The organism is Streptomyces sp. NPDC091412, from assembly GCF_044756885.1.
Classification (GTDB): domain Bacteria; phylum Actinomycetota; class Actinomycetes; order Streptomycetales; family Streptomycetaceae; genus Streptomyces.
Genome location: NZ_JBIVTV010000016.1, coordinates 1 through 57507 on the forward strand (window position 1 = coordinate 1; position 57507 = coordinate 57507).

Consider the following 57507-nt stretch of genomic DNA (forward strand, 5'->3'; position numbering starts at 1 on the left):
GCCTCCACTGTCGCGGCCACGGCCCGCCCTTACCAGCTCTCCCCAGAGGACAACCCAGAGGCAGCCCCCAGACTTCTTCAGGGGCAAGTAGCTAGCGGCCTGTCAGTCGCCGTGGCGGCGGCCATCCTGGGCTTCCTGTGGAAGCGTCCACCGTGCGCCGGGTGACGTCAGCGTAAGCGTGTCGACACCCGGTAGTCGCCACCTGGGCCCTGCGCCTTGCCGGTGGTCGGCTGCTCGTCCGTGCCGGCATGGGGTTCCGGCAGGGCGAAACCCTCGGACTGCATGGGTCGTACGTCGACCTGGAAGCGGAACTGTTCCGCCCCGAGTGGCAGCTAAAGCGCCTCACACGGCGGCACGGCTGCGACGACCCCCACGTCTGTGGCGGACGCCTTCACCGCTTCGAGCCGTGCCCGCCGGACTGCACCACACACAAGGGGTACAAGCGTGGCTGCCCGAAGTCGTGCACCAAATGCCGGGGACTGCGGTGCCGCAGTCCCCGGCATGCAGGGCGGTCCGGGGTGGACGGCGGTGCGCCGTCGGCCGGGGGTGTCAGCTGTGGCGGTGGTAGCCGTGCTGACGGTGGGCGTGGCAGTCGGAGAGCTGGAAGGAGGCGATACGGGTGTTCCAGTTTCCGGTGCCATCGGCCGGTTGGTACTGGTTGGTGTACCAGAACGTACAGTTGTCCACCGGGTCGATCGCCATGGAGGTGTAGTCACCCCAGCGGTTGCTCCCGGTCTGGGAGCCTGCGCCGGTCCACACGGTGGTTTCGTGGAACGTCATCAGGTTCCGCGGGTCGTGTGCCAAGCGTCCGGTGACGCGGATCGAGGGATGGGTCTGGGAGGACGACTGTGAGTATCCCAGGGCGATGTCGCCCATCTTGTTCTGGGCGGCGGAGCCCATCCACCGGTACGTGGGCCCCGGAGCGTAGGTGCTCTGCTGGTGGACGACCGGTCGGCCGTGGTGCAGCCGCAGTTCGTACCAGCGCACGCCGACGCCGCCGCGGGCATCGACCGCCTGGTTGAAGACCAGGGACTGGTGGTCGCCGAAGTTGCGGTAGGCGAACCGGTACATGGGAGAGTAGGAGAGCGAGTCCAGTTTCTGGGTGGTGCCGGCTTGAGGGACGCACTGGGTGGGATCGGTACTCTCACAGGCCCGGATGTAGGGGGCCACTTTGAGCTTCTTTGGGCCCGTGAAGGTGGTGCGGGCCTGGTCTGTCCAGTCGACGTGGAACCGCCAGTACTGCAGGCTGTCGTTGGTGGGGCCGAGGTTGATCAGCAGGTTGGGTGCGCCCCGCGGGGGTGGGGTCGTGCCGTCGAGGTCCGAGCCGATCGGGATGGTCGATGCCGGGACGGTGTAGCACTGCTGGTCGGCGTCGGCTCCGCGCAGCATTCTGTGCCGGTCCCAGGCGCACACCTCGAAGAGCGCCCCGGCAGCGGTGGCGGCCACGTAGTAGGCGTCCGGCCACACCGCGAACTTCGGGTGGTCGGGGAGGTTCTGATACCCGAAGGCGTAGCGGTAGTACTCGCCGGTGGCGTCCGGGGTGCGGGAGACGCCCACGCACAGTCGATTCGTGGTTTTTCCGTCGTCGCTGGCGAACTGGTTGATGATCCAGCGGTGAGCCAGGGAGTCCCAGCGGACTTCGGGGTCCCCGAGGAAGTCGCTCTGAGCCGTCTCGCACGGTCCGCCGAACCCGCTGAACAGGGTTTGGGTCGTCAGCGGCCCCAGCAGCGTGGCACCGGATTTGGAGTACACCGCGAGTTCGAAGTTGGTGATCTCCACGATCTGGCGGGAGCCCACCGAGGCGTTGGGGTCAGGTGGGACGCCCCCGCCTTTCCGGATGCCCTCGAAACTGACGCCCAACCGGATCCGGCCCCGGTTGCCGCTGTGGTTCTGCACCACTCGATCGGGACCTGTGGCCTTGGCGAGGGCCGGGTGCGGCACCTGTCTGGGGGACGTGACGTGGGGGGCGCGCCGGAGCTGTCTGGATCCTTGCCACAGCTCACGCAGCGGTGGCGAGGTGTCGTGGTGCACCGCGGGGCCGGAGTCAGGGGACCGAGAAGCGTGCGCGTGGACGGCCGGCTTGAGTACGGCTCTGGCGGCGGGCGTGGCGGACCAGGACGGGGAGGCCACCAGGGCCGCTCCCACTGAGACGGCGGCAACGATCGAACGCAAGGCACGGGATACGTGCATCCATCCTCCGAACCGGTCGGTGAGCCGACCCGTTCGGCCGCCGCCTGGTGGCGGCTTCGTCCGAGGCAGCCCCCACCAGCGTGCAGGGGCTGTCGGGACCTCCCCGCGCCTCCGGCACGCCAGGTATGTTTCGAGGCCACGGTATGAGGACGGGCGACTCATCTGATTGTGTGGAAAACCTAGTTATCCACCCCGTCCGCTCGACGCTGGGTGATCGGCGTCGTGTCTAGTGCGGCTCAGTCTTTTGGCGCTGCCTGCTTACGGCCATTTGAGAACTGGCCGCTGCCCGCACTGTGGTGGCGGGTCCCGGCTTGGTCCCGCTGCGCCTGCAGCGCCAAAGGTTTCAGAACGGTCCACGCGGGGCCCTCGGTGCCGAAGATTTCGGGTGTCAGTCAACCCGCATCGTGTAGCGGTCGCCTGGTTGCCGTTTGAGGGTGGTTGCCGTCAAAACGCCCCGGACCATCCCGGCCCGAGGCGTTCCCCCTGGTCACGCTTGTGCCCCCGGCAGGGTTCGAACCTGCGGCACCCGCTTTAGGAGCGAGGCTGGGCAAACGGTTCCCTGACCTGCGAAGCGACTGCGTAGGCGGACGGGAGATCAGGCACCTGTCCGCCACTGCCGTTCCCCGTGGCTCCCCGTTGGATCTGGCACGGATGTGGCACGGGAATCTTCTGATCCGTAGCTCTACAGAGTTCGCTCAGCTCTCCATTGTCCGCCTGCGGTTCTCGCCGGGAGGGCGTGACGGGGAGGTGTCATCGTCTTGCACCCCTGTCGGACGACGGGCTCAGCCGCTTGGGCGTATTTGCTGCTGCGCCTGGGTGAGGAGGGCTTGCGGCTCACTTGGAGAGGTGGGGGAGGCGGCTTTGCTCCCAGTGTCCGGGACACGGACGGGGGCCGTTGTGCTCTGGCGGTCCCTGCACTTCAAGGAGAGCCATGCGATACACCACACTGTCCGGCGTTGCCGCCCTGGCCACGGTTCTCGTCAACGGCGTGAGCACGGTACCGGCCGTTGCGGGAGGATCGGGTATCCCGGTGCCGTGCGACACCACGGCCCTGACCAACGCGATCGCCACGGCGCCGGCCGGATCCACGCTCGTCCTCGCCCGCCGCTGCACCTACCACCTGACCACCGCCTACAGCGGCGACGACGGACTGCCCCCCATCGACAAGCAACTCATCATCGAGGGCCAGGGCTCCACCATCGTCCGCGACGGACTGACGGCCGGTGCTTTCCGTATCTTCCACGTCACCTCCACCGGCGACCTCCGGCTCGACGACCTCACGATCCGCGGCGGCAACGCACCCACGGACGGCGGAGGCATCCTCGTCGATAGCTCCGGCAAGCTGAAGCTCTACAAGACCGCCCTCGACAACAACCACGCCGACGGCTTGGGAGGCGGCGTCGATGTCGCGGGAGGAGCAACGGCGTACATCAGCCGCAGCCAGTTCACCTTCAACAACGCGGGCGAGGGCGGAGGTCTGCAGTCGGACGGCACCGTCACCACCGACGGGGTCGTGTTCTCCCGCAACTTCGCCGCCGATGGCGGGGCCATCGCCCAGGAAGAAGGTGACGCCGTCTACCGCAACACCACTCTGAAGAACAACGCCTCAGGCAATGAGGGTGGTGGCATCGACATCGAGGGTCAAACCGCGCAGTTCATCAACAGCAAAATCATCAACAACACCACCGCAGGCGCGAACGGCGGCGGCGGGATCTACAATGCAGCCTCGCTGACGCTCATCAAGACCGAGGTCTCAGGCAACGTCGTAGGAGGCTCCAACGGCAAGGGCGGCGGCATTTTCGACCAGGGCACCCTGGTGGTGCGGGACAGCTCGGTCGACCGCAACAGCGCGAACGGCTCTGGCAATTCCCAGGCTGGCGGCATCTACAACATCTTCGGTACGGTGACGCTCGACCGCAGTGAGGTGAACAACAACGCCTCCACAACAGCACCGGGCGGCGTGTACACCGACACCCAGTTCACGGTGAACCGGTCCGAGATCCGGCACAACATCCCCACCAACTGCGACGGCAGCCCCGTCATCGTCACAGGCTGCGTCGGCTGAGACCTCACGAACCAAACCGGGCGGGCATCCGACCACACCCCAGCGCACCGTGACGAGGGTGATCGCTGGACCTTGCTACCTCCTCAGCCCACCACTCACCCCAGCTCCCTTCCCGTCCGCCGTCGACCCACACACCGTGGAGCGGGCGTGGTTCAGGGCGTCAAGGGGGATCTGCACGCGGTGGCCGGGCAGCTGCTTCTCGTACCGCTTCCATCTGCGGTCGTGGCGCTTGTAGCGCTGGGAGGCCGGCAGGCGGCCCATGTCCAGGCGGTCGAGGATGCGCCAGACGCCCGATTTGCTGATGGTGACGTCGTGGTACCGCTTGAGGTACATGGCGATCTTCTCAGGGCCGAAGTGGTAGTTCTGGCACAGGTAGATGATCTTCCCGACCACCTCGACGTGGGTCGCGTTCGGAGAGGTCTTGGGCGCCTTGGACCGGGTGCGTAGCCCCTCGACGCCCTCGGCCTGGTAACGGCGGTACCAGGTGTAATACGCCTGCCGGCTGATCCCGTAGTACCGGCAGGACATCGCGACGTTCCCGCTGACCTCTTCGACGTGGCGTATGACGGCCAGGCGCCGCTTGGCCTCACGGTCCAGCGGCGGGGTGACAGGAGTGGGCTTCGGCATGTGGATCTCCGTAGTGATCGGAGACCCAGGTGTCAACGATGATCGTCAGTTTTAGACCCCCACGGCGGCCTCGGCGGCCAGACCCCCTACGAACGCCTCAAGCAGAAGACCACGACCCGGGCGTAATCGATCAACGTCAGTGGCACATCACCGTTCGCCGCGCGCAAGCTGAGCTGCAGAACGGCCGGCTCTTCGACAAGGCGCCGAAGTCCGCGGCCGGGGTTCGCTCCGTCTCCTTTCCGGCCGAACTGCTCGACGAGGTGACGCGCCACCTGGAGCAGTTCGCCGCGCCCGGCCGTGACGGTCACGTCTTCGTCGGCCCGCAGGGCGGGCAGTTACGGCGGAGCAACTTCCGGGATGATTGGGTCAGAGCCGGGAAGGCGGCGGGTGTCACGGCCGAGCTGCAATTCCACGACCTGCGGCACACGGGCAACACGCTGGCCTCCACTGCCGGGGCCAGCACGCGTGAACTGATGACGCGGATGGGGCACAGCAGCTCGCGGGCTGCACTGATCTATCAGCACATGACCAGCGACCGTGACCGGGCCATCGCAGACCGGATCGGGGCCATGATCCGCGAGGGTGGGGGGAGGGGCCTCCAGCTAGAGGGTGTGGCATCTGCGTGGCAGTAGTGGCACGCGTGGGTCACGACCCTGGACACGACGAAGGGCCAGCCTGGGAGGAAATCCCTCCTGAGCTGGCCCTTCTGTCTGTGCCCCCGGCAGGATTCGAACCTGCGACACCCGCTTTAGGAGTTTTCCCCGGGCGAGGCTGTGACTTGCGGAAACGTCAGCCATCAGGTGTCTGGCCTGGGAAAACACCCCTCCGTGGTTCTCGCGTGTTCACGGGGTTTCCCGGCCTCATGTGTGCTGAATCCGTTCTGGATGAAAGCCATCCTAGGAGCGGTTGGCGGCCCGCGCCCTGACATGCGACGTCTTCGCCGCCCTGCTGCGGGAGGCCCGTGACGATTCGTGGAGCTGGAGCGGCACCTCACTCTGAGTCATGGGTGCGGATCGCCGGCGTGCTTGCTCCGGTGCGCCGTGGCGCAGAGCCGAATGATGAGGGCCGTTTGGCCGTTTCCCCTCGACAGGCGCTTGTCGACCCCGGTGTCGCGGTGGCCGATGTTCAGCGCGACGAGGGCCGCGACCTCAAGGTCGCGGCCCGTCGCCGTTGCGCGTATGACACATGCTTCCCCGAGCGATCAGGGTCCGCCGCAGACGTCCCGCTGATCCGCCTCGGTCAGAATCCGTGTGACCGCCGCGAAGTCGTCGGCAGGGTTCCCGGGGCTCACACGTAGTCGCCCCTGGCCGCCGAGTAGTGCACCACGGCGGCGGGTGTGCCGTCGGCGAGGATGCCGGTGATCCGGAAGTACGACGTCTCGCCGAGCGGCAGGCGCACGGCGGCGTGGTAGATGCGGTTCGGGGCCGCGGCGATGGAGGTGACCGCTTCGTACGTCCTGGTGGCCACGTTCCAGCGCTCCAGGCGGTGCTCGGTGATGTCGGCGCAGGCCGTTATGTCGGAGCAGGCCCACTCCAAGCGGCCGGTTCTGGTCACGGCGTCGGGGTTGAGGACGGTGAGCACACCGGAGTCCTCGCCGAGGGCGTCGTCGGGCCTGTTGTCGAGTTCGGTGGTGGTGACGGTGGGGGCCAGGTCGAAGCCGATGTGGTTGCCCCACTGGTCGATCGCTATGACGAGGAAGGTCACCGTCTCGCCGTTCGCCGGTCCGGCGCACAGCATCGCGTTCGGCAGGGCGGTGGGCTTCTTGGGGTCGACGGCGTCGGAGCACCCGTCGCTGTTGTAGCCGGTGCTGCCGTCCGGCCGCCGTACGACGCGGGTGGCGGCGTAGCTCAGTCCGCTCTCGGCGGGGGCGTCCCAGCTCAGCAGGACGCCGTCGGCGCGGGGCGTGGCGGTCAGGCCGGTGAGCGGGGCCGGGGGAACGTTGTCGGGGGTCACCGAACGCGGCGCGGACATCGGGGACGCGTTGCCAGCGGCGTCGGTCACCACAGCGGCGTAGGTGTAGGTGGTGCCGTCGAACGCCGGCAGTTCGTCCACGTACGCGTAGGGCGACGTCGGCGGCGAGTCCTTCGACGCTGTGCCGATGAGTTTGGGACTGTCGCCGAGGGTGTCGCCGGTGGACCGGTAGATGCTGATGGTGCCGCCGAACCTTATCTCCTCCTCGGTCCGGCTGTCCCAGTTGATCTTCAGAGAGCTGGGGGTGTTCGCCATGTGGGACACGGCGATGACGGGTGCCGTCGGGGCGACGGTGTCGACCGGGGTGACCGTCAGGACGGGTGTGCTCTCGGACAGGTTCCCGGCACGGTCGGTGACGCAGATGTAGTAGCGGATGGGCTTGCCGTTGCGGGGCAGTTTGGTGTCGGTCCAGGAGGTCCTGTCGGTCAGGACCATGGGCATCCAGTCACCCACCGCGGTCTGCCGGTAGACCCGGTAGTAGGCGAGGTCCATCTCCTTGTTGGGCGCCCAGGAGAAGGTGGCGGAGTCGGTGCCCTTGTCGTACACCACCTTCGCCCCGGTGGGTGCGAGAGGGGCGACACGGTCCACGGTGGCGCTGGTGCGTGGCGCGTAGGCGAACTTGACGGCGGCGGCACCGGTCCAGTTGACGTAGTCGACGCGGAGGGTGTGGGTGCCGCGGGGGATGGTCAGGTTGACGGTCCGGGAGACGGTGCTGGACCCGTTCTTCCACAGGTCGATCTTGCGTGCGCCGTCGAGGTACACACGGATGCCGTCCTGGCCGGAGGCGGTGAACGCGAAAGGGCCTCCGGAGCCGAAGTCGCGGGTGATCTGCCAGCGGACGCCGAAGTTGTCCTTGGCGACGCCGGGGACCCCGGGCGATTTGGTGCCCCAGTTCTCGTTGATCGCGGTGTCGGTGTCCGTGCGCTTCGGCGTGCCCGAGAAGCTGGTGTTCGCGAAGAACTGGCGCAGGAAGACCGGGTTCCCGGTGACCGAGACGTCGGAGGTCCCGGCGGACATGTTGCCGGACTTGTCGACGGCGCGGACCTCGTAGAGGTGGGTGGTGCCCCCGGCCGTGGTGTCGGTGAAGGACGTGCCGGTGACCGTGGCGACGGGAGCGCCGAAGGACGTCTGGGCGGGGGTACGGCGGTAGACGCGGTAACCGGCGAGGTCCATCTCCTTGTTCGCCGACCAGCGCAGAAAGTTCCGCCCGGGGCCGGCGTCACGGGCTATCGACAGCCCGGTGGGTGTGAGAGGGGCGACACGATCCACGGTGGCGCCGGTGCGGGGCGCGTAGGCGAACTTGACGGCGGCGGCACCGGTCCAGTTGACGTAGTCGACGCGGAGGGTGTGGGTGCCGCGGGGGATGGTCAGGTTGACGGTCCGGGAGACGGTGCTGGACCCGTTCTTCCACAGGTCGATCTTGCGCGCGCCGTCGAGGTACACACGGATGCCGTCCTGGCCGGAGGCAGTGAACGCGAAAGGACCTCCGGAGCCGAAGTCGCGTTTCACGGTCCAGCGAACGCCGAAGTTGTCCTTGGCGATGCCGGGGACCCCGGGCGATTTGGTGCCCCAGTTCTCGTTGATCACGGTGTCACAGTCCGTGCGCTTCGGCTTGCCCGAGAAGCTGGTGTTCGCGAAGAACTGCCGGGTGTAGGTGTTCGTCGCGCAGGTCGCCGCCGAGGCCGGAGAGGTGGCGACCGCGACGAGAGTGCCCGTCATCGCGACCACCACCGCGGTCGCGGCGGCCAAACGGGATCTTCCGACACTGCTCACTGCATCCCCTTTTGAGCGTGTGACCGTCCCTCGGACAGTCGTACGAGAAGTGGGATACATGAGAGCAGTCAGTGGTTGCACGGCCAAGCGGTTTCCGGTCGCCGCCGGTGACGAGTGTCCTCAGGCGGAGGATCTCGATTCATGCCAGTTTGGGTCGTCCGAGACGCCGGTCGGGAGACCATGAGCCGCAGGGACCGCCTGCTCAAGCGACGCCGGCAGAGGAAACTGCCGTCAAGACCTGCTGTCACTGCCCCGTGGCCGATGATCGCGGGGCCAGTGACAGCAGGCCACATACGGTGCCCCCGGCAGGATTCGAACCTGCGACACCCGCTTTAGGAGAGCGGTGCTCTATCCCCTGAGCTACGAAGGCGGATCGTGGCGTGTGGGCCACAGGCGTCAGCGTACCGGATTGGGGCGGTGGGGAGTCAGGTCAGGGCGACACGGGTGAAGCGGGAGGCCATGTGGAGGTCTTCCTCCAGGTGGTGGGCGGTTCGGAGCAGGGCGGGGAGGAGGTTCTCGACGCATTCCTCGCGGGTGTGGCGGGCCGCGTGCAGGGCGATGTTCGTCGCGGCGACCGCTCTGCCCGCGCGGTCGCGGACGGGGACGGCGATCGAGCGCACGCCCTGCTCCAGTTCCTCGTCGACCAGGGCGTAGCCGTGGCCTGTCAGGAGGGCTTGGCCCAGGGACGTCGCGCGGGCCGGGAGGCGGGCGCCGACCGTGATGTCGACGCTCATGATGCGGCTCGTGGTGGCACGCGCCGTGTACTGGATCTCCTCGCCGGACGGCGTCAGCACGGCGAGTGACGTCGTCTCGTGCACGTGGGCCGCCAGGTCCTCCAGGTGCGGCTGGGCGATCCCGGACAGGGAGGCGCGGGAGAGGGGCGGGAAGCCCAGGGACAGGACCCGGGGGGTGAGGGTGAACGTCCGGGTGTCCCGGGACTGGCTCACCAGGCCCAGGTGCTCGTAGGTGATCAGCGCCCTGCGTGCCGTCGCCCTGGCCAGGCCCGTGGCCTTGGCCACCTCCGTCAGGGTCAGGGCGGTCCGGCCCTCGTCGAAGGCCGTCAGGACCGTCAGTCCGCGGGCCAGGGATTCGATGAAGTCGCGGCCCAGCTCCTGTTTCGAGGCGGCCGTCCAGGTCGCCAGGCCCGACGGCGGCGGGGCGGGCGCCGGGGGTGGGGCCTCGCGCAGGTCCCGTTCCATGGCCGCGACCGTCTCCCGCAGCCGGGGCAGCAGCGTCGTGCGCAGGTCATGGGCCGAGTGGCGGCTGGTGTGGCTCACCACGCTCGCCACGCACACGATCCGGCCGTCGGCGGGGTTCCGTACCGGCGCGGAGACCGCGACCAGGCCCGGCTCGATCAGCTGGTCGTCCAACGACCAGTCCTCCCGGTCGGCTTGAGCGGATCGTTCCTCGAAGTCGTCCGGCCCCGGGGAACGTGGCGGTACCGCCGGGAAGTTCCGGTCCTCCGGGTCGGCCGAGCGGCGCTCGTGCCAGCGGCGCCAGTCCTCGTCCGTCCACTCGGTGGCGAACAGCGCGCCCGGCGCGGTGCGTTCGGCCGGGAGCAGGTCGCCGATGCGGAAGCTCAGGGACATCGCGCGGCGGCGGGTGGCCTGGTGGATGAAGCGGATGCCGTCGCGGTCGCCGACCGCCAGGGACACCGACTCGTCCAGTTCGTCGGCGAGTGCGTCGGCGCGCGCGCCGAGCAGGGCCGGCAGGCGCAGGGCGGCCAGGTAGGCGTTGCCCAGTTCCATCAGTCGAGGGGTGAGGACGACGTCCCGGCCGTCGAGGCGGACGTATCCCATCCGGGAGAGCGTCGCCGTGATGCGGTCCACCGTCGAGCGGGCGAGGCCCGTCGTGCGCTCCAGGGCGCTGGGGCTCAGCGTGCCGCCGGCCAGCGTCAGCTGCCGCAGCACCGCTACGCCCCGCATCAGCGGGGTGACCGCCTCGGCGGGTGCCGCAGGTACGGCGGTGGCTGCGGCAGGTACGGCGGCGGATGCGGCAGGTACGGCGGTGGGCGCGGCGGGTGCGGCCGGGTGCGCGCTTGCCGTTGAGGCGGAGGGCCCGGTGCGGGCGTCGGCGGCCCCGTGGGCCTCCGGATCCGTTGTGGTGTTCGCGGGCATCGGTTCGGCTCTCCGGTACGGCGGCGGTCGCAGCAGGCCTACGGTAGTCCGTTCGCGAGTTCGTCCGCGTCACTCACCCGTCTCACCCCGTTTCCCCCATCTCACTTCGGCTCCTCCCATCTCGCCCACCGCCTCGGCGCCCGTGCGCTCCCGAAGGGGCCACGCGTCACTGCCGAGTGACCCGCACCCGGTAGTCCCCCGCGTGGTCGGCCGAGATCATGTCGACGCGGAGGTGTGCCTTGGGGTCCTTGAAGGACTCGCCCGGCGCGAAGGGCGCGTCGGAGAGTTCCGCCTCGACGTTGGGGCTGCGGGTGCAGCCGCCGGAGTGGGGGTGGGAGTCGCGGACCTTGATCGGGCCCTGGCCGGTGTCGACTTCGGCGTCGACCTTGTAGATCAGGATGCCCGGCCGGCACACCGCCTCGTCGTTGCCCGCGCGGGTGCGCAGTTCGAGGGCGTAGCCGGACCGTCCGTCGAGGGGGACGAAGACCAGTTTGTGGCCGCCCGCCCGGCCCAGCGGGGTGAGGGTGTACTCGGCGGACCCCTTCTTGGACGCGCAGCTCACCTGGGAGGCGTCCAGCCAGCCCAGCTTCCACTTGTGCCAGCCGAGCAGGTCGTTGTTGGCGCCCCAGTCCTCGCTCATGATGTCCCAGTGGCCGACCGCTGCCCCGCCTTCCTGGGTGTAGAGGTCGGGCAGCCCGAAGACGTGGCCGTTCTCGTGGGGCAGGACGCGGAAGCCGGTGTTCTCGTACGAGCCGGAGCCGTCGTCCTGGCGGGAGTAGATGAAGGAGACGTTGGCTATGGCGACGCCGTTGGCGACGGGCGCGTCCGAGTTGCCGGCGAAGGTCACCGAGAGGACCGTGTCCAGCGCGGAGGGGCCCGCGTTCGGGGTCATGAGGATGTTGATCAGGTCGTAGTCCCGGAAGTCCACCGTCGGTCCGGCGGCCTCGACTATGTCCTTGATCAGTTGGCGGTAGCCCGGGTCGAACGGGGCGCCGCGCTCCAGGCCGTAGTCCTTGAACGATTTCGGCATGCGCAGCCACCGGGTGATCGGGGTCTCCGCGCGGTAGTCGAGGCGGCCGTAGGACGCGGTGTGGAACCACTGCTGGGTCTGCGGGAAGAACTCGTGGAAGCGGTTGAGCGCATCGTCCTCGCCGGGCGCGTCGGAGAAGTCGACCATCAGGGTCAGGGCGTGGACGGTGCCGACGGAGCGGGCGTAGCCGCCGGTGGTGGGGACGCCCTCCGACATCTGGACGGAAGAGGCTCCACTGATCATGCAGGGGACCAGGGCGGGGGAGAGCGCAGCCGTTCCGGTTCCGGTCGCCGTGCCGCCCTCCGTGAGGTGCCCGGTACCCGCAGAGGTGCCGACCGCGAGAATCAGCGCCGTGACGGAGCCCAGGGCGACCGCACGGCGCTTGGGTATCGGGCCTTTACGGCGGCGGGGCGGCTGCACCTGCATGCGTTCACCTTTCGCGCCGGGCAGCCACCGGTTCCCGGCTGCACCCTTGGGATCACCCTGTGTCGCTGGGGCGTTCGGCGCGCGCTGGAGCGGTCCGGTCGTGGGACGGACCGCCCGGTCGTGGGAATGCGTGCCTCCGGGTGGATGTGACTCAGGTCACGAAAAAACGCGCGGCGGTCGGGAAATAACCGGGGACCTCTTCCCCGTTTGGTCATGTGTCCGAGCGAAACGGGGACTCGCTCCCCGGATCGCCCCGCCACCCGACTCACCGACCGCCCGCCACCCGACTCACCGACCGCCCGCCGGGCCGACCGTCCGACCGGCGGGCCGGGCCGGGCCGACCGATTGACCGCCCGACGGGCCGGTCAGCCGGCCGATCGCCCGACTGGCCGGCTGAGCGCTCGCCCGACCGACTGACCGACCGACTTGAGGAGTACGCCGTGAAGACCGCGACGACCGCGAACCCCGAGCTGCGCAAGGCGACCCGGCCTCGCGCCGACGCTCTGCGCAACCGGGAGCGGATCGTCACGGCCGCCCGCGAGATGTTCGTCGAACACGGCCCCGAGGTGCCGCTCGACGAGATCGCCCGTCGGGCCGGCGTCGGCAACGCCACGCTGTACCGCAACTTCCCCGACCGCGACGCCCTCGTACGCGAGGTCGTCTGCTCCGTCATGGACCGTACGGCGCGGGCGGCCGAGCGGGCGCTCGCCGAGACGGGCGACGCCTTCGACGCCCTGGAGCACTTCGTGCACGCCTCCGCCGACGAGCGGATCAGCGCTCTGTGCCCGATGATCTCCAGCACCTTCGAGCAGCACCACCCCGACATGGAGGCCGCCCGCACAAGGGTCGAGCACCTCGTCGAGGAGGTCATGGACCGCGCCAAGGAGGCCGGGCAACTGCGCCCCGACGTGGGCGTCGGCGATGTGATGGTCGCCGTGGCCCAGCTCTCCCGGCCGCCGGCCGGCGCCGGCTGCGGCAGCATCGACCGCTTCGTGCACCGTCATCTGCAACTGTTCCTGGACGGGCTGCGGGCCCCGGCCCGATCCGCCCTGCCAGGTGCGACCGCGACCCTGGAGGATCTCCGCCGGGCCTGACCAGCCGGGAGCGATCGGCCCGGAACCGTACGCCGGCCGTCGGCGCGTTACGGCCGGCCGTCGCCCCGCCAACCGAACTCATCATCCGAAACCGAGCCCCGGGCCGGCCGTGATGGTCGGCTGCGATCTTCCGACACCACTTTTTCCGTCTTTCCTCGCCTCCTCCCGCCCTTTCTCGGCTTTTCCCGTTCTTTCTCGTCCTTTCTCGTCCTTTTCCGTCACGAAGCTCCGAAGTGGGTACCCCCATGTCTGAAACAGCCGCAAAGGCTCCCGGCGCCCCGGACGCGTCCGGCGACCCGGGCCGCTGGAAAGCGCTCGTCTTCATCGCGCTCGCCCAGCTGATGGTCGTGCTGGACGCGACCATCGTGAACATCGCCCTCCCCTCCGCCCAGCAGGACCTGGGCATCTCCGACGGCAACCGGCAGTGGGTCGTCACGGCCTATGCCCTCGCCTTCGGCGGACTGCTGCTCTTCGGCGGCCGGATCGCCGACCTGTGGGGCCGCAAGCGCGCCTTCGTGACCGGTCTGACCGGCTTCGCGGTGGCCTCCGCACTCGGTGGCGCGGCCACGACCGGCGCGATGATGTTCGGCGCCCGCGCACTGCAGGGTGTCTTCGGCGCACTGCTCGCGCCCGCAGCGCTCTCCCTGCTCGCGGTGACGTTCACCGACGCCAAGGAGCGCGCCAAGGCATTCGGCATCTACGGGGCGATCGCCGGTGGCGGTGGCGCCGTCGGCCTGATCCTGGGCGGATTCCTCACCGAGTACCTGGACTGGCGCTGGACGTTCTTCGTGAACATCCCGTTCGCCGTCGTCGCCGCGGCCGGCGCCTACTTCGTCATCCGTGAGCCGGCCGGCGGGCGCAACCGCTCCCCGCTCGACGTCCCGGGCGTGGTGCTGTCCACCCTCGGCCTGGTCGCCCTGGTGTACGGCTTCACCCGCGCCGAGTCCGAGGGCTGGAGCGACACCCTGACCGTCTCGATGTTCGTCGCGTCCGCCGTTCTGCTGGTGACCTTCGCGCTGGTCGAGTCGCGGGTGAAGGCCCCGCTGCTGCCGCTGCGCGTGGTCACTGACCGCAACCGCGGCGGGATCTACCTGTCGCTGGGCCTCGCAGTCATCGGGATGTTCGGCCTGTTCCTCTTCCTCACGTACTACCTCCAGGTCGTGCGGGGGTACACGCCGGTGCGGACCGGCTTCGCCTTCCTCCCGATGGTCGCGGGCATGATCACCGGCTCCACCCAGATCGGCGCCCGCCTGATGACCCGCGTGGCACCGCGGCTGCTGATGGGCCCCGGCTTCCTGGTCGCCGCCACCGGCATGCTGCTGCTGACCCAGCTGGAGATCGACTCCTCCTACGCCGCCCTGCTGCTGCCCGCGATGCTGCTGCTCGGCCTCGGCATGGGTACGGCGTTCATGCCGGCGATGTCCCTGGCCACGCAGGGTGTCCAGCCGCGGGACGCGGGCGTCGCCTCCGCGATGGTCAACACCTCGCAGCAGGTGGGTGGCGCCATCGGTACGGCCCTGCTGAACACGATCGCGGCCTCGGCCACGACCTCGTACATCCAGGACCACATCGCGGGTGCCGCCACCAGGCCCCAGCAGCAGCTGGTGCAGTTGCAGGCCATGGTGAACGGCTACACCAGCGCCATCTGGTTCGCCGTCGGCATCCTGGTCGTGGCCGCCGTGATCGCCCTGACCCTCGTCGACGCGGGGCGTCCGGGCGGTACCAAGGTGACCGGGTCCGGTTCCGGCGCGGGCGCCGAGGACGAGGTGGCGGTGCCGGTCATCGCCTACTGATCGCCCACGGAACCACCCACTGAACCACCCACTGAGGCGCCCGCTCAGGCCCCGTTGAGGCGCCCACCGGACGGTACGTACTTCAGCCCCCGGGCGGTACGTACCTCAGTCCCGGGCGGTACGTACTTCAGCCCCCGGGCCGTACATACCTCAGCGGAGCCAGGGCAGATCCGCACCCGCTTCGTTCGGCTGGAGTCCCTCGGCGACGATCTGCATGATCTCGCCGAGGGACTTCTGCTGTTCCGGGCTGAGACGGTCGAACAGCGCCTGGCGTACGGCGGTCACATGGCCCGGCGCGGTGCGGCGCAGCACCTCGAGGCCCTGGTCGGTCAGGACCGCGAACTGGCCTCGCTTGTCGGAGGGGCAGTCCTCGCGGCGTACCCAGCCGTTCTTCTCCAGGCGGGCGATCGCGTGGGAGAGGCGGGAGCGGGTGATCTTGGCGTCCATGGCCAGCTCGGTCATCCGCAGCCGGCGCTGCGGGGCCTCGCCGAGCTTGACGAGGAGGCCGTAGTAGATGTGCGGCATGCCCGCGTCGCGCTGGAGCTGGCGGTCGAGGTGGTCCTCGAGCAGGGTGGTGGCGTGCAGGTAGGAACGCCAGACGCGCTGCTCCTCGGCGGTGAGCCAGCGGTGGGCATCGGCCTCGGCGGGCTCGGGGACGGAAGCGGGTGCCGTATTCATACATCCACTCTACGAGCTACTCCTTGAAGGTTAAACAAACCGGGCGTAATGTGAGGGCAGAGCTTTAGCTTTCAAGCATCCAGTCGCAGGGAGTCGCCACCATGTCCGCCGCCGCCCGGGAGCGCATGCCCGCCCTCTACCTCAGCCACGGTGCCCCGCCGCTCGCGGACGACCCGGTCTGGCCCGGCCAGCTCGCCGCCTGGTCCGCCGAGCTGCCCCGCCCCAAGGCGATCCTCGTCGTCTCCGCGCACTGGGAGGAGGCCCCGCTCGCCCTCGGTGCCATCGAGACGGTCCCGCTGGTCTACGACTTCTGGGGCTTCCCCGAGCACTACTACCGGGTGCGGTACGGCGCCCCCGGCGCGCCCGAACTCGCCGAGAGCGTCCGGAAGTTGCTGCGCGCGCCCGGAACGCCCGTGCAGGACGTCCCGGACCGCGGCCTCGACCACGGCGCCTACGTCCCGCTCGTCGAGATGTTCCCCGAGGCCGACATCCCCGTGCTCCAGGTCTCCATGCCGACCCTCGACCCGGTCAGGCTCATGGACGTCGGCCGCAAGTTGGCGCCCCTGCGCGACGAGGGGGTGCTGATCGTCGGCTCCGGCTTCTTCACCCACAACCTGGCCGCCCTGCGGCACACCGGAGGCGGGGTGCCGAGCTGGTCCGCGGAGTTCGACGACTGGGGCAGGCGCGCCCTGGAGACCCGCGACTGGGACGCCCTGCTGGACTTCCTCGACAAGGCCCCGGCCGGCCGGTACGCCCACCCGCGCACCGAGCACTTCGCCCCGCTGTTCGTGACCATGGGCGCGGCGGAGGCGAGCGGTGAGCTGGGCACGCAGAAGTCCGTGATCGACGGCTTCTGGATGGGCCTGGCCAAGCGGTCGGTGCAGTTCGGCTGAGACATGTGCGCCCCCGCTGCGTAAGACGAGGGTGTGGAGAGTCTTGGATTTTCCCGAGAGTCCGGGTTTGCGGCAGCCTTCCGCCGGAGCGATTCGTCCATCAGGGTGGAAGGCGGTCGAAGGGGTCGAAGGGGACGCTCTTCCCGAGGTGGCGCCATTGGTGTGAGCGGAGTCTCACCCGTGGGGTGACCGGCGGGGTCCGTGAAGGGCCCGGGAGACCCTCGGGTGCCGCTCTGACCTGCGGTTCCGTAACCGTCGGCGGCGACGTTCGGCGGCTGCGGCGAAACAGGGTACTGCATGATCAGAAAATTGGTGGGCGGGTTGGGAATTCTGTCCGGATTCCAGTCGTTGTTTCCATCGGATGCCGGGCACCCGAGGAGAGTTCCGAAGCAGGTGCCGAGCATCTGAAGGACCGCCCGCTGACCCACCATCGCAAGGGAGCACGCATGGCAACCCGTGCCGTCGCCCGTCGTCAGTCCGCCACCGGCGAGACGGCCGACGCGGCAAGCAGTGTTCGCGCCCATGGCGGCGAGATCGCCGATCGCGACCTGGTCGGCATGTATCTCGACGAGATCGCGCGTACACCGCTGCTCGACGCCGCCAAGGAGGTCGAGCTGTCCCAGATCATCGAAGCGGGTGTGTTCGCGCGGCAGATCCTCGACCGGCACGAGGAGACGAAGACGGACGCCACCGACGAGGAGCTCCGGGCCCTGGTCGCCCAGGGGGAGCGGGCGAAGGACGTCTTCATCCGCTCCAACCTGCGGCTGGTCGTGGCAGTCGCCCGGCGTTACCCGCGCAGTGGCCTGCCCCTGCTGGACCTGATCCAGGAGGGCAACGCCGGCCTGGTGCGCGCGGTGGAGAAGTTCGACTACCGCAAGGGCTTCAAGTTCTCGACGTACGCCACCTGGTGGATCCGCCAGGCGATCACGCGCTCGATAGCGGACCAGTCGCGCACCATCCGGCTGCCCGTCCACCTCGTGGAGGAACTGGGCCGCATCCGCCGCGTCCAGCGCGAGTTCAACCGGGAGCACGGCCGCGACCCGGAGCCCGCGGAGATCGCCGAGGAGCTCGGCTCGACGCCCGGGCGCGTCTCGGACGTCCTCGACTGGGCCCGTGACCCGGTCTCGCTGAACATGTCGGTGGACGACGAGGGCGAGACCCAGTTCGGTGACCTCCTGGAGGACACCTCCGCGGTGTCGCCCGAGCAGTCGGTCATGACGCTGCTGCGCAGCGAGGGGCTCGACGACCTCATCGGCCGCCTCGACCAGCGCACGGCCTCGATCATCAAGATGCGGTACGGCATAGAGGACGGCCGCGAGCGTACGCTCACCGAGGTCGGCAAGGAGCACGGCCTGACGCGTGAACGCATCCGCCAGATCGAGAAGCACGCGCTGCTGGAGCTGAAGAAGCTGGCCCGCGACACCGGGTTCGACGCGGCGGCGTGAGGCCGTTCCGAACGGGATCCGGCCAGGGGAACGTCCAGGGGCGAGCACGGATGCCCGCCTCGGAGGACGTCCGCCCCGGCCGGGGCGTGGTGAGACCGGGCAGACCGGGCGCGTGAGGCTGCCGGTGCGCCGGGCGACCGCGTACGCCCGGTGGCGAAAGGCCGCGCAAACATGGCCGTGTACCGCCGCTTCAAGCGGCGGGGGCACGGGAACAACCCTTCAGAGCCCAGGAGTTCGACCGCCGGACGGGTTCCGGAACGGACCGGCTCCAGGCCGCTTCGGCGGAACGCACTGAAGTCCAGAGCCAAGTCCCGACGCACTCCCCCCGGCGCCGGGACTTTCCCAGAGCCGGGCTCCGGCGCCTCTCCCCCCGGGGCGCCGGAGCCCGGCTCCCCTTCAGTCGCCCGGGGCACGAGCCGGAGAGTGACCGCCGCCCCGGCCGGCCCGCGTGAGTCGCGCCCCCAACTGCCGTACGCACTGCACGAGTTCGTCGGGCTCCTCCACCGTGAACTCGCAACCCAGCATCGCCAGCCGCACCGCGAGCCACTCCACCCGGTCGCCGACCGTGGCCCGCAGCCGGCAGCCGCCCGTGTCGAGCGGCTCCGGTGCGCCGAGCCACGCGGGCAGCCGCGCCGCGACCACCTCGGCCGGGTCGGTGAAGGTCGCCGTGAACGTGTAGGTCTCCTGCCTGCGGTACATCGACTGTCGGAGGTACTCGGCCGCGCTCCCGGTCGGCAGCTCCCGCGGAGCGAACCGCGCACCGGTGGCGAAGGGCTCGCTCACCCGGTCGACGCGGAACGTCCGCCAGTCCGCGCGGTCCAGGTCGTACGCCACGAGGTACCAGCGCCGACCGGTCGACACCAGCCGGTACGGCTCCGTCAGCCGCCGCGTCACGGCCCCGTCGCCGGCCCGGTAGGCGAACCGCAGCCGCTCGTACCCCGCCACCGCGGAGGCCATGACCGTCAGCGTCTCCGTCGCGACGCTCGCCCCGTCGCCGCTGGTCAGCGGAGTCGTCGCGGCCTGAAGCGTGGAGACGCGATGCCGCAGCCGGGTCGGCAGCACCTGTTCCAGCTTCGCCAGCGCCCGCACCGACGCCTCGTCGACGCCCTCGATCGCATGCCCGGCCCCCGCGCGCAGCCCGACCGCGATCGCCACCGCCTCCTCGTCGTCGAGTACGAGGGGCGGCATGGCCTTCCCCGCGACCAGCCGGTAGCCGCCGTCCGCTCCCTTGGTCGCCTGCACCGGATAGCCGAGCTCACGCAGCCGGTCGATGTCCCGTCGGACCGTGCGCCGGGACACCCCGAGCCGGCCGGCGAGTTCACCGCCGGGCCACTCCCGGGGCGTTTGGAGGAGGGAGAGCAACTGGAGGAGCCGGGCCGGAGTGTCCGTCGTCATGAATCCGAGAATGCCGCAGAAGTAGGACATGGTCTGACCTAATGCCTGCCTAGTTTGGCGTCATGTCCTCCACCGAAACCCTTGCCGACAGCCCGGTCCCGGTCCCGGCCCCGGCCCCGACCGCCGACCGCCGTCGCTGGTTCGCGCTGGCGATCGTGATGACCGCGGCCTTCATGGACCTCGTGGACGTCACGATCGTCAACATCGCGATTCCGTCCATCCAGCAGGATGCCGGCGCGTCCTTCAGCCAGATCCAGTGGATCACCGCCGGGTACGCCCTCGCCTTCGCGGCCGGCCTGATCACCGGCGGCCGGCTCGGCGACATCCACGGCCGCAAGCGGCTGTTCCTCCTCGGCATCGGCGGCTTCACCCTCGCCTCCGCGCTGTGCGGCTTCGCCGCGAACCCCGACATGCTGGTCGCCGCCCGTCTCCTGCAAGGCGCCATGGCCGCGATGATGGTCCCGCAGGTGCTCTCGATCGTGCACGCCACCTTCCCGGCGCACGAACGCGGCAAGGTCTTCGGCCTGTTCGGCGCGATCGTCGGCCTGGGCGCGGTCTCCGGCCCGCTGCTCGGCGCGCTGCTCACCGAGTGGAACCTGTTCGGGCTGGAATGGCGGCCGATCTTTCTGATCAACCTGCCCGTCGGCGTCCTGGCCCTCGTCCTCGGCAACCGTTTCATCAGCGAGTCCAAGGCCCCTCGGGCCCTGAAGCTGGACCTCGTCGGGGTCGCCCTGGTCACCCTGGGTCTGCTGATGCTGCTCTACCCGCTGACCCGGGGCCGTGAGCTGGGCTGGCCGGTGTGGGGGTACGTCTCGATGGCGGGCGCGCTGGTGGTCTTCGCGGCGCTGGTGGCGTACGAGCGGAGCAAGGCGGCGCGGGACGGCTCGCCGCTCGTCGAACTGTCGCTGTTCCGGGTGAAGAGCTTCGCCGCGGGCATCGCGGTGCAGACCGTCTTCGGTGTCGCGCTGGGCGTGTTCTTCCTGGTCTGGACGCTGTACATGCAGGTCGGCCTGGGCTGGAGCCCGCTGCGGGCGGGCCTGACGGGCGTACCGTTCTCGATCGCTGTGTCCACCGCCGCCGGGATGTCGGTGCAGAAGCTGGTCCCGCGCTTCGGCCGCAAGGTGCTCCAGGCCGGTGCGCTGGTGATGGCGGCCGGTGTCCTGCTCTACATCTGGGAGTCCGAGCGGTACGGCCTGCACATCGCCCCCTGGCAGATGGCGCTCCCGCTGGTCGTGATGGGCCTGGGCATGGGCCTGATCGTGGCGCCGCTGACCGACGCGGTGCTCTCGGAGGTCCCGCGTGAGCACGCGGGTTCGGCGTCCGGGCTGATCAACACCGTGCAGCAGATGGGCAACGCGCTCGGACTCGGGCTGGTGTCGGTGGTGTTCTTCGGGGTCATCGGCGACCGCCTGGCCCCGGCCGAGGTGGGCCCGGCCTTCGTCAACGCCTTCCAGCACGCGCTGGTGTGGGTGGCGGCGGTGCTGGGCGTCATCTTCGTCCTGATGTCGGCCCTGCCCAAGCGACCGGGCCGGCAGGCGGAGGACGCCGAGGGGGCCGGGGCGGAGGAGGCCGGGGAGCCGGCCGTGGTGGCGCAGCGGTCGGGCGAGCTGGTGGGCTGACCTGCGCGAAAGAGGGCCGATGGGGCCCGGCACCCGAGCGGTGCCGGGCCCATCGGCGTACCCGGACACCACCGGAAGTCCGTTCATGCCCGGTCTGATGCCCGAACCTGTTTACTTCCTGGACATTCAGGCGTAGCCTCCGGGAGAAACCACAAGTTCGGGCATCAGTCGGAGGCGAGCGGACATGTACGCACCGGAGCGGCAGCAGGAGATCCTCCGGCTCGCCCGGGACGGAGGCCGCGTGGACGTCGTGTCGCTCGCCGAGGAGTTCCAGGTGACGGCGGAGACGATCCGCCGCGACCTGAAGGCCCTCGACCGCGCGGGCCTGCTGCGCAGGGTGCACGGCGGCGCCATCCCGGCCGGCCGTCTCGACTTCGAGCCCGACCTCACCGAGCGCGAGTCCACCGCCGCCGACGAGAAGGACCGCATCGCCAAGGCGGCCCTGGCCGAACTGCCGGCCGAGGGCACGCTGATCCTCGACGCCGGTACGACGGTGGCCCGTGTGGCCGCCGCCCTGCCCCTGGAGGCCTCGCTCACCGTCGTCACGCACTCCCTGCCGATCGCGGCCCGCCTCGCGGACCACCCCGGTCTCCAGCTCCACCTCGTGGGAGGGCGGGTGCGCAACCGCACCCGCGCCGCCGTGGACGCCTGGGCGCTGCGGGCCTACGGCGAGATCCGCGCCGACGTGCTGTTCGTCGCCGCCAACGGCTTCTCCGCCGAACACGGTCTGACCACCCCCGACCTCGCCGAGGCCGCGGTGAAGCGCGCGGCGATCGCCGCCGCCCGCCGTGTGGTGCTGCTCGCCGACTCCGCCAAGCACGGCCAGGAGCACTTCGCCCGCTTCGGCGGCCTGAACGACGTGGACCTGCTGATCACCGACAGCGGATTGAGTCCCGAGGACGCGGCCGCCATCGAGCGCGGCGGCACGGAAGTAGTACGCGCATGATCGTCACCGTCACCCCCAACCCCTCCCTGGACCGCACCTACGAGGTCCCCGCGCTCGAACGCGGCCAGGTCGTCCGGGCCACCGGCGAGCGCATGGACCCGGGCGGCAAGGGCGTGAACGTCTCGCGCGCCGTCGCGGCCGCCGGCCGGTGCACGGTCGCCGTCCTGCCGCTGGGCGGCGCCCCGGGCGCTCTCGTCGCGGACCTGCTCGACGCGCAGGGCATCGACGTCGCACCGGTGCCGGTCGCCGGGGCCACCCGCTCGAACATCGCGCTCGCGGAGGCCGACGGCGTCCTGACGAAGATCAACGCACCGGGTCCGGAACTCTCCGCCGAGGAGCAGGAGTCGCTGCTGGAGACCGTGCGGCGGCAGTCGCGCGGCGCGGACTGGATCGCGTGCTGCGGCAGTCTGCCGCGCGGACTCGCTCCGTCCTGGTACGCCGACCTGGTCGCGCGGGCGCACGCGGCCGGTGTGCGCATCGCGCTGGACACCTCCGGGCCCGCGCTGCTGGCGGCGCTGCGCGAGGGCCCCGACGTGGTCAAGCCCAACGCCGCGGAGCTCGCCGAGGCCGTCGGGCGCTCCCTGACGACGGTCGGCGACGCTGTGAAGGCGGCCGAGGAGCTGCGCGGGCTCGGCGCGCGCACCGTGCTCGCGAGCCTGGGCGCCGACGGGCAGCTGCTCGTGGACGGGGCGGGCGCCTGGTTCGGCAGCGCGCGCGTGGACGCCGTCCGCAGCAACGTCGGCGCCGGCGACTCCTCCCTCGCCGGCTTCCTGATCGCCGGCGGCACCGGCCCGGAGGCCCTGGCCCTCGCCGTCGCGCACGGCGCGGCTGCCGTCCAGCTGCCGGGCAGCCTGATGCCGACACCCGCCGACCTGGATCCGGCGGCGGTGACGGTCACGGCGGACGTGCCGGTGGACCGCGCGCTGAAGGAGCCGGTGACATGACCCCCCGCACGCCCCGCACCCGGTGCCGTACGACGCCTCCGCCGGCCCGCACCGCTTCCGACCCTCCCCGTACCGCTTCCGACCCTCCCCGTACCGCTTCCGACCCTCCCCGCACCGCTTCCGACTCTCCCCGTACTGCCCCCGTCCCCACCCCCGCCCATCCCACTGACCGGGCGATACGCGCGCTAAGGAGCCCGCGATGAGCGACATGATCACCGCGGACCTGGTCGACCTCGACCTGTCCGCCGACACCAAGCAAGCGGCGGCGCGCTCCCTCGCCGAACGGATGGTCTCCCTGGGCCGGGTGACCGATCTGGAGGGCTTCCTCGCCGATGTGGCCGCCCGCGAGGCGCAGATGCCGACCGGCCTCGACGGCGGCATCGGCATCCCGCACTGCCGCAGCGAGCACGTCGTCGAGCCGACGCTCGCCTTCGGGCGCAGCGCGGCCGGGATCGACTTCGGCGCGGCGGACGGCCCCGCCGACCTGATCTTCCTGATCGCGGCCCCGTCCGGCGCCGACGACGCCCACCTGAAGATCCTGTCGTCGCTGGCCCGGCAGCTGATGAACAACGAGTTCACCTCCGCGCTGCGTTCGGTGGACAACGCGGCGGCCGCTGCCGCGCTCATCCGCGGGGACGAGACTCCGGGCGAGGCCACGGCAGGAGCCGAGGGCACCGCCACGGACACTGAGGGGACCGAGGGCACCGCCGCGACCACCGAAGGCGTCTCCGCCGAGGCGCAGGACGCTCCCGAAGACACCGCCGCGACGCCGGGGGCGGCCTCCTCCGGCGCCGTGGCGGGTAGCACGGCACCGGCGCCGGGCGCGAGCGCCACGGACGTGAGCGCCAAGGGCGTGAGTGCCACCGACGTGAGCGCCAAGGACGCGAGCGGCGAGGGTGAGCGTCCGTTCCGGATCGTCGCCGTCACCTCCTGCCCCACCGGTATCGCGCACACCTACATGGCGGCCGAGTCACTGGAGAACGCCGGCCGTGAGGCGGGCGTCGAGGTCGTCGTGGAGACCCAGGGTTCGGCGGGCTTCACCCGGCTCGACCCGGCGGTGATCGCGGCGGCGGACGGCGTGATCTTCGCCCACGACGTCCCCGTACGCGACAAGGACCGCTTCGCCGGGAAGCCGGTCGTCGACGTCGGCGTGAAGGCGGGCATCAACCGGCCCGGCGAACTGATCACCGAGGTCCGCGGCAAGGCCGCCCGCGGTGAGGTGAGCGCGGCGCCCGCGCCGGGCGGCACGCCGGTCGAGCGGGCAGGCGAAGCGGGCGAGGGCTACGGCACGAAGCTGCGCAAGTGGCTCATGTCCGGCGTCAGTTACATGGTTCCCTTCGTCGCCGCGGGTGGTCTGCTGATCGCCCTCGGGTTCGCGATCGGCGGCTACGAGATCAACAAGGCGCCGTCGGTGATGGACCACTTCGTCTGGACCCAGGCCGACAGCTGGGCCGCCCTGCTGTTCCAGATCGGCGGTGTGGCCTTCGCCTTCCTCGTCCCGGTGCTGGCCGGCTACATCGCCTACGGCATGGCGGACCGCCCCGGACTCGTCCCCGGTTTCGTCGGCGGCTCGATCGCGCTCACCATCAACGCCGGATTCCTCGGCGGTCTGGCGGCCGGTCTGATCGCCGGTGGTGTGGTGATGGCGATCCAGAAGGTGCGCATTCCGGCGGCGCTGCGCGGCATCATGCCGGTGGTGGTGATTCCGCTGATCTCCTCGGCGGTCGTCGGGTTCCTGATGTTCGTGGTCATCGGAAAGCCCATCGCCACCGCGCAGAAGGGCATGACCGACTGGCTGAACGGACTGACCGGCACCAACGCCGTCCTGCTCGGCGCGCTGCTCGGCCTGATGATGTGCTTCGACCTCGGCGGTCCGGTCAACAAGGTCGCCTACACCTTCGCCACCGCCGGTATCGCGGTCTCCGACCCCAGCGACTCCGCGATGAAGATCATGGCCGCGGTGATGGCGGCCGGCATGGTCCCGCCGCTGGCGATGGCCCTGGCCACGACCGTGCGCGGCAAGCTGTTCACCCACACCGAGCGGGAGAACGGCAAGGCCGCCTGGGTCCTGGGCGCCTCCTTCATCTCCGAGGGCGCCATCCCGTTCGCTGCGGCCGACCCGCTGCGCGTCATCCCGTCGTCGATGGTCGGCGGTGCGCTCACCGGCGCCCTGTCGATGGTCTTCGGCGCCACGCTCCGCGCTCCGCACGGCGGCATCTTCGTGGTCCCGCTGATCGGCAACCCGTTCCTCTACCTGATCGCCATCGCGGCGGGCGTGTGCGTGACCACCGCCCTGGTGGTCGCCCTGAAGACCCTGCGCAAGCCGGTGGGCGCGGCGGCCGCCGAGGCAGGCGAGGGCGCACCGACCGAGCCCGCCGACCGGAAGCAGCCGGTGGCGGCCTGAGCATCTCCCTCCTGCGCCCTTGTCCCTTTGGCGCACTGTGAGTTGTTCACGGCACCTGCGAGATACATCACGGTCCGGGACCAAAGTCCCGGACCGTGGTGTCTACTGAGCACATGCCTCAGCATGTCTCGACCCTGATGTGGATAGGTGTGGCCGTCCCCGCCGCACTGACCGTCGCCTGCCTGATCGGCCTCGCCCGCATCCGGCGCGACATCCGCCTCGAGACCGCTCGACAGCATTCCGCCCCGAGGCTGTCGGGCCTCCCGCTCCAGCGAGGGGCAGGACCCGGCCGGGAGTTCGTGGAACTGACCCCGGAGGAGAAGGACGCCTTCGCGGGCCTGGTACGCCGGCTCGGCAACGGTCGTTGAGGCTCACCTCGGCAGAGCGGGCGGCGGTCGCTTCCACGCCGTACCCGTCGGCACGGGCCGACGAGGTCTAGGACATCTGAGCCGCGCGCCGTTCCATCGCGCCGCGGGCCGCGTCCTCCGTCACGTACACCTCGCACATGTGGCGACCGTCCGGGGTCGCCGTGTGCTCGACCTCCCACAGTGAGATCTCCACGCCGTCGTCCAGCAGGAACGCGTGCTCGTAGAGCGAGAAGCACAGCCCGGCGCGGCCCGCGCGGCAGGGGCGGCCGAAGGCCTGGGTGATCCGGTGACCGGACGCCGCCGCCAGCAGCGACGCGACATCCGCGCCCGGCCGGTCGGCGTTCTCCGCGCGCCGCAGCAGACGGCGTGCGTGGTCGGCGGAGTCGTCGGACGCGTACGCGTGCCGTGCCTGCGGCGGCGGCGAGAGCTGGACCAGTACCGGCAGCTCGAACTCCGGCGCGTCCGGCGGGAGCGGCAGCCGTGCCGTGGCGGTGCTCAACTCCTCCTCGTCGTCGTACACCTCGTGCTGCACCTCGCTGCCCGGCGCGGTGTTGTGCACCAGCTCCCAGAGGGTGAGCGCCGAGCCGTCGGCGAGCAGCCAGGTGTGCCGGTAGGTCTCCCGGTGCAGTCCGGCGCTGTGGTGCGCCGAGTGCAGCGAACCGTCGTAGGCCAGGGCGCAGTCGAGACGCCGTATGGTCTCGTCGGGTAACTCGAAGGAGTTCAGGGCGCGGCCGAGCAGTCGCGCGAGGTGCTCCTCCGGAGACCCGGGCGACTCGCGTGGCTCGTACGCAGTCGTCTCGTACGGAACGCTCAAGGTTTCTCCCGGCGTTGCTGCATGTCACCTTGTGGGTGCATACCGTAGCCCCTCGGTCGAGCATCATGTCCGCGAACCGAGAAAACGTCCACGGGGAAAACGGCCGGCCGGCGCGAGAAGTTCCCGTGTGAGGCGTTGTTCCGTCAAAATCCGCAGGTCAAAAGGGCGTTGTGAGGCAGGGGCCGACCAGAGGGCGGTGCCGGAGGTCAACGGGCGCCGTACAGCTCCTCGTAGGCCGGCCAGTCCCCGCCCGGTCCGGCCACCGCCTCGGCCGTCCGTACCGCGCGGACGATCGCGCGGGTCACCTGGTCCGCGCCCGCCGCGAGGATCTCGTTCAGGGCGAGCGGGGAGCCGGGGTCGAGCGGACGCGCCCCGGTGGCCAGCGCGAACACCGTGTCGCCGTCGTTGAGCAGGTGCACCGGACGTACGGCGCGTGCGATGCCGTCGTGCGCCGTGCCGGCCAGCTTCTGCGCCTGCGCCTTGGTCAGGTCCGCGTCGGTGGCGACCACCGCCAGGGTGGTGTTCAGCGGGGGAGGCGCGTTCCTCGCGGCGGCCTCGGCGAGGCGCCGCCGCGCGGCCTCGTGCACCCGCGCTTCGGGATGGTCCACCGGTCCCTGGAACAACTCCCCGTACAGCACCCCCGTTTGCGGATCGACCGCCGACCCCACCGCGTTGGCCACCGCCAGCGCGGCCACCGTGATGCCCGAGTCGAGCACCGTGCTCGCCGTGCCGACTCCTCCCTTGAGCGGTCCCACGGCCGCTCCGGTCCCGGCGCCCACGCACCCCTCCGGCACGCGCCCGCCGACCTCGCTCGCCGCCGCGGCCTCGACCGCGGCGCGCCCGGTGGCCGCGTCCGGCCGGGCCCGGAAGTCACCGCCGCGGCCCAGGTCGAACACGCAGGCGGCGGGTACGACCGGTACGACGTGCGAAGGTTCCGGGCCGACCCTGACCCCGCGGCCCCGCTCCTCCAGCCAGGCCATCACCCCCGAGGCGGCGTCCAGCCCGTAGGCGCTGCCGCCGGTCAGGACGACCGCCTCCACCGTCCGCACCAGGTTGCGCGGATCGAGGGCGTCGGTCTCCTTGGTTCCCGGGCCGCCACCGCGCACCTCCACGGCGGCGACGGCGCCGCCCTCCGGCGCGAGCACGACCGTCGTGCCGGTGAGCCAACCGCCGCCCGTGCGCGTCGCATGTCCCACCCGCACGCCTTCGACGTCCGTCAGAGCGTCCACTGTCATGGGAGCCAGTCTCCCGGGCGAGACGCAGTCACGAGCCTCTTCGGAGGAACGGCGTGCAACGTCACGCCGCCTGCCGCGGACCGTACCCTTGAGGCATGAGTACCGCCCCCGAGCCCGCCCCCGAACCGCGTGACCCGAAGACCGCGCTGATCTTCGACGACCCGCTGAACCAGCAGTCCACGGACGACACCGACCGCGGGTGGGGCGAGCGCACGGAAGGCGACGCCGCCGGCGACCTCAAGCGTTTCCTGGACGAGAAGCCTCCCCACCACCTCTGAGGCGCGCGGGCCGCCGGGCCGCGGACGCTACCGCTCGCCGTATCCGGAGCGGCGCCGGGCGACCAGCTCGTCGCGTATCTCCTTGAGCACCTCCAGCTCGGTCACCTCCATGACCTCCTCCGTGCCCTCCCTGGCCTTCTTCCGCGCCTCCTGGCGGGCCAGGAACTTCGCCATGGGCAGGAGCATCAGGAAGTAGACCACCGCGGCGGTGATCAGGAACTGGAGAGCGGCGCCGAGGACCGAACCCCACATGATCTGGATGCCCTGATCGCCCTTGCAGGTGGCGCTCAGGCACGAGTCGTAATGGTCGAGGTTCTTGGTGCCGATCGCTCCGATGACCGGACTGATCACCCCCTTCACCACCGCGTTGACGATGTTGGTGAAGGCGGCGCCGACGACCACCGCTACTGCCAGATCGACGACGTTCCCGCGCATCAGGAAGGCTTTGAAGCCCTGCCAGACACTCGGGTCCTTCTTGTCGCTCACCTGGGGCTCCTCCTTGGACATGCAACTTCGACGTGCGGAACGAACAGCTCCGCAACCTACGGCTCACCACAGGGTCACCGCCAGCCTGGCCGTCGCGCTCGCCCCGGCCAGCCCCGCCGCGGTGGAGCGCGGTACCGACAGCGCGACCAGCGCCCCGCCCCCGGCCCCGTCGTCCACGGGCTCCGGGACCTTGGCCACCCGGGCCCCGTGTGCGACCACCCGGGCCTGCCCGCCCGTCGCCGGATCCTCCGCGGCGATCACGTCGACCCGGTCGCCCGGGCGCAGCAGCCGGACCGTGGCCGCGTCCGCGATGCGCACGGGTGCGATCACCGTGCGCACCTCGTCCGTGCCGCGGCGCCCGGCGGCCCGACCGGCTCCGTCGGCCGGAGCCGGCTGTCCACGGGCCGGTCCGCCGCGAGGCGGGTCCGGAGCATCCCGCGGGCCCGCCGCCACGACCGCGGCCGCGGTCACGGCCAGCCCGGCCGCCACCGCGCGCCCCCGGTGCCGTACGAGCCGGCACAGCCCGTACCGCCCGCCGCGCACACGCACCGGCGCGAAGTGCGGCACCTCACACGTGGCCGGGGCTTCCGTGCCGGTCGCGTACGGAGAGGACCGCGTGAGCGGCGCCGGTGAAGCAGAGGGGCCCGGCAAAGGGGAGGGCAGCGGAGAGGACGGCAGGTACGGGGAGGGCAAGGGAGAGGGCGGCACCGGAGAAGAGGGCACCGGAGAAGACGGCACCGGCCAGGACGGAGACGGAGAGGACGGAGACGGAGAGGACGGAGAAGACGGAGACGGCAGGGACATGCGGACCACCACCAGCGACGGGGATTTCGGCTTGCCACGCCCACGATGAGGCATCGCGCCGCCGCCCGCCGGAGCCCGTGTGCTACCCGCCGGTTGTGGACAACTCCCTCACCCGAAGGAGCAATTCCACCCGTTACGGCAGCGCGAACCCCGGGTCCATCCCGCCCAGCGCGCCGGCGCACAGGCAGTCCCGCTGCTCGGTCGTGGGCAGCGCGGCCACCGCGTCGAACAGAACGCCCCGCAGCCGTTCCACGTTGGCCGCGAACACCCGCAGCACCTCCTCGTGCGAGACGCCCTCGCCGGTCTCCGCGCCCGCGTCCAGGTCGGTGACCAGCGTCATCGAGGTGTAGCAGAGCTCCAGTTCACGGGCGAGCGCCGCCTCGGGATGGCCGGTCATGCCCACCACCGACCAGCCCTGCGCCTGGTGCCACAACGACTCGGCCCGGGTCGAGAAGCGGGGCCCCTCCACCACGACGAGGGTGCCGCCGTCCACCGCGTCCCAGTCCCGCCCGCGCGCCGCCTTCAGTGTGGCCGTCCGGCCCACCGGGCAGTACGGGTCGGCCACCGAGACGTGCACGACGTTCGGCACCGTGCCGTCGGGCCGCGGCAGCCCGTCGAAGTAGGTCTGCGCCCGGGACTTCGTACGGTCGACGAACTGGTCGGGCACGAGCAGCGTGCCCGGCCCGTACTCGGGGCGCAGCCCGCCCACCGCGCAGGGCCCGAGCACCTGGCGCACGCCCACGGAGCGCAGCGCCCACAGGTTGGCCCGGTAGTTGATGCGGTGCGGCGGGAGGTGGTGGCCCCGGCCGTGCCGGGGCAGGAAGGCGACCCGCCGGCCGGCGACCTCACCGAGGAAGAGGGAGTCGCTGGGTGCCCCGTACGGCGTGTCCACCCGGACCTCGGTCACGTCGTCGAGGAACGAGTAGAAGCCGGAACCGCCGATGACACCGATCTCTGCGTTCGCCATGACCAGCACACTAGTGCCCCGGCAGGCAACGTTCGCCCCGTCGCGACGCCCGGCACGCTCCCCCGAGCTCTTCGAGCAGGGGGGACTCACGGAGCACGCACGGGACGCCGCTCCTTGACGGGTAAACGCTGCCTGCCGCGGCACTGGCGTCCGCGCACACGCCGAGGACCCCACCGTCCCACGACGGCGGGGTCCCGGAAGGAAGACGTCAGGCGGCGGAGCTGCCGGCCGAGCTCGTGGACGACGAGGACGACCCGGACGACCCCGACGAGGAGGACGAGCCGGAGGACGACCCCGACGAGGAGGACGAGGAACCCGAGGAAGACGGGCTCGACGACTTCGACGACGACGCCGCGCTGCTGCTCGACGAGGAGCCGCGGCTGTCGTTGCGGTAGAAGCCGGATCCCTTGAAGACAATGCCGACCGCGGAGAACACCTTCTTCAGGCGGCCACCGCAACCGGGGCACTCGGTGAGCGCGTCGTCGGTGAACTTCTGCACCGCCTCGAGGCCCTCGTCGCACTCGGTGCACTGGTACTGATAGGTGGGCACTGTCTTCCTCCTGGCACTCTCACTCGATGAGTGCTAACGACGGTCCATAGTGACGTATTCCCGAGGATCAGTCCACTGTGACGTGAGCGCGGTGACCGACGCCACGTGCGACCGTGCGGCCCTGCGACCGGGTCGCGAGCCGCGACCTGAGGGCGACCAGGGCGAGAAGGGCGAGCACCGTGCCGGTCATCGGCACCAGGAAGCCGGCGCCGCCCCACAGGCGGTCCTCCAGCTGCCCGGCGACGGTGACCGCCGCCGCCTGGCCGAGCGCGACCGCGCCCGTGAGCCAGGTGAACGCCTCGGTGCGGGCGCCGGCCGGGACCAGGCTCTCCACCAGGGTGTAGCCGGTGATCAGGGCGGGTGCGATGCACATGCCGACCAGGAGGCCGAGTGCCGCCAGGAGCGGCACCGAGTGCGCGGTCCACAGTGCGGACGCGGCCAGCGCCAGGGCGGTGTAGCCGACGAGGAGACGGTGCTGCGGGGCGGTCTTCCAGGCGATCGCGCCGCAGACGACGCCGGAGATCATGTTGCCCGCGGCGAAGGTTCCGTACAGCACGCCGTTGAGGCCGGGCTCGCCGATCGACTCGGTGAACGCGGCCAGCGAGACCTGCATGCCGCCGAAGACCGAGCCGATGCCGAGGAAGGTCGCGATCAGCACCCGCACGCCGGGGACGCGCAGGGCGGGGGTCTGCTCCACGCGCGCGTGCCCACCGCCGGTGACGGGCGGCTGGGTGCGCTTCTGCGCGGCGAACAGCAGACCGCCGACCAGGGTCAGCGCGGCCTCCGTCACCAGTCCGGCGGCCGGGGTGACGGTGGTGCACAGGGCGGTCGCCAGGAGGGGGCCGACGACGAACGTCAGCTCGTCGGTGACGGACTCGAAGGCGGCCGCGGTGGTCATCAGCGGCGAGTCCTTGAGCATGACGCCCCAGCGGGCGCGCACCATCGGGCCGACCTGCGGCACGGAGGCGCCGGTCGGCACGGCCGCCGCGAACAGCGCCCACAGGGGGGCGTGCGCCAGGGCGAGCGCGGTCAGCGTCAGCCCCGCGAGGGTGTGCGCCAGAACGCCGGGGACGAGTACCGCGCGCTGTCCGTAGCGGTCGGCGAGGCGTCCGCTGTAGGGCGCGAACAGCGCCATGGAGACGCCGGTGACGGCCGCGGTGGCGCCGGCCGCGCCGTAGGAGCCGGTGGTGCGCTGCACCAGCAGCACGATGGAGATGGTGAGCATCGCGAACGGCTGGCGCGCGGCGAAACCGGGGAGCAGGAACGTCCAGGCGCCGCGGGTGCGCAGTAGTTGCCCGTATCCAGGGCGGGAGGATGCCGTCGCGGCCGGCGCCGGTTCGGAGCTGGTGACCGTGGATCCCACGGCCCGTGCCTTTCTGCCGCCTGGTAGCGCGGGCCCGGGCGTGCGGGCGCGCCGAGAGCTGTCCTCTTGCGCGGACTGCGGTAGATACCGGCGCCCACTGCGGGGGACTACCCGGCCGCCATACGGTCGCGCCAGCTCTGCGTCAGGCAGAGTTGGTTCGATCAGGGTGCTCCCTCATCGTACAGGGGCGCGGGGACCCCTCTTCAGCCTCGGCTGCCCGCCCCCGCTCCGTCGGCGCCCAGCCATCCGGCCAGCTTGCCGCCCCGGCCGACCGCGCGCAGGCGCTGTTCGGCCGCCTCCCGGACCGGGTCGGTGGCGACGACGAGGAGTTCGTCGCCGCGCCGCAGGGTGGTGGTCGGCAGCGGTACGAACGACTTGCCCTCGCGGACCACCAGGGTGACCGCGGACCCGGACGGCAGCCGCAGCTCGTTGATCTCGACGCCGTGCATCCGGGACCCGGCGGGGATGGCGACGGACAGCAGGTGGCCGCGCAGCCGTTCCAGGGGCGCCGACTCGATGCCGAGGTCGGCGGCCTCCTCTCCGGACCCCAGCCGCAGCTTGCGGGCGAGCCAGGGCAGGGTCGGCCCCTGCACGAGGGTGTAGACGACGACCAGGACGAAGACGATGTTGAAGATGCGGTGGGTGGCGTCGACCCCGTTCACCATGGGGATCGTCGCCAGGATGACGGGCACGGCGCCGCGCAGTCCGGCCCAGGACATCAGGGCCTGTTCCTGCCACGGCACCCGGAAGGGCAGCAGGCTGGCCACCACGCCCAGCGGTCGCGCGACCATGGTCAGCACCAGGCCGATGACGAGGGCGGGCCAGACGTCGTCGAGCAGCTCGTGCGGGGTGACCAGCAGACCGAGCATGACGAACATGCCGATCTGGGCGATCCAGCCGAGCCCTTCGGCGAAGCCGCGGGTGGCGGGCCAGTGCGGCAGCTTGGCGTTGCCGAGCACCATCGACGCGAGGTAGACGGCGAGGAAGCCGCTGCCGTGGGCCAGCGCGCCGGCGGCGTACGCCGTGACGGCGATCGCCATGACGGCGATCGGGTAGAGGCCGGAGGCGGGCAGCGCGACGTGCCGCAGGCCCCAGGAACCGAGCCAGCCCACCGCCAGGCCGATGGCCGCGCCGATGGCCAGCTCCAGGGCTATCTCGCCCACCAGGACGTACCAGTGCTCGATCGGTCCCGCGGTGGAGAAGGCGACGACCAGGATGACCACGGGGGCGTCGTTGAAGCCGGACTCGGCCTCCAGCGTGCCCGTCACGCGCGCGGGCAGGGGGATCTTGCGCAGCACCGAGAAGACGGCCGCCGCGTCCGTGGAGGACACCACCGCGCCGATGATCAGCGCCTGACTCCACCCCAGGCCGGCGAGGTAGTGGGCGGCGGCCGCTGTGACGCCGACACTCACGGCGACGCCGACCACCGCCAGGGTGGCGGCGGCCGGAAGGACCGGCTTGATCTCTTTCCACTTCGTGCCGAGACCGCCCTCGGCGAGGATCACGACGAGGGCCGCGTAGCCGATGACCTGGGTCAGTTCGGCGTTGGTGAAGTGGATGTGGCCAAGGCCGTCCGAGCCCATGACGACGCCGATCCCCAGGTAGACGAGCAGGCTGGGGAGCCCGCTGCGCGAGGAGATCCGGACCGCTGCGACCGCGACGAGCAGGACGACCGAGCAGGCGAGCAGGAGCTGGTTGAGGTGGTGAACAGTCAGCAGCGGTTCCTTCCGCGAGTTCCCGGTTTACTTCGTTACCTTACCTAACTCTTGACGCTTTCTTGACGCGTCCCGTGACGAGATGGAGACGTCTCGCCGCCGCTGGACCCGACTCCGCGTCAAGTGCTACCGGGCCCTGCGCCTATGGTTGCTCCAGCGTTCATTCGAAGTCACAGCCCGACCTGCCGCTCGCGTTAGGACAGCAAGGACAGCGATGCCCCCGAACTCCACCGCCTCAACGGGTGACAAGGCCGCCAAGTCCGGCAGGAAGAAGGGGCGAAAAGCCCGCTTGGTCGCGCTTGTCCTGGTCCTGGCTCTCACCGGAGGCACCGCCTACGGCGCCTACTGGTCCGTCAGCACCGTGCGCGCCTCCTTCCCGCAGACCAAGGGCACCATCACGTTGCAGGGCCTGTCGGGACCCGTCGACGTCAAACGGGACGGAAACGGCATTCCGCAGATCTACGCCTCCAGTTCGGAGGACCTGTTCATGGCGCAGGGCTTCGTCCAGGCGCAGGACCGGTTCTACGAGATGGACGTGCGCCGGCACATGACGTCCGGGCGCCTGTCGGAGATGTTCGGCAAGGGCCAGATCAAGAACGACGAGTTCCTGCGCACTCTGGGCTGGGACCGGGTCGCCCGGCAGGAGTACGACAAGACGCTGTCGGCCTCCACCAAGAAGTACCTCCAGGCGTACTCCCAGGGAGTCAACGCCTACCTCAAGGCGCGGGAAGCCAAGGACATCTCCCTGGAGTACGCGGCCCTGGGCTTCGCCAACGACTACAAGCCCGGGCAGTGGACTCCGGTCGACTCGGTCGCCTGGCTGAAGGCGATGGCCTGGGACCTGCGCGGCAACATGCAGGACGAGATCGACCGGGCGCTGATGACCAGCCGCCTCGGCCCGAAGCAGATCAAGGATCTCTACCCGGACTACCCGTACAACCGGAACAAGCCGATTGTCAGCGAGGGCCAGTACAACGAGCTCACTCAGGCGTTCGAAGCGAGCGGCGGCACGACGGGCACGAGCGGCGGCACCTCGACCGGCACCGGCACTTCGACCGGAATCGGCACCGGCACCGGCACGTCCGGTTCCGCCGACTCGTCGGGCACGGGCGGCGGCACCGGCACCGCGACTGACGCGAGCGGCACCTCCGATGTGCAGAGCCAGCTGATGGGCCTCCACGACGTCCTGGACGGCCTCCCGACGGCCGTCGGCGTCAACGGCAACGGCATCGGCTCCAACTCCTGGGTCGTCTCCGGGCGGTACACGATCACCGGCAAGCCGCTGCTCGCCAACGACCCGCACCTGTCGGCCTCGCTGCCCTCGGTCTGGTACCAGATGGGCCTGCACTGCCGCGAACTCTCCAAGGCGTGCCCGTACGACGTCACCGGCTACACCTTCGCGGGCATGCCCGGTGTGATCATCGGCCACAACCAGGACATCGCCTGGGGCATGACCAACTCCGGTGTCGACGTCACCGACCTCTACCTGGAGAAGCTCAGCGGCGACGGCTACCTGCGCGACAACAAGACGGTGCCGTTCCGGACCCGCCAGGAGACCATCAAGGTCGCCGGCGCCAAGTCCAAGACGATCGTCGTGCGCGAGACCAGCGACGGAATGCCCCTGCTGTCCGACCGCTCCGACGAACTGATGGCGGTCGGCAAGAAGGCGACGGTCACCACCGCGGCGCCCGACCGCGGCGACGGTTACGCGATCGCCCTGAAGTGGACCGCGCTGGAGCCGGGCACCAGCATGGACGCCGTCTTCGCCATGAACAGCGCGAAGGACTGGAAGTCCTTCCGGTCGGCCGCGGAGCTGTTCGACGTGCCCTCGCAGAACCTGATCTACGCCGACACCAAGGGCAACATCGGCTACACGCTGCCCGGCCGCATCCCCACGCGCGCGAAGAACGACGACGGCTCCGTCCCGTCGCCGGGCTGGGACTCCGGCTACGACTGGACCGGCTACATCAAGCCGCAGGAACTGCCCTACGAGTACAACCCCAAGCGCGGCTACATCGTCACCGCCAACCAGGCCGTCGTCGATCCGAAGTCCTACCCGTACACGCTCACCACGGACTGGGGCTACGGCACCCGCAGCCGGCGGATCACCGACCTGATCCAGCAGAAGATCGACGGCGGCGGCAAGATCTCCACCGACGACATGCGCCAGATGCAGTTGGACAACAGCAGCGCGATCGCCAACCTGCTGGTGCCCAAGCTGCTGAACATCGACATCGGCGACAAGGACGTCCGCGAGGCGCAGAAGCTGCTGGAGGGCTGGGACCGCACGCAGGACGCCGACTCGGCCGCCGCCGCGTACTTCAACGCCGTCTGGCGCAACATCCTCAAGCTGGCCTTCGGCAACAAGCTGCCCAAGGAGCTGCGGGTCAAGGGCCAGTGCCTGTGGGTGGAGCCGGCCGGCAACACGGGCCCGGCCGACGAGAACCAGAAGGTCCGCGAGTGCGGTCAGCGCGACGCCGACCAGGCGCAGCCGGACGGCGGCGACCGCTGGTTCGAGGTGGTCCGGGGGCTCGTCGAGAGCCCGGACAGCGACTGGTGGAAGACCCCGGCGTCGGGCACCCGGCCCAAGGCGGACAACCGCGACGAGCTGTTCAAGCGCGCCATGATCGACGCCCGCTGGGAGCTGACCGCCAAGCTCGGCAAGGACATCGACACCTGGAGCTGGGGCCGGCTGCACCGCCTGTTCCTGAAGAACCAGACCCTGGGCACCGAGGGACCCGGCGTCCTGGGGTACGTCCTCAACCGCGGGCCCTGGAAGCTGAGCGGCGGCGAGGCCGCGGTCAACGCCTCCGGCTGGAACGCGGCCGGCGGCTACGGCGTGGTGTGGATGCCGTCCATGCGGATGGTGGTCAACCTCGACGACCTCGACAAGTCCAAGTGGATCAACCTCACCGGCGCCTCCGGGCACGCCTTCAGCGCCCACTACACCGACCAGACGGACAAGTGGGCCAAGGGCGAGCTGCTCTCGTGGTCCTTCTCGCCGAACGCGGTCGACAGGAGCACGAGCGACACGCTGGTGCTCAAGCCGTGAGCCGCTGAGGCCACAACGGCGGCGAAGGCCCTCCACGCGCGCGTGGAGGGCCTTCGCCGTACCCGGGCCGTACCCGAGCCGGGCCCGCGGCCGAAGCCGCGTCGGCCGTGCCGGAAGCCGTGCGCCTCAGGTGAAGCGGCGTACCCCCGAAGGTGTCACCACGGCCTGCACCGGCCGGTCGTGGGGCTCCTCGGGGACGTGCTCGACGACTTCCGTGTCGTACAGCAGGACCACGAGGGCGGGATGCGCCCGCGCGGCCTCCAGGCGGGCCAGGACGCGGTCGTAGGACCCTCCGCCGCGCCCCAGGCGCATCCCGCGCGCGTCGACGGCGAGGCCGGGCAGCAGGACCACGTCTGCGGTCGCCACGGCGTCCGGGCCGAGACGCTCCCCGGCCGGCTCGAACAGCGCCATCCTCCCGCCGTGCTGCACGCGCGCGAGGGAACCCTCCCCGGTGTACGCGCCCCAGTCCAGGTCGTTGTCGGGCAGCAGCGCGGGCAGCAGCACGCGCGTGCCCCGCGCGCGCAGCGCGTCGAGGAGCGGAGGGGTTCCCGGTTCGGTGCCCACGGAGACGTACGCGGCGATGGTGCGCGCCCGCGTCAGCTCGGGCAGCTCCAGGGCGTGCTCCGCCAGCGCGTGCGCCGCCTCCCGCACTTCATCCACGGTCAACGTCTTCCTCACCGTGAGGATTTCTCGCCGCAAGGTGCGCTTGGCAGGTTCGGCGTCATGTCCGGTGTGGCTCACTGGTCCTTCCGTACCCTTCCTTATACCGGTATGTCTGCTCATATGAGAGTCAATTAACCGGAGAGGCAGATTCCGCGCAAAGGCAGCGGATAGGGTTGCGGCCATGACACAGGCGCACCCCAGGATCAGCAAGGCTGTCATTCCCGCGGCAGGTCTTGGTACCCGGTTCCTGCCGGCCACCAAGGCCACTCCCAAGGAGATGCTGCCGGTCGTCGACAAGCCGGCGATCCAGTACGTGGTCGAGGAGGCCGTCTCCGCGGGCCTCGACGACGTCCTCATGGTGACCGGCCGGAACAAGCGGCCGCTGGAGGACCACTTCGACCGCAACTACGAGCTGGAGTCGGCCCTGGAGAAGAAGGGCGACGGCGAGCGGCTCGCCAAGGTGCAGGAGTCCAGCGACCTCGCGTCGATCCACTACGTCCGCCAGGGCGACCCCAGGGGCCTGGGCCACGCGGTGCTGTGCGCGGCCCCGCACGTGGGCAGCGAGCCCTTCGCCGTCCTGCTCGGCGACGACCTGATCGACCCGCGCGACCCGCTGCTCCAGCGGATGATCGAGGTCCAGGAGACCTACGGCGGCAGTGTGATCGCCCTCATGGAGGTCACGCCCGAGCAGATCCACCTCTACGGCTGCGCGGCCGTGGAGGCCACCGAGGACGGCGACGTCGTCCAGGTGACCGGCCTGGTCGAGAAGCCGGACGCGGCGCAGGCCCCCTCCAACTACGCGATCATCGGCCGTTACGTCCTCGACCCGCACATCTTCGGCATACTCCGGAAGACCGAGCCCGGCCGCGGCGGTGAGATCCAGCTCACCGACGCCCTGCAGCACCTGGCCGAGGCGCACGCGTCGGCGACCACCGACGAGCAGCGGGCCGGCGGCCCGGTGCACGGCGTCGTCTTCAAGGGCCGCCGCTACGACACCGGGGACCGTGGCGACTATCTGCGTGCCATTGTCAGACTCGCGTGCGAACGTGAGGACCTGGGCCCGGACTTCAGGGCCTGGCTTCAGCGGTACGTAGCCGAGGAGATGTAACGACGTTGAGCAGCGCCGAGCCCCGCACCGCCGGCCCGGACCACCTGTGGTCGGTGGACGAGCACCTGGAGGACATCCTCACCACCGTCCGCCCCCTGGAACCCATCGAGCTGCAACTGCTCGACGCCCAGGGCTGTGTCCTGGTCGACGACGTCACGGTGCCGCTCTCGCTGCCGCCGTTCGACAACAGCTCCATGGACGGCTACGCGGTGCGGGTCACGGACGTCTCGGGCGCGAGCGAGGAGTTCCCGGCCGTCCTGGAGGTCGTCGGGGACGTCGCGGCGGGCGCGGCCGGCCTGCTCCGGGTGGGACCGGGACAGGCGGCGCGGATCATGACCGGTGCCCCGCTGCCGCCCGGCGCCGAGGCGGTCGTCCCCGTCGAGTGGACCGACGGCGGGCTCGGCGAGGGCCCGGTGAGCGCGATGCGCGCCCGCAGCCTCGCCCCCGAGGGCGCCGACGGGCACGTACGCGTGTACCGGCCGGCCGAGGCACGCGCGCACGTGCGCGCGAAGGGCAGCGACGTGGAGGCGGGCGAGCGCGCCCTGCGGGCCGGCACGGTCCTCGGGCCGCCGCAGATCGCGCTGCTCGCCGCGATCGGCCGCGGCACGGTCCTGGTGCGCCCGCGCCCGCGCGTGGTGGTGATGTCCACCGGCAGCGAACTCGTCCAGCCCGACGAGCAGCTCGGCGACGGCCAGATCTACGACTCCAACAGCTTCGCCCTGACCGCGGCCGCCCGGGACGCGGGCGCCATCGCCTACCGGGTGGGTGCCGTCGCCGACGACGCCGAGATCCTGCGGTCCACCATCGAGGACCAGCTCGTCCGCGCCGACCTGCTGGTCACCACCGGCGGGGTGAGCGTGGGGGCGTACGACGTGGTCAAGGAGGCACTGGCCGACGTCGGCGACGAGGACGAGCCGGGCGGCGGCGTGGAGTTCCGCAAGCTCGCCATGCAGCCCGGAAAGCCGCAGGGCTTCGGGACCGTCGGCGCCGACCACGTCCCGCTGCTGGCCCTGCCCGGCAACCCGGTGTCGTCGTACGTCTCCTTCGAGCTGTTCGTCCGCCCCGCCATCCGTACCCTGATGGGCCTTCAGGACGTCCACCGGCCGACCGTGCGCGCGACGCTGGCCGCGGACCGGGCGCTGAGCTCGTCGAAGGGACGCAGGCAGTTCCTGCGCGGGGTGTACGCCGACGGCGAGGTCAGGCCCGTGGGGGGCGCCGGATCCCATCTGGTCGCCGCCCTCGCGCTGGCCGACGCGCTCATCGTCGTCCCCGAGGACGCCGAGTCCGTCGAGCCCGGCGCCGAGGTCGAGGTGGTCCTGCTCGGCTGAGCGGTCCGGGGTGGCGGTACCGTGTCGCGCACAACAGGCCCGTGCGCCGCATGGCGACGGGCCCGGACCGGGAGCTCCACACGATCATGACTGTGCCTTCCCGGGGGGAGACCCCCGGACCTCCAGCGCCGGACCGGCTGACGCACATCGACGACGCGGGCGCCGCCCGCATGGTCGACGTCTCCGGCAAGGACGTGACCGCGCGCACCGCCCGCGCCAGCGGTCGCGTCCTCGTCTCGCCCCGCGTGGTCGAGCTGCTGCGTGGCGAGGGGGTGCCCAAGGGCGACGCCCTCGCCACCGCGCGGATCGCCGGGATCATGGGCGCCAAGCGCACCCCGGACCTCATCCCGCTGTGCCACCCGCTGTCGGTGTCGGGTGTGAGACTGGAGCTGTCGGTCGCGGACGACGCCGTGGAGATCGAGGCCACGGTGCGGACCACGGACCGCACCGGCGTCGAGATGGAGGCGCTCACCGCGGTGTCCGTCGCCGCGCTCACCGTGATCGACATGGTCAAGGCGGTCGACAAGGGAGCGGTCATCACGGACGTGCGCGTGGAGGAGAAGACGGGCGGCAAGTCGGGCGACTGGAGCCGGGCATGACATCGGACGCATCGGCCGGAGGCGCACTGCTCGCGCCGTACAGCGCTCTGGTGGTCACGGCCTCCAACCGGGCCGCCGCCGGGGTCTACGAGGACACGGGCGGTCCGCTGGTCGCCGACGGCCTCCGGCGCCTCGGCTTCGCCGTCGACGGGCCGCAGGTCGTACCGGACGGAGACCCGGTGGAGGCGGCGCTGCGCGCCGCCGTCGAGGCCGGTTACGACGCCGTCGTCACCACCGGCGGGACGGGCGTCTCGCCCACCGACCGCACGCCCGAGGCGACCCGCAGGGTGATCGAGACCGAGGTGCCGGGAATCGCGGAGGCCATCCGGGCGTTCGGCATGCGGAAGGCGCCGACCGCGGCGCTGTCCCGGGGGCTGGCCGGAGTGGCGGGAAGGACGCTGATCGTCAATCTGCCGGGCTCCACGGGCGGGGTGAAGGACGGACTGGCCGTCCTGGAACCCCTGTTGACGCACGCCGTCGACCAGCTGCGCGGCGGCGACCACGTCAGACCCGGTGCCGGTAGTGGGGGTGCGAGCTGAACAGCCCATCCTGGCCCGTCGTGCTCGCGGAGGGCGATGTCGTCCTCCGGCCGATAAAGCTGCGCGACCAGCGGGCCTGGCGCGAGGTGAACCGGCGCAACCGGGACTGGCTCAGGCCCTGGGAGGCGACGATTCCGCCGCCCACACCCGGCGGGCCCATCACGCATCGGCCGACCTACCGGCAGATGGTGCGCCACCTCAGGTCCGAGGCGCACGCGGGCCGGATGCTGCCGTTCGTCATCGAGTACCAGGGACGGCTGGTCGGGCAGTTGACCGTCGCCGGGATCACCTGGGGCTCGATGTGCTCGGGCCACGTCGGCTACTGGGTCGACGAGTCGGTGGCCGGCCGCGGGGTGATGCCGACAGCCGTGGCGATGGTCGTGGACCACTGTTTCCGCACCGTCGGACTGCACCGCATCGAGGTCTGCATTCGGCCCGAGAACGGGCCGAGCCGGCGGGTGGTGGAGAAACTCGGATTCCGCGAGGAGGGTCTGCGGCCCCGTTATCTCCACATCGACGGCGCGTGGCGCGACCACTTGGTGTTCGCGCTCACCGCGGAAGAGGTGCCCGAGGGGCTGCTGAACCGCTGGCGCCGCACTCGGGCCCCGCGGGTGCCGAAGAAGAATCCCGCCTCACCCGGAAATTGAATGAATGTTCGAAATTGATCGGCCCGCGATCCGAACCGGACCTGCTCGCGATCGTCCGGGTGGCATTGAATTCGCGTCCTTGGCGTCCTGCTGATCACATCGATCGCAAAAAAAGTTCGAAATATCAGCCAGATCGTGCGACACACCGGCGCAATTGGCAGATGGCCTCATGCAAACCCCTCTACCGTGTGAGGCGTGAGCAGCAGCGGCCTCATCTACGCAGTCATCGTCGGGGCCTGGGCCGCCTACTTGGTGCCGATGTGGCTCCGTAGGCAGGACGAGCTGAACGAGGCCCGTCCGACGGAACGCTTCAGCACCGCCATCCGGTTCCTGTCCGGACGGGCGGGGATGGAGCGCCGGTACGCCAAGGACCTCAGGGCGCGCTCCGCCGAGGAGGGGGAGCCCGCCGACGGGAAGCCGGACGGCGTCACCGACTCGGTGGACGTCCGGGCCTTCGTCATGCCCCCGGACCGGTCGCCGGAGCGGCAGCAGCCGCCGGCGCGGGAGGAACGGGAGCCGGTCCGCGGCCACGACGAGCGCGACCGGACCGGCAAACCGGCCGCCCGGGCCGCGTCCCCGGCGGCGGCCCCGCCCGCCGACGCGTCCGCGCGTCCGCGGGTCCCCGCGGCCCGGCGCACGCCCCGCGCGGAGGTGTCCGCGGCGCGTGCCCGGCGCTCGAAGGTCCTCGCGCGCCGCAGACGCACCACCGTCCTCCTCTTCCTCGCCTTCACCCTCGGCGCGATCGTCGCCGCGGTCGGCGGGCTCACCTTCCTGTGGGCGCCCGGAGTGCCCGCCGTGATGCTCAGCGCGTACATCGCGTACCTGCGCTCCCAGGAGCGGCGCCGCTTCGCCTACCAGATGGACCGCCGACGCGCCGAGGTCGCCGCGCAGCGGCTGCGTGAGAGCCGCCGCCAGCCCCGTCGGCGCACGCCCCTCGACCCCGCCGCGGACGAACCGGAAGCGGGGCCGGACCCGGAGACGGACCCGGGCCTCTCCTCCCTCGCCGCCGACCGGCGCGCCCTGGTCGAGCAGACCGACCATGCCGAGTGGCTCGACCAGCAGCGCGAGCGCCAGCGCCGCCCCGGCCAGGGCGACAGTTGGGACCCGGTGCCGGTGCCGCTGCCCACCTACGTCACCGCCCCGGTCGCCCCGCGGGCCACCTCCGACGTGGACCTCGGCGCGCCGGACGCCTGGAGTTCGGCGCGGTCGTCCGCCGCGGTGCCGGAGCAGGAGGCGGCGGCCCCGGCCGCGCCCGAGCCCCCGCCGCACGCCGAGGACAAGTCCGCCGACGACGGCCGCACCGACGCCCGCCGCGCCGCCTCGGCCCGCCGCTCCCGCGAGCGCGGCCGCACCCCGCTCTTCGACCAGTACGAGGACGGCGACCGCCCCCGCGCGGCCAACGAGTGATCCCCGGCCTCTGACCAGCCAGGGAACGGATTACCAACCACCCGGGCGAGGATGCTAGAGTTTCACTCGTTGCAAGGGCCTGTGGCGCAGTCCGGTAGCGCACCTCGTTCGCATCGAGGGGGCCAGGGGTTCAAATCCCCTCAGGTCCACGCAGCTCAAAGCCCCGGTCGGGAAACCGACCGGGGCTTTGACGTGTCTCCCGGGGCTCACAGGAACAGCGGTATGAGCGACCGGGGACGTGATGGCCGGTCAGTGGATCAGGTTCACGGCCGGTCCCGCCTGCGTGAGGCGCGAGAGCCCCTCCCGCACAGCTGTGGCGGGAGGGGCCTCGCGTCAGGACCGGAGCTGCTTCGCCAGGCAGATGCTCGACTCGTACTCGCGGTAGTAGCCGAACTTCGTGCACGGCTCGTAGCCGCTGGAGGCGTACAGGGCGACGGCCTCCGGCTGCTGGTCGCCGGTCTCCAGGACCATGCGCACGCGCCCGGCGGCACGGGCGTCGTCCTCCAGGACGGCGAGCATGCGGCGGGCCAGACCGCGGCCGCGCATCGACTTGATCACGTACATCCGCTTGAGTTCGGCGTCGCCGTCCTCGTTGCCCTCGGCGTTCTTGTCCCGGCTGCGCCAGCCGCCCGTGGCGACGGGGGTGCCGTCCTCGTCGTAGGCGATCAGGTACACGCCGTTCGGCGGCCGGAAGTCGGCCGCGTCGAGGGGCGTGGCGTCGCCGCCGTCGCCGTAGCGGACGTGGTACTCGGCCTGTACCTCGTCGCTCAGCTTGACGGCGTCGGGGTGGTCGAAGGGCACGGGGCGGATGTTCATGTGGGAACCGTCTGTCGATGCGGATGTCGGGGCGGGCGGCCTCCGGGAAGACCTCGTCCAGTGTGCCGGTAGGGTGCCCGGGTGCTGACTGTGACCTCCGTCAACGCGTCCGGACGGGGTCGTCGGTGAAGGCAAGGAGAGCGTTTTGCTGACTGTGACCTCCGTCAATGTGAACGGACTGCGTGCCGCCGCCAAGAAAGGCTTCGTGGAGTGGCTCGCGGGGACCGGGGCCGACGTGCTGTGCCTCCAGGAGGTGCGTGCCGAGCCGCACCAGTTGCCGGAGCACGTCCGCACGCCGGACGGCTGGCACGTCGTGCACGCGCCGGCCGCCGCCAAGGGCCGTGCCGGCGTCTCCCTCTACACCCGCCGCGAACCCGACCAGGTCCGGGTCGGGTTCGGGTCGGCCGAGTTCGACGGCAGCGGGCGCTACGTCGAGGCCGACCTGCCCGGCGTCACGGTCGCCAGCCTCTACCTGCCCTCCGGCGAGGTCGGCACCGAGCGGCAGGACGAGAAGGTCCGGTTCATGGACGAGTTCCTCGCCCATCTCAAGGCGTTGCGCGAACGGGCCGCCGCCGACGGCCGCGAGGTGCTCGTCTGCGGCGACTGGAACATCGCTCACCAGCAGGCCGACCTCAAGAACTGGCGCGGCAACACCAAGAACTCCGGCTTCCTCCCCGAGGAGCGGGAGTGGCTGAGCACGGTCTTCGCCCCCGAGGCCGGCGGGTACGCCGACGTCGTGCGCGAACTGCACCCGGACGGCGAAGGGCCGTACAGCTGGTGGTCCTACCGGGGGCGGGCCTTCGACAACGACACGGGATGGCGGATCGACCTCCACGTGGCCACGCCCGGGCTCGCGGCCAAGGCCGTCAAGGGGTATGTGGAGCGGGCGGCCACACACGCCGAGCGCTGGTCGGACCACGCCCCGGTGACGGTCGTGTACGACCTCTAGGGCCTCTCGTTTGGATCATGCCGGGCTCGCGGGCCCTGGTGCCGCGCCTCGCCGCGTTGTCGTCGGTTGGCAGGGCTCCGCCCTGCCGCCCTCCTCCGCCTTGCGATGCACGGCACCAGACCCCGCTCCCTGATCCGGCCTGATCCAAACGAAAGACCCTAGTCCGCTACGGCTGTTTGCGCAGCCGTCGGTCCAGGGCCATCGACACTTCCGCCTCCATCACGCTCTTGGCCAGGGGCCGCAGTCGCTTCAGGTCGTCCTCGGGGCCGTGACGCAGGATCAGGGCGGTGAAGAGTTCGGCGAGGGCGTCGGCGTGTTCGCGGACGCGGCGGCCGGCTTCGAGGACTTCGGCGAGCGGGATGCCCTCGCGGACCAGGGCGGCGGAGACGTCCAGCAGACGGCGGCTGATGTGGACGATCTCGTCGCCGTCGGTGCCCAGGTAGCCGAGTTCCATGGCGGCGGCCAGGTTCTCGGCGGTGACCTCGCCGGCGAAGTGGTCGGCAAGTTCCTCGGGGGTCAGGCGGACCGGGGTCTCCTCGGTGGGGGCGCCGAGGCCCAGCAGATCGCCGACGTCGCGCCCGTGTTCGAAGGCCTCCGCCAGTTCGGCGATGCCGCTCAGCGTGTGACCGCGTTCCAGCAGCGCCGAGATCGTGCGCAGGCGGGCCAGGTGGTGGTCGTCGTACCAGGCGATACGGCCCTCGCGGCGCGGTGGCGGGATCAGTTTGCGCTCGCGGTAGAAGCGCAGGGTGCGCACGGTGATGCCGGCCAGCCGGGCCAGTTCCTCCATGCGGTACTCGCGTCGGCCGCCGCGTGCTCCACCTTCTCCTGCCACGGGAGCAGCCTATGTTGTACCGGCGGTAACTTTTCCTCTGCCGCCCCCTACCGATCGGTACGGACCTCCTCTACTCTCCCCATTGCGCCAGTGTTCACTGGCGGAGTCGCTGAAGGCTGCACGCGGGTCGCTGCACGCGAGTCAGGGGAGGGGCGCTCGATGGCCGAGCACGAGCACGAGCATGGGCACGAGGACCGGCATGTGCGGGTGGCGGTGATCGGGTCCGGCTTCGGCGGACTGGGCGCCGCCGTGCGGCTGCGCCGGGAGGGGATCACCGACTTCGTCGTGCTGGAGCGGGCCGGCAGCGTCGGCGGCACCTGGCGCGACAACAGCTATCCGGGATGCGCCTGCGACGTGCCCTCGCACCTGTACTCGTTCTCGTTCGCGCCCAACCCCGACTGGCCGCGCACCTTCTCCGGGCAGGAGCACATCCGCGCCTACCTGGAACACGTCACGGACGTCTTCGGCCTCCGCCCGCACCTGCGCTTCCACTCCGAGGTCACGAGAACGACCTGGGACGCCGAGAAGCTGCGCTGGGACATCGAGACCACGAGCGGGAACCTTTCGGCCGACGTCGTGGTCGGCGCGACCGGGCCGCTGTCCGAACCGAAGGTCCCGGACATACTGGGGCTCGACTCCTTCCCCGGCAAGGTCTTCCACTCCGCCCGCTGGGACCACGACCACGACCTCGCGGGCAAGCGGGTCGCCGTGGTCGGCACCGGAGCCTCCGCGATCCAGATCGTGCCGTCCATCCAGCCCGAGGTCGCCCGGCTCACCCTCTTCCAGCGCACCCCGCCGTGGGTGATGCCCCGCGTCGACCGCGAGATCAGCGGCGTCGAACGGCGGATGCACCGCGCGCTGCCGTTGACCGCGCGACTGCGCCGCGGACTGCTCTGGGGCATCCGGGAGTTGCAGGTCCAGGCGTTCACCAGGCATCCGGGCCAACTCGGTTTCGTGGAACGGCTGGCCGAGCTCAACATGTCCCGCGTCATCAAGGACCCGGAGCTGCGGGCCAAGCTCACCCCCGACTACCGCATCGGCTGCAAGCGGATCCTGCTGTCCAGCACGTACTATCCGGCACTCGCGCAGGACAACGTGGACGTCGTCGCCAGTGGACTGAGCGAGGTCCGCGGATCGACCGTCGTCGCCGCCGACGGCACCGAGGCCGAGGTGGACGTGATCGTCTTCGGGACCGGCTTCCACGTCACCGACATGCCGATCACCGAGCGGGTCGTCGGTGTGGACGGCCGTACGCTCGCCGAGAGCTGGAAGGACGGCATGGCCGCGCTGCGTGGGGCGTCCGCGGCCGGCTTCCCGAACTGGATGACGATCATCGGCCCCAACACCGGCCTCGGGAACTCCTCGATGATCCTGATGATCGAGTCCCAGCTGAACTACCTGGCCGACTACCTGCGCCAACTGAGCGTCCTCGGTGGCCGGGCCGCCCTCGACGCCCGGCCCAGCGCCGTGAACGCCTGGAACCGCACGGTGCAGGAGCGCATGAAGCGCACGGTGTGGAACACCGGCGGCTGCACCAGCTGGTACCTGGACGCGGGCGGCCGCAACACCACCGTCTGGCCCGGCACGACCACCGAGTTCCGGCAGGCCACACGGCGGGTGGATCTCGCGGAGTACCAGGTCCTCCGGGCACCCGGGTCCCAGGGCGCGGCCGGCCGGGCCGCCGCGCGGCGGCCCGTGGAGGTGGACGCGTGAGCCGTCCCGCCCGCCGGTTGGCCGGGGGCCGTCCGGAAGACCACGCTGCCCCGGATCCGTACGCCCCTCCCGTCCCGGCCCGTGAACTCACCGCCGTCTCCGCCGACGGGGCCCGGCTGCACGTCGAGGTGCACGGGCCGGTGGACGACCCCGCTGCCCCGGCCGTCGTCCTCGCCCACGGCTGGACCTGCTCCACCGCCTTCTGGGCCGCGCAGATCCGGGATCTGGCCGCCGACCACCGCGTCGTCGCCTACGACCAGCGCGGCCACGGACGCAGCCCGGCGGGCCGGAGATACGGCACCGACGTGCTCGCCGACGACCTCGAAGCCGTGCTCGCCGCGACGCTCGGGCCCGGCGAGAAGGCGGTGATCGCGGGCCACTCGATGGGCGGGATGACGGTGATGGCCGCGGCCGGCCGGCCCGGCTTCCAGGAGCACGCGGCGGCCGTTCTGCTGTGCAGCACGGGCAGTTCACGGCTGGTTGCCCGGTCGACGGTCGTACCGATCCGGGCCGGCCGGCCACGCACCTGGCTGACCCGGCGCGTCCTGGGCTCCCGGGCGCCGCTCGGGCCGGTCACTCCGCTCGCCCGGCGGATCCTCAAGTACGCCACGATGGGCCCCGGTTCGGCGTCGCACATGGTCGAGACGTGCGCACGGATCGTGCACGCCTGTCCGCGCCGGGTGCGCCACGCCTGGTCGCAGGTGCTGGACCGGCTCGATCTCGACGACCAGGTACGGCAGTTGACGGTTCCGGTGGCGGTCGTCGCGGGCACGGCCGACCGGCTGACGCCGCCGGGGCACGCGCGGGCGCTGGCCGCCGCGCTGCCCAACTGCCTGGGCCTGACCGAGCTTCCGGGGCTCGGTCACATGACGCCGGTGGAGGCCCCCGGGCTGGTCACCGGGAAGATCCGGGAACTCGTCACCGGTCACGTACCCGGGCGGCTGACCGGCCATGTACCCGGTCAGGCCACCGGTCATGTCCCCGGCCAAGTCACCGGCCGGGCCACCGGTCACGTCCCCGGCCAAGTCACCGGCCGGGCCACCGGTCACGTCCCCGGTCAGGCCACCGGTCATGTCCCCGGCCAAGTCACCGGTCAGGCCACCGGTCACGTCCCCGGCCAAGTCACCGGCCGTGGAAGCGCACACGAGCAGCACGACGACGCAGGGATCAGGGAGGGCGTATGAGGAGGGTGAGTCTGGAGGGGCAGGTCGCGGTCGTCACGGGGGCCGCGCGGGGCGTCGGCGAACTGCTCGCCCGCAAACTGTCGGCGCGGGGCGCGAAGATCGCGCTGGTCGGCCTGGAGCCGGACCTGCTCGAACAAGTCGGCAAGCGGCTGCACGGTGAGAGCGCCCACTGGCATGCCGACGTCACCGACCACGAGGCGATGGCCCGGGTCGCGGCGGAGGTCGAGGAGCGGTTCGGCAGGGTCGACATCGTGGTCGCCAACGCGGGTGTGGCGAGCGGCGGTCCGTTCGCCGACTCCGACCCCGACTCCTGGCGGCGGGTGATCGAGGTCAACCTCATCGGATCGGCGGTCACCGGGCGGGCGTTCCTGCCGGCGCTCACCGCGAGCCGCGGCTACCTGCTCCAGATCGCCTCGCTCGCCGCCATCACCCCGGCGCCGATGATGACGGCGTACTGCGCCTCCAAGTCCGGTGTGGAGGCGTACGCGCACAGTCTGCGGGCCGAAGTCGGCCACCGGGGCGTGCGGGTGGGCGTCGCCTACCTGTCGTGGACCGACACCGACATGGTGCGCGGGGCCGATCAGGACGATGTCATGCGGGAGTTGAGGCAGCGGCTGCCGTGGCCGGCCGGCCGGACCTATCCGCTGGGGCCGGCGGTGGACCGGATCGTGGCCGGGATCGAGCGGCGCGCCGCCCACGTGTACGGGCAGTGGTGGCTGCGTGGTATGCAGGGCGTGCGCGGGTGGCTGCCGGGTGTCGTGGGCACCGTGGGGCAGCGGGAGGTACGGCGCTTCGCGGACCGGCTGTCGGGGGTGCGGACCGGGCTGGTCGGAGCGGGGGGCGCGGCCGACGAGCGGCACCGATCCGCACCGGCTACACAACGTCACTGATCGACATGCGCAGGGTCACCGCCCGTGTGAATCTGGTCGAGGCCGATCCCCTAGCCCACTTGGGGATCCCACTCACCCACACGGGAGTGAACAGCATGGGTATGAAGGACAAGTACCAGGACCCGTCCGAGCAGCAGCGGCAGCAGCAGCAGGGTCGGCAGCGTCCCGGCGAGCGTCCCGGCGAGCGCCCCGGCGAGCGCCCCGGCGAGGGCCGCGAGAAGGCCGGGCAGCGCCCGTCCCAGCCGCGCGAGCGTGGGCGTCACGACACCCACGACACGCCGGACGAGATGGAAGACCGCCTCAACCAGGACTACGACCGCTAACCACGGCCCGTAGTCAGCGTTGTTGCTGCGCTCGGCCTCGGCCGTGACGGTGTGGGGTGTCCCGGATGCCGGGGCACCCCATGTCCGTGCCGTGGCAGCGGGAACGGGCCGCTCGGCGGTGCGGAAGTCCGGCCGCTCGGCAGTGTGCAAGTCCGGCCGCGTGGGACGGACACCGAGGGTCCGGTCGCGTGAGCCCGACACCGCGGGTCCGGTCGCTCAAGTCCCGGCGCTCAGCGGCGTGGAGGCAGCTTCGGTCGCGAACGGTCGGGTACGTCGCGGTAGTCCGGCGGGATCGCCGCCGGGTTGGCGGCCAGGAGTTCCAGGGCCAGTTCGATCGCGTCGTCCATCTCGACATGGCGGCCCTCGGCCCAGTCCAGGGGGGTGCGCAGGCTCTCCACGTCGGGGGTGACGCCGTGGTTCTCGACGGACCAGCCGTAGGCGTCGAACCAGGCCGCGTTCATCGGCACCGTGATCACCGTGCCGTCGCCGAGGCGGTGCCGGCCGGTCATGCCGACCACCCCGCCCCAGGTGCGCTGGCCGACCACGGGCCCCAGCTTGAGCAGTTTGAAGGCGGCCGTGATCATGTCGCCGTCGGACGAGGTCGCCTCGTCGGCGAGGGCCACGACGGGCCCGCGGGGCGCGTCGGAGGTGTACGACACCGGCTGGGCGTTGCGGGTCAGGTCCCAGCCGAGGATGGTGCGGGTCAGCTTCTCGATGACCAACTCGCTGATGTGACCGCCCGCGTTGCCGCGGACGTCGACGATCAGCGCGGGCCGGGACACCTCCATGCGCAGGTCCCGATTGAACTGCGCCCAGCCGGAGCCACCCATGTCGGGGATGTGCAGGTAGCCGCAGCGGCCGCCGCTCAACTCCCGTACCACAGCCCGGCGTTTGGCGACCCAGTCCTGGTAGCGCAGCGGGCGCTCGTCGACCAGCGGCACGACGGCGACCCGCCGCGGCGGTCCTTGCCCCTCCGCGGGGGAGAACGTCAGCTCCACCGTCGTACCGCCCGTCCCCGCGAGCAGCGGGTAGGGGCCCGTCACCGGATCCACCGGGCGCCCGTCGACGTGGGTGAGCACCGCGCCCTCGCGGATGCCCGCGCCGGCCAGCGGGGAGCGGGCCTTGGAGTCGGAGGAGTCGCCGGGCAGGATCCGCCGGATGACCCAACGGCCGTCACGGCACGCCAGGTTGGCGCCGAGCAGCCCCTGAAGGCGCTGGTAGTGCGCGGGGCCCTCGTTGCGGCGGGCGGGGGAGACGTAGGCGTGGGAGGTGCCCAGTTCGCCGAGGACCTCGCGCAGCAGGTCGGCGAACTCGTCCGGGGACGCGACGCGTTCGACCAGCGGGCGGTACTGCGCGAGCACCGCGTCCCAGTCGATGCCGCACATGTCCGGCTCCCAGAAGAAGGCGCGGATCAGCCGGCCCGCCTCCTCGTACGACTGGCGCCACTCGGCGGCCGGGTCGACCACGTGCAGGATCCGGCGCAGATCGATCCAGGTCGTCGTGTCGCTGTCGCCGACCTCCGTGGACGGCACCGCGCGCAGGTCGCCCTCATCGACGACGACCAGCCGGGTGCCGTCGCCGCTCACCGCGAACCAGTCCAGGTGGCCGACGAGTTCGTACTTCTTGGCCTTGCTGATGTTGAAGTGCTCCAGCGTCGGCCGGCCGGTGGTGTCGTCCGGGTTGACGAACGTCTCGCCCAGGGCGCCGGAGATCGGCCAGCGCAGCCAGACCAGGCCGCCGCCGGCGACCGGGTGCAGCGCCGAGTACTTGGAGGCGATGACCGGGAACGGGGTGACCCGGTTCGCCAGGCCCTCGACCTCCACGGTCACCGCGCCGGACTCGCCGGTCTCCTCGTCCTCGACGGGGTCCAGACCGCCGGCCGCCGGCCGTCCCTCGGGGTTCAGCGCGAAGGGCGACGGGGTCGCGGAGGACAGCGGAACGAGGTACGGCTTGCAGCCGAGCGGGAAGGACAGGTCGCCGGTGTGCACGTCGTACACCGGGTCGAAGCCGCGCCAGGACAGGAAGGCCAGATACCGGCCGTCCCGGGTGAACACGGGGTTCTCGTCCTCGAAGCGGCCGTTGGTGACGTCGACGATCAACCGGTCCTGGATCCGCGCCATCCTGATCTGCCGCAGCGAACGCCCGACCCCGGGATGCGACCAGGTCAGCCATGCCCCGTCGGGCGAGAACGCCAGGTCCCGCACGGGCCCGTTCACGGACCGCACCAGTTCGGTGAGGCAGTCGGCCGGTCCGTCCACCGCGTCGGTGTCCGCGGCGGTGGCGGCGGGACCCTCCGGCGGACCGGTCGCGGCGGGCGCGCGGGCGTCCTCGGTGCCTCCGGCGGTGTCCGGGCCGGCGGAGGACTCCCCGTTCGGCGCGGCGCCCGCGACCGCCTCCGTCCTCTCCGACGCCTCCCCCTCGTTCACGTCGCTTGCGTTGCTGGCGTCGCCTGCGTCGCTCACGTCGAGCAGCAGCAGTCGGCCGTCGTGGGAGGCGAGGGCCAGGCGTTCGCCGGCGGGGTCGGAGGCCGTCTCCAGGACGCGGCCGAGGCGGCCGGAGGCGAGCCGGCGCAGCGGGCGGGTGCCGCTGGCCCGGGGGAGGTGGGTGATCTCGACGGCGTCCTCGCCGTCCGCGTCGGTGACGTAGGCGACCTGGCCGGTCTCGCCGAGCATCTCCGGCAGCCGGATGCGCACGCCGGGCGTGTCGATGAGGGTGCGGGCGGGGCCGTCGCGGTGGGTCAGCCAGTGCAGGGAACCGCGTACGACGACCGCGCTGGCCCGGCCCGTCTCGTCGACGGAGATGCGGTCGACGTGCTGGGCGGCCGGCACCTGGTAGCGACGGCGGCCCGCCTGCGGCCCGCTCGGCCGCACCTCCAGCCGGCGCGGGACCGAGTCCGCGGACAGGTCGTCCACGATCCACAGGTCGCCCGCGCACTGGTACACCACCCGCGTGCCGTCGCTGGAGGCGTGCCGGGCGTAGAAGGCGTCGTGGTCCGTGTGCCGGCGCAGGTCGGAGCCGTCGGGGGCGCAGGAGTAGAGGTTGCCGACGCCCTCGTGGTCGGAGAGGAAGGCGATGCGGCCACCGACGAACATCGGGCAGGCCAGATGCCCGCCGACATCGGCGAGCAGCCGCTGCCCGTGCAGCCACAGCCGGCCCGTCGCACCGCCCCGGTACCGCTTCCAGGAGGCCGGTTCGTGCGGCGGCGTCCCGGTCAGCAGCAGGGTCTTGTGGCCGCCGTCCACGTCGGCGACCTGGAGGTCGGAGACCGGCCCCCAGGGCAGCTTGCGGCCGGGGGAGCCGTCGGTGCCGACCTTGTAGGCCCAGGTGAAGTAGGAGAACGGCTCGCCGTGGGAGGCGACGGCGAGGATGTCGGTCCGGTCGTGTTCGTCGGGCGGTGCCCATCCGCACACGCGGGTGTCGGTGCTGCCCCAGTAGGTCAGCTGGCGGGCGGGCCCGCCGTCCACCGCGACCAGGTGGATCTCGGGCACCAGACTGCGCCAGCTCGTGTACGCGATGTGCCGCCCGTCGGGCGAGAAGCGGGGTGGGCCGACCTTCGTGCGGTCCACCGTGAGGCGCCAGGCGCGGCCCGCTCCGTCGAGCGGCGCCAGCCAGAGGTCGTCCTCGGCCACGAAGCACAGCAGGTCACCGCTGAGGTGCGGCAGGCGCAAGTAGCTCACGTTCTCATGCTTTGCCCGGGTATGGACCGCAGCAACTTATGCGGAACCGACAGTCGTGACCCAGGACACGTACGAAACGGTTTCGTTTCGTTCGGCGGGTGCGCTACATTCTTCGTGTACGAAACGGTGTCGTTCCAAGCGGGAAGGCGGCAGACATGGCCGAGGTCGCGACCGGGCGCCGCAGCCGCCTCACGCCCGAGCGTGAGGCGGAGCTGTACGCCGCGGTGCTCGACCTGCTCCGCGAGGTCGGCTACGACTCCCTCACCATGGACGCCGTCGCCGCCCGCACCCGCTCCAGCAAGGCCACCCTCTACCGCCAGTGGGGCGGGAAGGCCGAGCTCGTCGTGGGGGCCATGCGGCACGGCAAGCCGGTACGGCTCGACGCGATCGACACCGGAACGCTCCGCACCGACCTGCACGCCCTCGTCACCCGCGAGGACGACTGCGTCATGGAGCAGAACTCCGCCCTGATGCGGGCCCTGGCCATGGCGATGCACACCAACCCGGACCTCAGACAGGCCTTCCGGGAGCAGCTCATCGAACCGGAGATGGCCGAGTTCCGCGCACTGCTGCAACGCGCCGTCGACCGGGGCGAGATCCGGGCGGACTGCCCGGCGCTGGACTTCGTGGTGCACATGCTGGCCGGCGGCTTCGTCGTCCGGACGCTCATCGAGGCCCAGCCGCCGACCCAGGCCTTCCTGCATTCGTACATCGACGCCGTGGTGCTCCCCGCCCTCGGCGTACGGACCTCCTGACACCTCTCCCCAGCAAGCCCACCCTCTGACGTCACCGCTCACGTCGTCGGGCTGATCACCCCTGCCCACAACCACCCCCACGACATGACCGGGAGTACGTCAACGTGGCCACGTTCCTCTACAGACTCGGCCGCCTCGCCTTCCGGCGACGGCACTTCGTCGCCCTGATCTGGCTGGCACTGCTGACCCTGGCGGGCGTCGGCGCCGTCTCCGCGCCGGCGGCCGGAAACACCTCCTTCTCCATCCCGGGCACCGAGGCGCAGAAGGCCTTCGACCTGCTGGAACAGCGCTTCCCGGGGGCGAGCGCCGACGGGGCCACCGCCCGCGTGGTGTTCAAGGCGCCGAGCGGCGAGAAGATGACGGACGCCGGGAACAAGGCGACCGTCGAGAAGACGGTCGAGGACCTGTCCCGCGGCACCGAGGTCGCCTCCGTCGCCGACCCCTACACCGGAAGGGCCGTCAGCCGGGACGGCACGGTCGCCTACGCGTCGGTGCGGTACAAGGTCTCCGGCATGGAGCTGGAGGACTCCTCCCGCACCGCCCTGAACGAGGCCGCGCAGCACGCGCGGGACGCCGGGCTGACCGTGGAGATCGGCGGCGACGCCCTCCAGACCGCGCCGCAGACCGGCGCGAGCGAGGTCATCGGCATCGCGGTCGCGGCCGTCGTCCTCGTCATCACCTTCGGCTCGCTCCTCGCGGCCGGACTGCCGCTGCTGACCGCCCTCGTCGGCGTCGGCATCGGCGTCTCGACGATCACGGCCCTCGCCCACACCCTGGACCTGGGCTCCACGACCTCCATCCTGGCCACGATGATCGGCCTCGCGGTCGGCATCGACTACGCCCTGTTCATCGTCTCCCGCTACCGGGCCGAACTCGCCGAGGGCCGCGAGCGCGAGGAGGCGGCCGGACGGGCCGTCGGCACGGCGGGCTCCGCGGTGGTCTTCGCCGGGCTGACGGTCGTGATCGCCCTGGTGGGCCTGTCCGTGGTCAACATCCCGATGCTGACGAAGATGGGCCTGGCGGCGGCCGGCACGGTCGTCATCGCCGTCCTCATCGCGCTGACGATGATCCCGGCCCTGCTGGGCTACGCGGGCCGCAAGGTCAAGCCGGCCGGCGCGTCGAGCGGGCTGCTCCGCCGCGGGCGCCCCGCGCGGCAGCCGGACCGGCCCAACATGGGCACCCGCTGGGCGAGCTTCGTCGTCCGCCGCCCGGTCGCCGTGCTGCTGCTCGGCGTGCTCGGCCTGGGCGCCGCCGCGATCCCGGCCGCCTCCCTCGAACTGGGCCTGCCGGACGACGGCTCCCAGCCCGTCTCCACCACCCAGCGCCGCGCCTACGACCTGCTCTCGGAGGGCTTCGGCCCCGGCTTCAACGGCCCGCTGATGGTCGTGGTCGACGCCAAGGACAGCACCGACCCCAAGGCGTCCTTCACCAAGGTCACGGACGAGATCAGGGGCCTCAAGAACGTCGTGACGGTGATGGAGGCGCAGCCCAACGAGGCCGGCGACACCGCGACCGTGACCGTCGTCCCCGACTCCAAGCCGTCCTCCACCGCCACCGAGGACCTGGTGCACGCCATCCGTGGCGCGGGCGGCGACATCGAGGCGAAGACCGATGCGAAAGTCCTGGTCACCGGGTCCACGGCGATGAACATCGACGTCTCGCAGAAGCTCAACGACGCGCTGCTGCCGTATCTGGCGCTGGTGGTCGGCCTGGCCTTCCTGCTGCTGATCGTGGTCTTCCGCTCGGTCCTGGTCCCGCTCAAGGCGGCACTCGGCTTCCTGCTGTCGGTGCTGGCGGCGCTCGGCGCAGTGGTCGCGGTCTTCCAGTGGGGCTGGCTGTCGGGCCTGATGAACGTGGAGGAGACCGGCCCGGTGATGTCGATGATGCCGATCTTCATGGTGGGCGTCGTCTTCGGGCTCGCGATGGACTACGAGGTCTTCCTCGTCACCCGGATGCGCGAGGCGTACGTCCACGGGGAGAAGCCGGGCCAGGCCGTGGTGACCGGGTTCCGGCACGGCGCACGGGTGGTGACGGCCGCCGCGGTCATCATGATCGCCGTCTTCTCCGGCTTCATCGGCTCCAGCGAGTCGATGGTCAAGATGATCGGCTTCGGGCTGGCGATCGCGGTGTTCTTCGACGCGTTCATCGTGCGCATGGCGATCGTGCCGGCCGTCCTGGCCCTGCTGGGCCGGCGGGCCTGGTGGCTGCCCGGCTGGCTGGAGCGCGCCCTGCCCGACGTGGACGTGGAGGGCACGGCCCTGCGCACCGAGCAGCCGCGGCACGCCGACCCGGACGAGCGGCGGGAACTCGTACAGGTGTGAGTCCGTAGCTCGCCGGAGGGACCGGCCGGTGAGGGTGCCGTGGGGACGGCGCACCCTCACCGGCCTCGGCCTTCTCTGCGGCCTCGTCCATCACGTGGGAAATCTTTCGTGATGTCTGTAACCGGCAGCTAGCCTGCCGTTCCATGACGACGACATCCGAGTCAGGAGCCCACCCACGTTTCGCCGACGCCCTGCGCGAGCTGGGGCTCGACGAGCTGATCCCCGAGGTCCGCAGGTTTCCCGAGGCGACCAGGACCGCCGCCGAGGCCGCGGCGGCCGTCGGCTGCGAGCTGAGCCAGATCTGCAAGTCGCTGATCTTCGTGGCCTGGGGGTCCCCCCTGCTCGAGCGCAGTCGGGAGCTTGGGGGAGGCGAACCGGTGCTGGTGCTCATGGACGGTGCCTCGCGGGTGGACGTCGAGCGTGTCCGGGAGGAACTCGGCGCCGAGAAGGTCACGCGGGCCAAGGCGGACGTCGTGCGCGAGGCGACCGGGTACGCCATCGGCGGCGTACCGCCCTTCGGGCACCGGACCCGGACCCGCGTGCTCGCCGACCGGTCTCTGCTGGACCACGACGTCATCTGGGCGGCCGCCGGAACCCCGTACACCGTCTTCCCCATGGCACCCGGGGCGCTGGTCGCCCAGGCCGGGGGCGTCCTCGTGGACGTGCGCGAGCGCACCTCGTGACGCCGGCGGTCACCGCGGCCGTCCTGCTCGC

At 71.2% G+C, this 57507-nt stretch carries 47 protein-coding genes, 2 tRNA genes and 1 pseudogene (1 of these 50 only partly in view); 30 read left to right on the forward strand and 20 right to left on the reverse strand.

Annotation, left to right across the window (positions count from 1 at the left end):
* Positions 1-227: 227 nt before the first annotated feature.
* Positions 228-470: pseudogene (locus tag ACIQMV_RS29485) on the forward strand (integrase); the annotation flags it as partial.
* Between the two features lie 79 nt (positions 471-549).
* Here the strand turns inward: ACIQMV_RS29485 and ACIQMV_RS29490 are convergent.
* Complete coding sequence (locus ACIQMV_RS29490; RefSeq protein ID WP_402596345.1) at positions 550-1896, reverse strand: hypothetical protein; 1347 nt, start codon at positions 1894-1896, stop codon at positions 550-552.
* A 1225-nt stretch (positions 1897-3121) separates the two neighbouring features.
* Here ACIQMV_RS29490 and ACIQMV_RS29495 point away from each other — a divergent pair.
* Positions 3122-4255 (forward strand): hypothetical protein, encoded by a 1134-nt coding sequence (locus ACIQMV_RS29495; protein ID WP_402596346.1) that lies wholly within the window; start codon positions 3122-3124, stop codon positions 4253-4255.
* 75 nt (positions 4256-4330) lie between these two features.
* Here ACIQMV_RS29495 and ACIQMV_RS29500 read toward each other — a convergent pair whose 3' ends face one another.
* On the reverse strand, positions 4331-4882 hold the full coding sequence (locus ACIQMV_RS29500; RefSeq protein ID WP_402596347.1) for a helix-turn-helix domain-containing protein: 552 nt from the start codon (positions 4880-4882) through the stop codon (positions 4331-4333).
* Positions 4883-4920: 38 nt separating this feature from the next.
* Between ACIQMV_RS29500 and ACIQMV_RS29505 the strand changes: the two genes are divergently transcribed.
* Positions 4921-5514 carry a tyrosine-type recombinase/integrase gene (locus ACIQMV_RS29505; protein WP_402596348.1) on the forward strand — a complete coding sequence of 198 codons (594 nt, stop codon included), beginning with the start codon at positions 4921-4923 and terminating at the stop codon, positions 5512-5514.
* Between the two features lie 655 nt (positions 5515-6169).
* Here ACIQMV_RS29505 and ACIQMV_RS29510 read toward each other — a convergent pair.
* The 4 genes from ACIQMV_RS29510 to ACIQMV_RS29525 all read right to left on the reverse strand — a co-directional run bounded on the left by ACIQMV_RS29510 (position 6170) and on the right by ACIQMV_RS29525 (position 12199).
* Complete coding sequence (locus ACIQMV_RS29510) at positions 6170-8602, reverse strand: PA14 domain-containing protein (protein WP_402596349.1); 2433 nt, start codon at positions 8600-8602, stop codon at positions 6170-6172.
* A gap of 321 nt (positions 8603-8923) precedes the next feature.
* Positions 8924-8996, reverse strand: a tRNA-Arg gene (locus ACIQMV_RS29515).
* 55 nt (positions 8997-9051) lie between these two features.
* Positions 9052-10551, reverse strand: coding sequence for an IclR family transcriptional regulator C-terminal domain-containing protein (locus ACIQMV_RS29520; RefSeq protein ID WP_402596433.1), 1500 nt, complete (start codon positions 10549-10551; stop codon positions 9052-9054).
* Between the two features lie 358 nt (positions 10552-10909).
* Positions 10910-12199, reverse strand: a complete 1290-nt coding sequence (locus tag ACIQMV_RS29525) for a M6 family metalloprotease domain-containing protein (RefSeq protein WP_402596350.1) — start codon at positions 12197-12199, stop codon at positions 10910-10912.
* A gap of 440 nt (positions 12200-12639) precedes the next feature.
* On the opposite strand from ACIQMV_RS29525, the gene ACIQMV_RS29530 reads away from it, so the two are divergent.
* Entirely contained in the window at positions 12640-13293 is a 654-nt protein-coding gene (locus ACIQMV_RS29530) for a TetR/AcrR family transcriptional regulator (protein ID WP_141360313.1), read from the forward strand.
* Positions 13294-13538: 245 nt separating this feature from the next.
* On the forward strand, positions 13539-15086 hold the full coding sequence (locus tag ACIQMV_RS29535) for an MFS transporter (RefSeq protein WP_402596351.1): 1548 nt from the start codon (positions 13539-13541) through the stop codon (positions 15084-15086).
* A gap of 150 nt (positions 15087-15236) precedes the next feature.
* On the opposite strand, the gene ACIQMV_RS29540 is transcribed toward ACIQMV_RS29535, so the two are convergent.
* The gene (locus tag ACIQMV_RS29540; RefSeq protein WP_141360315.1) at positions 15237-15764 is read right to left on the reverse strand and encodes a MarR family winged helix-turn-helix transcriptional regulator; all 528 of its coding nucleotides are present in this window, start codon (positions 15762-15764) and stop codon (positions 15237-15239) included.
* Positions 15765-15865: 101 nt separating this feature from the next.
* On the opposite strand from ACIQMV_RS29540, the gene ACIQMV_RS29545 reads away from it, so the two are divergent.
* Together ACIQMV_RS29545 and ACIQMV_RS29550 are read left to right on the forward strand one after the other, a co-directional pair.
* On the forward strand, positions 15866-16657 hold the full coding sequence (locus ACIQMV_RS29545; protein WP_402596352.1) for a dioxygenase: 792 nt from the start codon (positions 15866-15868) through the stop codon (positions 16655-16657).
* A 446-nt stretch (positions 16658-17103) separates the two neighbouring features.
* Entirely contained in the window at positions 17104-18102 is a 999-nt protein-coding gene (locus tag ACIQMV_RS29550; protein WP_402596353.1) for an RNA polymerase sigma factor RpoD/SigA, read from the forward strand.
* Positions 18103-18498: 396 nt separating this feature from the next.
* Here the strand turns inward: ACIQMV_RS29550 and ACIQMV_RS29555 are convergent, their stop codons facing one another.
* Positions 18499-19497, reverse strand: a complete 999-nt coding sequence (locus ACIQMV_RS29555) for a helix-turn-helix transcriptional regulator (protein WP_402596354.1) — start codon at positions 19495-19497, stop codon at positions 18499-18501.
* A 62-nt stretch (positions 19498-19559) separates the two neighbouring features.
* On the opposite strand from ACIQMV_RS29555, the gene ACIQMV_RS29560 reads away from it, so the two are divergent.
* The 5 genes from ACIQMV_RS29560 (at position 19560) to ACIQMV_RS29580 (ending at position 25778) form a co-directional block, all read left to right on the forward strand.
* Entirely contained in the window at positions 19560-21116 is a 1557-nt protein-coding gene (locus tag ACIQMV_RS29560) for an MFS transporter (protein WP_402596355.1), read from the forward strand.
* Positions 21117-21300: 184 nt separating this feature from the next.
* Positions 21301-22062, forward strand: a complete 762-nt coding sequence (locus ACIQMV_RS29565; RefSeq protein ID WP_141360320.1) for a DeoR/GlpR family DNA-binding transcription regulator — start codon at positions 21301-21303, stop codon at positions 22060-22062.
* Positions 22059-23006, forward strand: a complete 948-nt coding sequence (pfkB, locus tag ACIQMV_RS29570) for a 1-phosphofructokinase (protein WP_402596356.1) — start codon at positions 22059-22061, stop codon at positions 23004-23006. Before ACIQMV_RS29565 ends, pfkB begins: the two co-directional genes overlap by 4 nt.
* A 199-nt stretch (positions 23007-23205) precedes the next feature.
* Complete coding sequence (locus ACIQMV_RS29575) at positions 23206-25410, forward strand: fructose-specific PTS transporter subunit EIIC (RefSeq protein ID WP_402596357.1); 2205 nt, start codon at positions 23206-23208, stop codon at positions 25408-25410.
* A 113-nt stretch (positions 25411-25523) separates the two neighbouring features.
* Positions 25524-25778, forward strand: a complete 255-nt coding sequence (locus ACIQMV_RS29580) for a hypothetical protein (RefSeq protein WP_402596358.1) — start codon at positions 25524-25526, stop codon at positions 25776-25778.
* Between the two features lie 67 nt (positions 25779-25845).
* On the opposite strand, the gene ACIQMV_RS29585 is transcribed toward ACIQMV_RS29580, so the two are convergent.
* Together ACIQMV_RS29585 and ACIQMV_RS29590 are read right to left on the reverse strand one after the other, a co-directional pair.
* Positions 25846-26592 (reverse strand): DUF6227 family protein, encoded by a 747-nt coding sequence (locus ACIQMV_RS29585; RefSeq protein ID WP_141360324.1) that lies wholly within the window; start codon positions 26590-26592, stop codon positions 25846-25848.
* 206 nt (positions 26593-26798) lie between these two features.
* Entirely contained in the window at positions 26799-27827 is a 1029-nt protein-coding gene (locus ACIQMV_RS29590) for a P1 family peptidase (RefSeq protein ID WP_402596359.1), read from the reverse strand.
* 95 nt (positions 27828-27922) lie between these two features.
* Here ACIQMV_RS29590 and ACIQMV_RS29595 point away from each other — a divergent pair, with 95 nt between their 5' ends.
* On the forward strand, positions 27923-28105 hold the full coding sequence (locus ACIQMV_RS29595; protein ID WP_141360326.1) for a hypothetical protein: 183 nt from the start codon (positions 27923-27925) through the stop codon (positions 28103-28105).
* A gap of 27 nt (positions 28106-28132) precedes the next feature.
* On the opposite strand, the gene mscL is transcribed toward ACIQMV_RS29595, so the two are convergent.
* The 6 genes from mscL to ACIQMV_RS29625 all read right to left on the reverse strand — a co-directional run bounded on the left by mscL (position 28133) and on the right by ACIQMV_RS29625 (position 33990).
* Positions 28133-28591 carry a large conductance mechanosensitive channel protein MscL gene (mscL, locus tag ACIQMV_RS29600; protein WP_402596360.1) on the reverse strand — a complete coding sequence of 153 codons (459 nt, stop codon included), beginning with the start codon at positions 28589-28591 and terminating at the stop codon, positions 28133-28135.
* A gap of 63 nt (positions 28592-28654) precedes the next feature.
* The gene (locus ACIQMV_RS29605; protein WP_402596434.1) at positions 28655-29254 is read right to left on the reverse strand and encodes a hypothetical protein; all 600 of its coding nucleotides are present in this window, start codon (positions 29252-29254) and stop codon (positions 28655-28657) included.
* Positions 29255-29528: 274 nt separating this feature from the next.
* Positions 29529-30362, reverse strand: a complete 834-nt coding sequence (locus tag ACIQMV_RS29610) for an S-methyl-5'-thioadenosine phosphorylase (protein ID WP_141360328.1) — start codon at positions 30360-30362, stop codon at positions 29529-29531.
* A gap of 208 nt (positions 30363-30570) precedes the next feature.
* Positions 30571-30912, reverse strand: a complete 342-nt coding sequence (locus ACIQMV_RS29615) for an FmdB family zinc ribbon protein (protein WP_402596361.1) — start codon at positions 30910-30912, stop codon at positions 30571-30573.
* Positions 30913-30979: 67 nt separating this feature from the next.
* A complete protein-coding gene (locus tag ACIQMV_RS29620) occupies positions 30980-32275 on the reverse strand; it encodes an MFS transporter (RefSeq protein ID WP_402596362.1) in 1296 nt (431 codons plus the stop codon).
* A 203-nt stretch (positions 32276-32478) separates the two neighbouring features.
* Positions 32479-33990, reverse strand: coding sequence for a potassium/proton antiporter (locus ACIQMV_RS29625; RefSeq protein ID WP_141360331.1), 1512 nt, complete (start codon positions 33988-33990; stop codon positions 32479-32481).
* Positions 33991-34204: 214 nt separating this feature from the next.
* On the opposite strand from ACIQMV_RS29625, the gene ACIQMV_RS29630 reads away from it, so the two are divergent.
* Positions 34205-37042 (forward strand): penicillin acylase family protein, encoded by a 2838-nt coding sequence (locus ACIQMV_RS29630; protein WP_402596363.1) that lies wholly within the window; start codon positions 34205-34207, stop codon positions 37040-37042.
* 126 nt (positions 37043-37168) lie between these two features.
* Here ACIQMV_RS29630 and ACIQMV_RS29635 read toward each other — a convergent pair whose 3' ends face one another.
* Complete coding sequence (locus ACIQMV_RS29635) at positions 37169-37783, reverse strand: 5-formyltetrahydrofolate cyclo-ligase (RefSeq protein WP_253266147.1); 615 nt, start codon at positions 37781-37783, stop codon at positions 37169-37171.
* A gap of 103 nt (positions 37784-37886) precedes the next feature.
* Between ACIQMV_RS29635 and galU the strand changes: the two genes are divergently transcribed.
* The 7 genes from galU to ACIQMV_RS29670 all read left to right on the forward strand — a co-directional run bounded on the left by galU (position 37887) and on the right by ACIQMV_RS29670 (position 43482).
* Positions 37887-38813, forward strand: a complete 927-nt coding sequence (galU, locus tag ACIQMV_RS29640; RefSeq protein ID WP_141360334.1) for a UTP--glucose-1-phosphate uridylyltransferase GalU — start codon at positions 37887-37889, stop codon at positions 38811-38813.
* 5 nt (positions 38814-38818) lie between these two features.
* Entirely contained in the window at positions 38819-40141 is a 1323-nt protein-coding gene (gene glp, locus ACIQMV_RS29645) for a gephyrin-like molybdotransferase Glp (protein ID WP_402596364.1), read from the forward strand.
* 86 nt (positions 40142-40227) lie between these two features.
* The gene (gene moaC, locus ACIQMV_RS29650; RefSeq protein ID WP_141360336.1) at positions 40228-40740 is read left to right on the forward strand and encodes a cyclic pyranopterin monophosphate synthase MoaC; all 513 of its coding nucleotides are present in this window, start codon (positions 40228-40230) and stop codon (positions 40738-40740) included.
* Positions 40737-41279, forward strand: coding sequence for a molybdenum cofactor biosynthesis protein B (locus tag ACIQMV_RS29655; RefSeq protein WP_402596365.1), 543 nt, complete (start codon positions 40737-40739; stop codon positions 41277-41279). The genes moaC and ACIQMV_RS29655 overlap by 4 nt, the downstream gene beginning before the upstream one ends.
* A gap of 20 nt (positions 41280-41299) precedes the next feature.
* Positions 41300-41926 (forward strand): GNAT family N-acetyltransferase, encoded by a 627-nt coding sequence (locus tag ACIQMV_RS29660; RefSeq protein WP_402596366.1) that lies wholly within the window; start codon positions 41300-41302, stop codon positions 41924-41926.
* A gap of 195 nt (positions 41927-42121) precedes the next feature.
* Positions 42122-43333 carry a gephyrin-like molybdotransferase receptor GlpR gene (gene glpR / locus ACIQMV_RS29665; protein ID WP_402596367.1) on the forward strand — a complete coding sequence of 404 codons (1212 nt, stop codon included), beginning with the start codon at positions 42122-42124 and terminating at the stop codon, positions 43331-43333.
* 75 nt (positions 43334-43408) lie between these two features.
* A tRNA-Ala gene (locus ACIQMV_RS29670) sits at positions 43409-43482 on the forward strand.
* Positions 43483-43666: 184 nt separating this feature from the next.
* Here ACIQMV_RS29670 and ACIQMV_RS29675 read toward each other — a convergent pair.
* Entirely contained in the window at positions 43667-44149 is a 483-nt protein-coding gene (locus tag ACIQMV_RS29675; protein WP_141360340.1) for a GNAT family N-acetyltransferase, read from the reverse strand.
* Between the two features lie 145 nt (positions 44150-44294).
* On the opposite strand from ACIQMV_RS29675, the gene ACIQMV_RS29680 reads away from it, so the two are divergent.
* A complete protein-coding gene (locus ACIQMV_RS29680) occupies positions 44295-45098 on the forward strand; it encodes an exodeoxyribonuclease III (protein WP_402596368.1) in 804 nt (267 codons plus the stop codon).
* 166 nt (positions 45099-45264) lie between these two features.
* Here the strand turns inward: ACIQMV_RS29680 and ACIQMV_RS29685 are convergent, their stop codons facing one another.
* Complete coding sequence (locus ACIQMV_RS29685; protein ID WP_402596435.1) at positions 45265-45885, reverse strand: MerR family transcriptional regulator; 621 nt, start codon at positions 45883-45885, stop codon at positions 45265-45267.
* Between the two features lie 204 nt (positions 45886-46089).
* Between ACIQMV_RS29685 and ACIQMV_RS29690 the strand changes: the two genes are divergently transcribed.
* The 4 genes from ACIQMV_RS29690 to ACIQMV_RS29705 all read left to right on the forward strand — a co-directional run bounded on the left by ACIQMV_RS29690 (position 46090) and on the right by ACIQMV_RS29705 (position 50040).
* Complete coding sequence (locus ACIQMV_RS29690) at positions 46090-47643, forward strand: flavin-containing monooxygenase (RefSeq protein WP_402596369.1); 1554 nt, start codon at positions 46090-46092, stop codon at positions 47641-47643.
* Positions 47640-48827, forward strand: a complete 1188-nt coding sequence (locus ACIQMV_RS29695) for an alpha/beta fold hydrolase (RefSeq protein ID WP_402596370.1) — start codon at positions 47640-47642, stop codon at positions 48825-48827. Before ACIQMV_RS29690 ends, ACIQMV_RS29695 begins: the two co-directional genes overlap by 4 nt.
* Positions 48824-49717 (forward strand): SDR family oxidoreductase, encoded by an 894-nt coding sequence (locus ACIQMV_RS29700; protein WP_402596371.1) that lies wholly within the window; start codon positions 48824-48826, stop codon positions 49715-49717. Before ACIQMV_RS29695 ends, ACIQMV_RS29700 begins: the two co-directional genes overlap by 4 nt.
* Before the next feature lie 95 nt (positions 49718-49812).
* A complete protein-coding gene (locus tag ACIQMV_RS29705) occupies positions 49813-50040 on the forward strand; it encodes a hypothetical protein (protein ID WP_141360344.1) in 228 nt (75 codons plus the stop codon).
* A gap of 230 nt (positions 50041-50270) precedes the next feature.
* Here ACIQMV_RS29705 and ACIQMV_RS29710 read toward each other — a convergent pair whose 3' ends face one another.
* Positions 50271-53717: a S41 family peptidase gene (locus tag ACIQMV_RS29710; RefSeq protein ID WP_402596372.1), complete on the reverse strand. Its 3447-nt coding sequence runs from the start codon at positions 53715-53717 to the stop codon at positions 50271-50273.
* Between the two features lie 155 nt (positions 53718-53872).
* On the opposite strand from ACIQMV_RS29710, the gene ACIQMV_RS29715 reads away from it, so the two are divergent.
* The 4 genes from ACIQMV_RS29715 to ACIQMV_RS29730 form a co-directional block, all read left to right on the forward strand.
* Positions 53873-54472: a TetR/AcrR family transcriptional regulator gene (locus ACIQMV_RS29715; RefSeq protein WP_141360346.1), complete on the forward strand. Its 600-nt coding sequence runs from the start codon at positions 53873-53875 to the stop codon at positions 54470-54472.
* Positions 54473-54576: 104 nt separating this feature from the next.
* On the forward strand, positions 54577-56793 hold the full coding sequence (locus ACIQMV_RS29720; RefSeq protein WP_402596373.1) for an MMPL family transporter: 2217 nt from the start codon (positions 54577-54579) through the stop codon (positions 56791-56793).
* Between the two features lie 143 nt (positions 56794-56936).
* On the forward strand, positions 56937-57476 hold the full coding sequence (locus tag ACIQMV_RS29725; protein ID WP_141360348.1) for a YbaK/EbsC family protein: 540 nt from the start codon (positions 56937-56939) through the stop codon (positions 57474-57476).
* Positions 57473-57507, forward strand: partial view of a DMT family transporter gene (locus tag ACIQMV_RS29730; protein WP_402596374.1) — the 5' portion only. It continues 811 nt past the right edge of the window; 35 of the gene's 846 nt are visible here — the first part of the coding sequence; its start codon is at positions 57473-57475; its stop codon lies beyond the right edge, outside the window. Before ACIQMV_RS29725 ends, ACIQMV_RS29730 begins: the two co-directional genes overlap by 4 nt.

Excerpts from the sequence above, each read along its gene's own strand:
- ACIQMV_RS29595 (WP_141360326.1), top strand. The coding sequence starts at position 27,923 with ATGAGTACCGCCCCCGAGCCCGCCCCCGAACCGCGTGACCCGAAGACC.
- moaC (WP_141360336.1), top strand. The coding sequence starts at position 40,228 with ATGACTGTGCCTTCCCGGGGGGAGACCCCCGGACCTCCAGCGCCGGAC.
- ACIQMV_RS29690 (WP_402596369.1), top strand. The coding sequence starts at position 46,090 with ATGGCCGAGCACGAGCACGAGCATGGGCACGAGGACCGGCATGTGCGG.
- ACIQMV_RS29535 (WP_402596351.1), top strand. The coding sequence starts at position 13,539 with ATGTCTGAAACAGCCGCAAAGGCTCCCGGCGCCCCGGACGCGTCCGGC.
- ACIQMV_RS29525 (WP_402596350.1), bottom strand. The coding sequence starts at position 12,199 with ATGCAGGTGCAGCCGCCCCGCCGCCGTAAAGGCCCGATACCCAAGCGC.
- ACIQMV_RS29700 (WP_402596371.1), top strand. The coding sequence starts at position 48,824 with ATGAGGAGGGTGAGTCTGGAGGGGCAGGTCGCGGTCGTCACGGGGGCC.
- ACIQMV_RS29575 (WP_402596357.1), top strand. The coding sequence starts at position 23,206 with ATGAGCGACATGATCACCGCGGACCTGGTCGACCTCGACCTGTCCGCC.
- ACIQMV_RS29550 (WP_402596353.1), top strand. The coding sequence starts at position 17,104 with ATGGCAACCCGTGCCGTCGCCCGTCGTCAGTCCGCCACCGGCGAGACG.
- ACIQMV_RS29565 (WP_141360320.1), top strand. The coding sequence starts at position 21,301 with ATGTACGCACCGGAGCGGCAGCAGGAGATCCTCCGGCTCGCCCGGGAC.
- ACIQMV_RS29560 (WP_402596355.1), top strand. The coding sequence starts at position 19,560 with ATGTCCTCCACCGAAACCCTTGCCGACAGCCCGGTCCCGGTCCCGGCC.
- ACIQMV_RS29540 (WP_141360315.1), bottom strand. The coding sequence starts at position 15,764 with ATGAATACGGCACCCGCTTCCGTCCCCGAGCCCGCCGAGGCCGATGCC.
- ACIQMV_RS29495 (WP_402596346.1), top strand. The coding sequence starts at position 3,122 with ATGCGATACACCACACTGTCCGGCGTTGCCGCCCTGGCCACGGTTCTC.
- ACIQMV_RS29655 (WP_402596365.1), top strand. The coding sequence starts at position 40,737 with ATGACATCGGACGCATCGGCCGGAGGCGCACTGCTCGCGCCGTACAGC.
- ACIQMV_RS29675 (WP_141360340.1), bottom strand. The coding sequence starts at position 44,149 with ATGAACATCCGCCCCGTGCCCTTCGACCACCCCGACGCCGTCAAGCTG.
- ACIQMV_RS29610 (WP_141360328.1), bottom strand. The coding sequence starts at position 30,362 with ATGGCGAACGCAGAGATCGGTGTCATCGGCGGTTCCGGCTTCTACTCG.
- ACIQMV_RS29685 (WP_402596435.1), bottom strand. The coding sequence starts at position 45,885 with ATGGAGGAACTGGCCCGGCTGGCCGGCATCACCGTGCGCACCCTGCGC.
- ACIQMV_RS29500 (WP_402596347.1), bottom strand. The coding sequence starts at position 4,882 with ATGCCGAAGCCCACTCCTGTCACCCCGCCGCTGGACCGTGAGGCCAAG.
- galU (WP_141360334.1), top strand. The coding sequence starts at position 37,887 with ATGACACAGGCGCACCCCAGGATCAGCAAGGCTGTCATTCCCGCGGCA.
- ACIQMV_RS29580 (WP_402596358.1), top strand. The coding sequence starts at position 25,524 with ATGCCTCAGCATGTCTCGACCCTGATGTGGATAGGTGTGGCCGTCCCC.
- ACIQMV_RS29590 (WP_402596359.1), bottom strand. The coding sequence starts at position 27,827 with ATGACAGTGGACGCTCTGACGGACGTCGAAGGCGTGCGGGTGGGACAT.
- ACIQMV_RS29555 (WP_402596354.1), bottom strand. The coding sequence starts at position 19,497 with ATGACGACGGACACTCCGGCCCGGCTCCTCCAGTTGCTCTCCCTCCTC.
- ACIQMV_RS29630 (WP_402596363.1), top strand. The coding sequence starts at position 34,205 with ATGCCCCCGAACTCCACCGCCTCAACGGGTGACAAGGCCGCCAAGTCC.
- ACIQMV_RS29715 (WP_141360346.1), top strand. The coding sequence starts at position 53,873 with ATGGCCGAGGTCGCGACCGGGCGCCGCAGCCGCCTCACGCCCGAGCGT.
- ACIQMV_RS29705 (WP_141360344.1), top strand. The coding sequence starts at position 49,813 with ATGGGTATGAAGGACAAGTACCAGGACCCGTCCGAGCAGCAGCGGCAG.
- ACIQMV_RS29520 (WP_402596433.1), bottom strand. The coding sequence starts at position 10,551 with ATGCGGGGCGTAGCGGTGCTGCGGCAGCTGACGCTGGCCGGCGGCACG.
- ACIQMV_RS29725 (WP_141360348.1), top strand. The coding sequence starts at position 56,937 with ATGACGACGACATCCGAGTCAGGAGCCCACCCACGTTTCGCCGACGCC.
- ACIQMV_RS29505 (WP_402596348.1), top strand. The coding sequence starts at position 4,921 with ATGATCGTCAGTTTTAGACCCCCACGGCGGCCTCGGCGGCCAGACCCC.
- ACIQMV_RS29545 (WP_402596352.1), top strand. The coding sequence starts at position 15,866 with ATGTCCGCCGCCGCCCGGGAGCGCATGCCCGCCCTCTACCTCAGCCAC.
- pfkB (WP_402596356.1), top strand. The coding sequence starts at position 22,059 with ATGATCGTCACCGTCACCCCCAACCCCTCCCTGGACCGCACCTACGAG.